Annotated in this window: 57 protein-coding genes, 1 tRNA gene, 2 pseudogenes and 1 other annotated feature (1 of these 61 running past the window's edge); of the genes and pseudogenes, 33 read left to right on the top strand and 27 right to left on the bottom strand. The window is 36.8% G+C overall.

Annotation, left to right across the window (positions count from 1 at the left end; translation table 11 throughout):
• Both FD46_RS04260 and FD46_RS04255 read left to right on the top strand, forming a co-directional pair.
• Window positions 1–305 carry the end of an ABC transporter ATP-binding protein gene (locus FD46_RS04260; RefSeq protein WP_057895949.1) on the top strand. 475 nt of this gene lie to the left of the window's left edge, so only the last 305 of its 780 coding nucleotides appear in the window; its start codon lies beyond the left edge, outside the window; the stop codon is at window positions 303–305.
• A gap of 1 nt (window position 306) precedes the next feature.
• Entirely contained in the window at window positions 307–1,017 is a 711-nt protein-coding gene (locus FD46_RS04255; protein ID WP_057895948.1) for an ABC transporter ATP-binding protein, read from the top strand.
• Between the two features lie 858 nt (window positions 1,018–1,875).
• On the opposite strand, the gene FD46_RS04250 is transcribed toward FD46_RS04255, so the two are convergent.
• The 3 genes from FD46_RS04250 to FD46_RS04240 form a co-directional block, all read right to left on the bottom strand.
• Entirely contained in the window at window positions 1,876–2,724 is an 849-nt protein-coding gene (locus FD46_RS04250; protein WP_057895947.1) for a DUF72 domain-containing protein, read from the bottom strand.
• An 87-nt stretch (window positions 2,725–2,811) separates the two neighbouring features.
• Window positions 2,812–3,792 carry a Gfo/Idh/MocA family protein gene (locus FD46_RS04245; protein WP_057895946.1) on the bottom strand — a complete coding sequence of 327 codons (981 nt, stop codon included), beginning with the start codon at window positions 3,790–3,792 and terminating at the stop codon, window positions 2,812–2,814.
• On the bottom strand, window positions 3,789–4,472 hold the full coding sequence (locus tag FD46_RS04240) for a ribose-5-phosphate isomerase A (protein ID WP_235805560.1): 684 nt from the start codon (window positions 4,470–4,472) through the stop codon (window positions 3,789–3,791). The genes FD46_RS04245 and FD46_RS04240 overlap by 4 nt, the downstream gene beginning before the upstream one ends.
• Window positions 4,473–4,770: 298 nt before the next feature.
• Here FD46_RS04240 and FD46_RS04235 point away from each other — a divergent pair, with 298 nt between their 5' ends.
• Window positions 4,771–5,613, top strand: a complete 843-nt coding sequence (locus tag FD46_RS04235) for a MurR/RpiR family transcriptional regulator (protein ID WP_057895945.1) — start codon at window positions 4,771–4,773, stop codon at window positions 5,611–5,613.
• Window positions 5,614–5,935: 322 nt separating this feature from the next.
• On the opposite strand, the gene FD46_RS04230 is transcribed toward FD46_RS04235, so the two are convergent.
• The 4 genes from FD46_RS04230 to FD46_RS04215 all read right to left on the bottom strand — a co-directional run bounded on the left by FD46_RS04230 (window position 5,936) and on the right by FD46_RS04215 (window position 8,981).
• Window positions 5,936–6,985: a DUF4767 domain-containing protein gene (locus FD46_RS04230; protein WP_057895944.1), complete on the bottom strand. Its 1,050-nt coding sequence runs from the start codon at window positions 6,983–6,985 to the stop codon at window positions 5,936–5,938.
• A gap of 84 nt (window positions 6,986–7,069) precedes the next feature.
• A complete protein-coding gene (locus FD46_RS04225) occupies window positions 7,070–7,708 on the bottom strand; it encodes a DUF421 domain-containing protein (protein WP_057895943.1) in 639 nt (212 codons plus the stop codon).
• A 9-nt stretch (window positions 7,709–7,717) separates the two neighbouring features.
• On the bottom strand, window positions 7,718–8,161 hold the full coding sequence (locus tag FD46_RS04220) for a DUF3290 family protein (RefSeq protein ID WP_057895942.1): 444 nt from the start codon (window positions 8,159–8,161) through the stop codon (window positions 7,718–7,720).
• A 91-nt stretch (window positions 8,162–8,252) separates the two neighbouring features.
• Window positions 8,253–8,981 (bottom strand): hypothetical protein, encoded by a 729-nt coding sequence (locus FD46_RS04215; RefSeq protein WP_057895941.1) that lies wholly within the window; start codon window positions 8,979–8,981, stop codon window positions 8,253–8,255.
• A gap of 151 nt (window positions 8,982–9,132) precedes the next feature.
• Between FD46_RS04215 and FD46_RS04210 the strand changes: the two genes are divergently transcribed.
• Genes FD46_RS04210 through FD46_RS04200 form a run of 3 tightly spaced genes read left to right on the top strand, consistent with a single transcriptional unit; the run spans window position 9,133 to window position 12,980 of the window.
• Window positions 9,133–10,665: an ABC transporter permease/substrate-binding protein gene (locus FD46_RS04210; RefSeq protein WP_057895940.1), complete on the top strand. Its 1,533-nt coding sequence runs from the start codon at window positions 9,133–9,135 to the stop codon at window positions 10,663–10,665.
• Between the two features lies 1 nt (window position 10,666).
• The gene (locus FD46_RS04205) at window positions 10,667–11,659 is read left to right on the top strand and encodes an ABC transporter ATP-binding protein (RefSeq protein ID WP_057895939.1); all 993 of its coding nucleotides are present in this window, start codon (window positions 10,667–10,669) and stop codon (window positions 11,657–11,659) included.
• Complete coding sequence (locus tag FD46_RS04200) at window positions 11,649–12,980, top strand: dihydrolipoyl dehydrogenase family protein (protein ID WP_057896022.1); 1,332 nt, start codon at window positions 11,649–11,651, stop codon at window positions 12,978–12,980. The genes FD46_RS04205 and FD46_RS04200 overlap by 11 nt, the downstream gene beginning before the upstream one ends.
• A gap of 285 nt (window positions 12,981–13,265) precedes the next feature.
• On the opposite strand, the gene FD46_RS04195 is transcribed toward FD46_RS04200, so the two are convergent.
• The 4 genes from FD46_RS04195 to dhaK form a co-directional block, all read right to left on the bottom strand.
• Entirely contained in the window at window positions 13,266–14,024 is a 759-nt protein-coding gene (locus tag FD46_RS04195; RefSeq protein ID WP_057895938.1) for an SDR family NAD(P)-dependent oxidoreductase, read from the bottom strand.
• A gap of 259 nt (window positions 14,025–14,283) precedes the next feature.
• Window positions 14,284–15,438 carry a glycerol dehydrogenase gene (locus tag FD46_RS04190; protein WP_057895937.1) on the bottom strand — a complete coding sequence of 385 codons (1,155 nt, stop codon included), beginning with the start codon at window positions 15,436–15,438 and terminating at the stop codon, window positions 14,284–14,286.
• A gap of 460 nt (window positions 15,439–15,898) precedes the next feature.
• Entirely contained in the window at window positions 15,899–16,492 is a 594-nt protein-coding gene (gene dhaL / locus FD46_RS04185) for a dihydroxyacetone kinase subunit DhaL (protein WP_057895936.1), read from the bottom strand.
• Between the two features lie 27 nt (window positions 16,493–16,519).
• Entirely contained in the window at window positions 16,520–17,512 is a 993-nt protein-coding gene (gene dhaK / locus FD46_RS04180; RefSeq protein ID WP_057895935.1) for a dihydroxyacetone kinase subunit DhaK, read from the bottom strand.
• Between the two features lie 475 nt (window positions 17,513–17,987).
• Here dhaK and dhaS point away from each other — a divergent pair, with 475 nt between their 5' ends.
• Window positions 17,988–18,518 (top strand): dihydroxyacetone kinase transcriptional activator DhaS, encoded by a 531-nt coding sequence (gene dhaS / locus FD46_RS04175; RefSeq protein ID WP_057895934.1) that lies wholly within the window; start codon window positions 17,988–17,990, stop codon window positions 18,516–18,518.
• Here the strand turns inward: dhaS and dhaQ are convergent.
• Together dhaQ and nrdI are read right to left on the bottom strand one after the other, a co-directional pair.
• Window positions 18,511–19,500 (bottom strand): DhaKLM operon coactivator DhaQ, encoded by a 990-nt coding sequence (gene dhaQ / locus FD46_RS04170; protein ID WP_057895933.1) that lies wholly within the window; start codon window positions 19,498–19,500, stop codon window positions 18,511–18,513. The genes dhaS and dhaQ overlap by 8 nt on opposite strands.
• A gap of 89 nt (window positions 19,501–19,589) precedes the next feature.
• Entirely contained in the window at window positions 19,590–20,087 is a 498-nt protein-coding gene (gene nrdI / locus FD46_RS04165; RefSeq protein ID WP_057895932.1) for a class Ib ribonucleoside-diphosphate reductase assembly flavoprotein NrdI, read from the bottom strand.
• Window positions 20,088–20,386: 299 nt separating this feature from the next.
• Between nrdI and FD46_RS04160 the strand changes: the two genes are divergently transcribed.
• From FD46_RS04160 to FD46_RS04150, 3 genes and pseudogenes are all read left to right on the top strand, one after another.
• Window positions 20,387–21,601, top strand: a complete 1,215-nt coding sequence (locus FD46_RS04160) for an NAD(P)/FAD-dependent oxidoreductase (protein ID WP_057895931.1) — start codon at window positions 20,387–20,389, stop codon at window positions 21,599–21,601.
• Between the two features lie 493 nt (window positions 21,602–22,094).
• Window positions 22,095–22,298: a DUF1722 domain-containing protein gene (locus FD46_RS10560; protein ID WP_235805559.1), complete on the top strand. Its 204-nt coding sequence runs from the start codon at window positions 22,095–22,097 to the stop codon at window positions 22,296–22,298.
• Window positions 22,299–22,430: 132 nt separating this feature from the next.
• Window positions 22,431–22,801: pseudogene (locus FD46_RS04150) on the top strand (TIGR02328 family protein).
• 144 nt (window positions 22,802–22,945) lie between these two features.
• Here FD46_RS04150 and FD46_RS04145 read toward each other — a convergent pair.
• A complete protein-coding gene (locus FD46_RS04145; protein ID WP_057895930.1) occupies window positions 22,946–24,184 on the bottom strand; it encodes an alcohol dehydrogenase catalytic domain-containing protein in 1,239 nt (412 codons plus the stop codon).
• Window positions 24,185–24,295: 111 nt separating this feature from the next.
• Window positions 24,296–25,273, bottom strand: a complete 978-nt coding sequence (locus FD46_RS04140) for a sugar-binding transcriptional regulator (RefSeq protein WP_057895929.1) — start codon at window positions 25,271–25,273, stop codon at window positions 24,296–24,298.
• Window positions 25,274–25,429: 156 nt separating this feature from the next.
• Here FD46_RS04140 and FD46_RS04135 point away from each other — a divergent pair, with 156 nt between their 5' ends.
• From FD46_RS04135 to FD46_RS04105, 10 genes are all read left to right on the top strand, one after another.
• Entirely contained in the window at window positions 25,430–26,230 is an 801-nt protein-coding gene (locus FD46_RS04135) for an SDR family oxidoreductase (protein ID WP_187329021.1), read from the top strand.
• Window positions 26,231–26,248: 18 nt separating this feature from the next.
• The gene (locus FD46_RS04130; protein ID WP_057895927.1) at window positions 26,249–26,671 is read left to right on the top strand and encodes a PTS sugar transporter subunit IIA; all 423 of its coding nucleotides are present in this window, start codon (window positions 26,249–26,251) and stop codon (window positions 26,669–26,671) included.
• Entirely contained in the window at window positions 26,671–27,162 is a 492-nt protein-coding gene (locus FD46_RS04125) for a PTS sugar transporter subunit IIB (protein ID WP_057895926.1), read from the top strand. The genes FD46_RS04130 and FD46_RS04125 overlap by 1 nt, the downstream gene beginning before the upstream one ends.
• A gap of 8 nt (window positions 27,163–27,170) precedes the next feature.
• A complete protein-coding gene (locus FD46_RS04120; protein WP_057895925.1) occupies window positions 27,171–27,980 on the top strand; it encodes a PTS mannose/fructose/sorbose transporter subunit IIC in 810 nt (269 codons plus the stop codon).
• Between the two features lie 14 nt (window positions 27,981–27,994).
• Window positions 27,995–28,843: a PTS system mannose/fructose/sorbose family transporter subunit IID gene (locus tag FD46_RS04115; RefSeq protein ID WP_057895924.1), complete on the top strand. Its 849-nt coding sequence runs from the start codon at window positions 27,995–27,997 to the stop codon at window positions 28,841–28,843.
• A 15-nt stretch (window positions 28,844–28,858) separates the two neighbouring features.
• On the top strand, window positions 28,859–29,032 hold the full coding sequence (locus FD46_RS10360; RefSeq protein ID WP_157047087.1) for a hypothetical protein: 174 nt from the start codon (window positions 28,859–28,861) through the stop codon (window positions 29,030–29,032).
• Window positions 29,033–29,192: 160 nt separating this feature from the next.
• Window positions 29,193–29,462, top strand: a complete 270-nt coding sequence (locus FD46_RS10555) for a hypothetical protein (protein WP_235805558.1) — start codon at window positions 29,193–29,195, stop codon at window positions 29,460–29,462.
• 479 nt (window positions 29,463–29,941) lie between these two features.
• Window positions 29,942–30,064, top strand: coding sequence for a hypothetical protein (locus FD46_RS10670; RefSeq protein ID WP_268872845.1), 123 nt, complete (start codon window positions 29,942–29,944; stop codon window positions 30,062–30,064).
• A 101-nt stretch (window positions 30,065–30,165) separates the two neighbouring features.
• Window positions 30,166–31,668: a class I mannose-6-phosphate isomerase gene (locus FD46_RS04110; RefSeq protein WP_202813463.1), complete on the top strand. Its 1,503-nt coding sequence runs from the start codon at window positions 30,166–30,168 to the stop codon at window positions 31,666–31,668.
• Window positions 31,669–31,780: 112 nt separating this feature from the next.
• Complete coding sequence (locus FD46_RS04105; RefSeq protein ID WP_202813462.1) at window positions 31,781–32,449, top strand: glucose-6-phosphate isomerase family protein; 669 nt, start codon at window positions 31,781–31,783, stop codon at window positions 32,447–32,449.
• A 122-nt stretch (window positions 32,450–32,571) separates the two neighbouring features.
• Here the strand turns inward: FD46_RS04105 and FD46_RS04100 are convergent, their stop codons facing one another.
• On the bottom strand, window positions 32,572–33,942 hold the full coding sequence (locus tag FD46_RS04100; RefSeq protein ID WP_057895923.1) for an FAD-dependent oxidoreductase: 1,371 nt from the start codon (window positions 33,940–33,942) through the stop codon (window positions 32,572–32,574).
• Window positions 33,943–34,183: 241 nt separating this feature from the next.
• Window positions 34,184–34,432: a binding site (T-box leader), on the top strand.
• A 51-nt stretch (window positions 34,433–34,483) separates the two neighbouring features.
• Here FD46_RS04100 and FD46_RS04095 point away from each other — a divergent pair.
• Window positions 34,484–35,689 carry a trans-sulfuration enzyme family protein gene (locus FD46_RS04095; RefSeq protein WP_057895922.1) on the top strand — a complete coding sequence of 402 codons (1,206 nt, stop codon included), beginning with the start codon at window positions 34,484–34,486 and terminating at the stop codon, window positions 35,687–35,689.
• Between the two features lie 13 nt (window positions 35,690–35,702).
• Window positions 35,703–37,001 carry an O-acetylhomoserine aminocarboxypropyltransferase/cysteine synthase family protein gene (locus tag FD46_RS04090; protein WP_057895921.1) on the top strand — a complete coding sequence of 433 codons (1,299 nt, stop codon included), beginning with the start codon at window positions 35,703–35,705 and terminating at the stop codon, window positions 36,999–37,001.
• A 223-nt stretch (window positions 37,002–37,224) separates the two neighbouring features.
• Here FD46_RS04090 and FD46_RS04085 read toward each other — a convergent pair whose 3' ends face one another.
• A complete protein-coding gene (locus FD46_RS04085; protein ID WP_057895920.1) occupies window positions 37,225–38,139 on the bottom strand; it encodes a methyl-accepting chemotaxis protein in 915 nt (304 codons plus the stop codon).
• A gap of 329 nt (window positions 38,140–38,468) precedes the next feature.
• On the opposite strand from FD46_RS04085, the gene FD46_RS04080 reads away from it, so the two are divergent.
• From FD46_RS04080 to FD46_RS04055, 6 genes are all read left to right on the top strand, one after another.
• Entirely contained in the window at window positions 38,469–39,497 is a 1,029-nt protein-coding gene (locus FD46_RS04080; protein ID WP_057895919.1) for a sugar transferase, read from the top strand.
• Window positions 39,494–40,273 (top strand): glycosyltransferase family 32 protein, encoded by a 780-nt coding sequence (locus FD46_RS04075; RefSeq protein ID WP_057895918.1) that lies wholly within the window; start codon window positions 39,494–39,496, stop codon window positions 40,271–40,273. The genes FD46_RS04080 and FD46_RS04075 overlap by 4 nt, the downstream gene beginning before the upstream one ends.
• A gap of 33 nt (window positions 40,274–40,306) precedes the next feature.
• The gene (locus FD46_RS04070; RefSeq protein ID WP_057895917.1) at window positions 40,307–41,260 is read left to right on the top strand and encodes a glycosyltransferase family 2 protein; all 954 of its coding nucleotides are present in this window, start codon (window positions 40,307–40,309) and stop codon (window positions 41,258–41,260) included.
• A 66-nt stretch (window positions 41,261–41,326) separates the two neighbouring features.
• Entirely contained in the window at window positions 41,327–42,376 is a 1,050-nt protein-coding gene (locus FD46_RS04065; RefSeq protein WP_057895916.1) for an ABC transporter permease, read from the top strand.
• A gap of 1 nt (window position 42,377) precedes the next feature.
• Complete coding sequence (locus FD46_RS04060; RefSeq protein ID WP_057895915.1) at window positions 42,378–43,046, top strand: ABC transporter ATP-binding protein; 669 nt, start codon at window positions 42,378–42,380, stop codon at window positions 43,044–43,046.
• A 113-nt stretch (window positions 43,047–43,159) separates the two neighbouring features.
• Window positions 43,160–44,140 carry a linear amide C-N hydrolase gene (locus FD46_RS04055; RefSeq protein ID WP_057895914.1) on the top strand — a complete coding sequence of 327 codons (981 nt, stop codon included), beginning with the start codon at window positions 43,160–43,162 and terminating at the stop codon, window positions 44,138–44,140.
• A gap of 74 nt (window positions 44,141–44,214) precedes the next feature.
• Here the strand turns inward: FD46_RS04055 and FD46_RS04050 are convergent, their stop codons facing one another.
• The 3 genes from FD46_RS04050 to FD46_RS04040 are packed head-to-tail and all read right to left on the bottom strand — an operon-like array spanning window position 44,215 to window position 47,172.
• A complete protein-coding gene (locus FD46_RS04050) occupies window positions 44,215–45,126 on the bottom strand; it encodes a glycine betaine ABC transporter substrate-binding protein (protein WP_057895913.1) in 912 nt (303 codons plus the stop codon).
• A 16-nt stretch (window positions 45,127–45,142) separates the two neighbouring features.
• A complete protein-coding gene (locus FD46_RS04045) occupies window positions 45,143–45,982 on the bottom strand; it encodes an ABC transporter permease (protein ID WP_057895912.1) in 840 nt (279 codons plus the stop codon).
• Window positions 45,982–47,172 (bottom strand): quaternary amine ABC transporter ATP-binding protein, encoded by a 1,191-nt coding sequence (locus FD46_RS04040; RefSeq protein ID WP_057895911.1) that lies wholly within the window; start codon window positions 47,170–47,172, stop codon window positions 45,982–45,984. Before FD46_RS04040 ends, FD46_RS04045 begins: the two co-directional genes overlap by 1 nt.
• 451 nt (window positions 47,173–47,623) lie before the next feature.
• Here FD46_RS04040 and FD46_RS04035 point away from each other — a divergent pair, with 451 nt between their 5' ends.
• From FD46_RS04035 to FD46_RS04015, 5 genes are all read left to right on the top strand, one after another.
• A complete protein-coding gene (locus FD46_RS04035; protein WP_057895910.1) occupies window positions 47,624–48,550 on the top strand; it encodes a phosphate/phosphite/phosphonate ABC transporter substrate-binding protein in 927 nt (308 codons plus the stop codon).
• Window positions 48,551–48,760: 210 nt separating this feature from the next.
• Window positions 48,761–49,525: a phosphonate ABC transporter ATP-binding protein gene (phnC, locus tag FD46_RS04030; RefSeq protein ID WP_057896021.1), complete on the top strand. Its 765-nt coding sequence runs from the start codon at window positions 48,761–48,763 to the stop codon at window positions 49,523–49,525.
• Window positions 49,522–50,310, top strand: coding sequence for a phosphonate ABC transporter, permease protein PhnE (gene phnE / locus FD46_RS04025; protein ID WP_057895909.1), 789 nt, complete (start codon window positions 49,522–49,524; stop codon window positions 50,308–50,310). Before phnC ends, phnE (FD46_RS04025) begins: the two co-directional genes overlap by 4 nt.
• The gene (gene phnE, locus FD46_RS04020; protein ID WP_057895908.1) at window positions 50,307–51,104 is read left to right on the top strand and encodes a phosphonate ABC transporter, permease protein PhnE; all 798 of its coding nucleotides are present in this window, start codon (window positions 50,307–50,309) and stop codon (window positions 51,102–51,104) included. Before phnE (FD46_RS04025) ends, phnE (FD46_RS04020) begins: the two co-directional genes overlap by 4 nt.
• Before the next feature lie 3 nt (window positions 51,105–51,107).
• Window positions 51,108–52,658 carry a bifunctional metallophosphatase/5'-nucleotidase gene (locus FD46_RS04015; protein WP_057895907.1) on the top strand — a complete coding sequence of 517 codons (1,551 nt, stop codon included), beginning with the start codon at window positions 51,108–51,110 and terminating at the stop codon, window positions 52,656–52,658.
• A 52-nt stretch (window positions 52,659–52,710) separates the two neighbouring features.
• On the opposite strand, the gene msrB is transcribed toward FD46_RS04015, so the two are convergent.
• From msrB to FD46_RS03980, 7 genes and pseudogenes are all read right to left on the bottom strand, one after another.
• Window positions 52,711–53,154: a peptide-methionine (R)-S-oxide reductase MsrB gene (msrB, locus tag FD46_RS04010; protein ID WP_187329018.1), complete on the bottom strand. Its 444-nt coding sequence runs from the start codon at window positions 53,152–53,154 to the stop codon at window positions 52,711–52,713.
• A 59-nt stretch (window positions 53,155–53,213) separates the two neighbouring features.
• A complete protein-coding gene (locus tag FD46_RS04005) occupies window positions 53,214–53,738 on the bottom strand; it encodes a methylated-DNA--[protein]-cysteine S-methyltransferase (RefSeq protein ID WP_057895905.1) in 525 nt (174 codons plus the stop codon).
• Between the two features lie 416 nt (window positions 53,739–54,154).
• A tRNA-Ala gene (locus tag FD46_RS04000) sits at window positions 54,155–54,227 on the bottom strand.
• Between the two features lie 732 nt (window positions 54,228–54,959).
• Window positions 54,960–55,613: an ABC transporter permease gene (locus tag FD46_RS03995; RefSeq protein ID WP_057895904.1), complete on the bottom strand. Its 654-nt coding sequence runs from the start codon at window positions 55,611–55,613 to the stop codon at window positions 54,960–54,962.
• Window positions 55,610–56,548 carry an osmoprotectant ABC transporter substrate-binding protein gene (locus FD46_RS03990; RefSeq protein ID WP_057895903.1) on the bottom strand — a complete coding sequence of 313 codons (939 nt, stop codon included), beginning with the start codon at window positions 56,546–56,548 and terminating at the stop codon, window positions 55,610–55,612. The genes FD46_RS03995 and FD46_RS03990 overlap by 4 nt, the downstream gene beginning before the upstream one ends.
• 11 nt (window positions 56,549–56,559) lie before the next feature.
• Window positions 56,560–57,189, bottom strand: a complete 630-nt coding sequence (locus FD46_RS03985; RefSeq protein ID WP_057895902.1) for an ABC transporter permease — start codon at window positions 57,187–57,189, stop codon at window positions 56,560–56,562.
• A 2-nt stretch (window positions 57,190–57,191) separates the two neighbouring features.
• Window positions 57,192–57,617, bottom strand: a pseudogene (locus tag FD46_RS03980) (CBS domain-containing protein); the annotation flags it as partial.
• Window positions 57,618–57,671: the final 54 nt, after the last annotated feature.

Here is a 57,671-nt window from a genome sequence, read left to right as displayed (position 1 = left end):
ATGGACTTCAAAGACGATTGGAAATAGTGCGGGGCTTGGCAATGAGTCCCAAAATCTTATTTCTTGATGAACCCGCAGCGGGTATGAATCCGGAAGAAACTGCTGCTTTGGCAAAACTGATACGTAAAATTCAAAAGCAATTTCACATTACTGTTGTTTTAATTGAACATGATATGTCATTAGTAATGAATTTGGTAGAAAGAATCTATGTTCTGGATCAAGGAACCTTACTGGCAGAAGGGACACCAAAAGAGATAAAACAGAATAAAACAGTCATTAAAGCATATCTAGGGGAAGAGGGGTGAAATGATGATATTAAAGGTTAGTGACCTTGCAGTAAATTATGGGGCAATTAAGGCTGTTAAGGGAGTTAGTTTTGAAATTAATGAAGGAGAGATTGTTTCATTAATCGGAGCTAATGGAGCCGGAAAGACGACAATTTTAAAAACTATTTCTGGCCTTTTAAAACCAGTTGAAGGAACAATCAGTTACTTTGGAAAAGATTTAAAGCATAAAAAAGCGTCGCATATTGTAGCAGAAGGAATTTCACATGTACCTGAAGGAAGACATATTTTTCCAGGGATGTCGGTAAAGGAAAATTTGCAGTTGGGAGCTTTTTTGCAGAAGGATCGCACACAGGTCAAAGAGCTGTTTACAGAAGTTTATTCCCAATTTCCAATTTTAAGACAACGTGAAGATCAAGATGCAGCCACTCTTTCAGGTGGCGAACAACAGATGCTTGCTATTGGTCGAGCATTAATGTCAAAGCCAAAATTACTTTTACTGGATGAGCCTTCAATGGGACTTGCCCCAATTTTCATTAACAAAATATTCGAAATTATTAAAGCTATTAAAAATCGTGGAACTACAGTTTTGTTGATTGAACAAAACGCTAAAAAGGCTCTTTCGATTGCTGATCGTGGGTACGTATTAGCGACTGGGGAAATAAAAATGGAAGGAACTGGGGCACAGCTGTTAGCAAGCCCTGCTGTGCAAAAAGCTTATTTGGGAGGATAGATTTTTTCTTTTGCTCCTCTTGCTAATAGATGTAACAATTAATGTGAGTGAAAGAGGGACTTGAGTCAAAGCTTATGTTTTGGCTCAGTTTTTTTGTACACTCTTGCAGTTTCCATATTAATGTGTTTCAATAGTCAGTCTTTTCCGTTTAACCACGAATTATTCATAGTTGAATTCGGACTATGTTCGTAATTTGCGGTTGATGTTCAAAGCCTAACGCCTATTGGCACACTCCTGTGTGTGAATAAAAAGAACTTTTAGCATTGCTATAGAAAACGCTTGCATTGGCTTCAATAATGTGTATAATACAGAGTGTAAGGGATTATAGCAAACGCTATAATCGAAAGCTTGGCATCATGTTTACATGATAGTCGGGTAAAAAGAGCTGTCGGAAGGCAGTTAGAAAAGAGGTTAGAGTTTGGAAATCCCTTATTCTACAGCAGTCCAGTGAGATAATTGATAAAGTTGTCGATTTTAGCGGAAACAAAGAAGTCGATAGTTAGATTAGTTAGATCAAAAAAGATAGAATTTAAGTAGCTTGTTAGTGAAAAAAGTTTATCTTGCTGGACTGTTTTTTGTTGTATAAAAAATCTGAAAATAGCAGCAATTATTTTGTTTTCTTATAGTGCTTTTCTTAAAAAAACGGTAAAGCTGGTTTTTAAGAAAATTGGTTTGTGAATTGGATTAAACAGACGTCACAAGTTGATTACAAAAAGGAGTGTGCTAATAGGTGTTAGATTTTGAGCAACTTGTGGTTAAGTGAAAAGGCAGGCTATTGAAATACATTAATAGAAGAAGTGCAAGAGTGTACAAAAGAGCTGGACCAAAACATAAGTTTTAGCCCAGCTTTTTTGTGATTTAAAAGAGTTCTGTTTGTTCAGGTGGAAGAGGACCTAAATCTGGAAAATCAATTTTTAATAGCTGTTTAAGTTCAAGTGCGTTTGGAGCAGCATCGCCACCTGAATTATTGTTAAAAATAACGCAGATTTCTTTTACATTTGACTGCAATACTTCAATTTTTCTTTTGAGTTCAAGAAGTTCTTTTGAATTATAACGGTATAATGTGCGCTGCTTGCGCCATTCTTTTCCTGGATTGAACCATCCCTTTTGGTTGCGTCCGTGAAGGCGCATTACCAGCAATTCAGAGGTTGTAGCTACTGGGAAAAAGGGCACAGAAGCATTCTCCTGTGTGGGCTCATCAGCAGCTACGAGAGTATAATGCTGCTTTTTACAAAAGGAAATTAAAGAGCTACGATTTTTTTGAATATACCAGCTTTGATTGCGCAGCTCAAGTGCCAGTGGCAAGTTAGGCAGCTGATTACGAAAGAACCTCAAGTACGCAACATTTTTTCTTGTAGCATCAAAAAAAGGCGGAAATTGACACAGAATAGTTTTAAGTTGGTGCGCCTTTACTAAAGGTTGAAGTGCTTTTTCAAATTGACTAAAGCGCTCTTTAAGCTGCAGTATGTCTAATTTTTCATTTGTGTGACCAGTCAGAGCACGATTTGCTTTAATAATAAACTGAAAAGAACAAGGTACTTGCTGCTGCCATTTTAGAATCGTTGTCTTTTGTGGGATTCCATAAAAAGAAGTATCAACTTCGACAGTCGGAAAATGTGCAGCGTATTCACTTAAAGTAACAGGTCGTGTCTTATTTTTAAGCAGATACTGATGTTCACTCCAAGTCGTTAAGCCAATAGTAATCATTCAGGTTAAACGTCCTTTTTGAACAATTATAACATTGACATTTAAATATTTGTTTAAATAAAATTGTAACGGAGCTCTTACTGCAGTCTAATCGAAAGGATAATGCATGCCCCATTGTGTACGAACGCTATCCAAAATATGGATTACATCGTGGGAAATTGATAATTGGCCGTCATCATGCCCATTTTCAATATAGCGCTGCATATCCTGTACCTCATAGCAGAGTGCCTCTGTGCCGTCTCCGGCCGTTAGAATTTCTGAATGTTGCGTATGTGCATCCTCAGTATAAGTAATCTTTGCGGCAGTGGCACGCGGATAGTTTTCAATTTCTACGTAACCTTTAGTACCAGAGACCACACCTCGCTTGGGCTGTTTAGCACGCATCGAAAGAGCCATGACAACAAGCTGTTCCTGAGAATTTTTTAAAATGATTCCAGATTGTTCATCAACGCCTGTTTCAAAGAACTTAACTGTTGTCAATGCCGTATTAGGCTGTTCTGTTAGAAAAGAACGGGCGAAAGCCGTTGCATATCCGCCAATATCTAGTAAAGCACCTCCGGCCAGTTTCTTATTGAAGAAGCGATTGTTGGGATCGTAGTCTTTGAGACTTCCAAAGTTGACTTGAATAAGCTTAACCTCTCCTAATTTACCATCGTTGACTAACTTTTTTACTTTAGCAAAGAGCGGCATATGATAGAGCGTAAAACCTTCAGTTAAGATTAATCCCTTCTTTTGAGCGAGTTGCTGTACTTCGTCAAATTGATGGGCATTGACAGTGATCGCCTTTTCACAAAAAACATGTTTACCAGCGTTTAAAGCTTTTTTAATGTATTCATAGTGGTAAGTATGCGGAGTTGCAATGTAGATAATATCAACATCAGGATCTGCTATCATTGAATCTGCATCAGTATACTGTTTTTGAATACTTTTGGCGGCTGCAAATTCTGCTAACTTTTGTTTGTTTATATCAGCCACAGCATAAATTTCACCATTGACTTTATTTAAAGCATCTGCCATCTCATGTGCAATCCAACCAGTACCGATCATACCCCAGTTATATTTTTTCATAATACCTCACCTTTCTTAATTTCTTTAATTGTGTTGTCTGGATTAAGTGCATATACGTCAGTGATGTAATCTTCAAATAAAGAAGTGCCGACTACACCATTTAAACTGCTAATTTTATCGTTGAGTGTTGTAATATCAGACCATTCTTTTTCATAACAGTCGAGTAGGCAGTTACCATTAGGGGTGCGTGCTAGGCTTGCTACTGCAGTACCCATTCTTGGTGTTACACTGCAATCTAACTTTTTTATCTGAAGACAAAGTGTAGGGACGGCTGCAGGAATTACCTCGAGCGTTAAGGGTATGTTAGGGTCAAGCTGTGAGCTTAAACGTTCGGTTTTTGTCAAAATAATGTAGCGGGTTGCAGCTTGAGCATAAATCTTTTCAAGCGTATGGATACCGCCATTGCTTTTTAATGCACGAAACTGCAAGTCAACGCTATCACAGCCATCGAAGCCTATATCAATACGTTTTATTTGATCAAGTTCTGAAATATTAAGCCCAAGTTGCAAACAACTGCGACGGGTTAATTCAGAAGGGGTACAGATAGTAAGGTCTAAATCTGGGAGTGTTGCTAAACGTATTGCAAGTTGCTTTACATTGCTCCCGCCTCCCAAAAGGATTGTCATCCGAGGTTGAATCAATTCTAGTGCCTTATCAGTTACTGCAGTAATAGCCTTCACCTTCTTGTAATATATTTTCTCTATTTGTAAATAAATGAAAATTATTTACAAATAGAGAATACAGCTACTTTTAAATTTAGTCAACTAGTAAAACGTAAAATTGACAAAATTAAAAATAAATAATAAGTTAGTCTTAACTTTTATTTCTTATTTTGTATGGTAAAGAAAGTAATTTTCATAGAATATATTTTTAATCTGAATTGTTGCTTTTAGAAAGAAGAAAAGGATGTAGTTAATTGGCATACTTAAGTATTAATTGCCTGATCACGGCTAGTCGTTTTTTAAAGTTGGGGGAAAAATGGAAAATAATGAAAATATAATTGATTCTCTTTACGGCAATATTAATAATATGACTCAATCTGACCAAAAAATAGCGCAAGTTATTTTGCAAAATCCAGCAGTGATTGTAAATTATACAATTTCAGAATTAGCTGTTGAAGCAAAAGTCAGTGAAGCCTCTGTTTCTCGTTTTTGCAAGAACTTATCATTGGCGGGTTTCCATCAATTAAAGATCGCTTTGGCAAGGGTAGCAAGCAATGAAACGAGCTATTATAAAGATGTCGATTTTGACGATCTGCAAAACTCACTGGAAAATATTAAGGATAATAAAATTGCAGAAATTACCAGTACATTGGCTAATTTTTCAACTAGCAGCATTAAAAGGGCACTGCGAATGATTGAAAAAGCACGTGTTTTGCAAGTATCAGCTGTAGGAAATACTTTTCCCGTTGCTGCTGATGCTGCCTATCGTTTCAACCAATTAGGGGTGTTGACAATCTGTGCCGAGTCATGGCAGACTGCAATTGCACAGACACTTAATTTAAAAACAGCCGATGTTTTATTAGTGATTTCTAATTCAGGAGAATCTCGAGTACTTTTAAAACAGATTGCAGCGGCACATCAAAATGGGCTCAAAGTATTGGCGCTTACGAATCGGCCAGATTCTCCTATTGCATTGGAGGCTGATCTGCACTTAACAACAGCAGTTCGGCAAAAAGTACTTCAATCCGAATATTATTTTTCACGGATTGCAGCAATGACTGCAATTGAAGCAATTTTCTTGCTATTACTTGCAAAAGATAAAAAACGTTTAGGAAAAGTTACTCAGCACGAAAAGCTTATTTCAGATGAAAAAGTCTAAAAGGGAAGTGTGCCAATAGCCATCAGACTTTGAGCATTAACTGCAAATTACGAGCATGGTCTGAATTTGACTATGAGTAATTCGTGGTTAAGTGGGGAAAAAACTGACTATTGAAACACGTTAATACGGCAGCCGCAAGAGCGTAGAAGAGGCTGAGCCAAAATATAACTTTTGACTCAGCCTCTTTGTATTATCTTGTACTTTTACCTAACCAGCCTTTATACTTTCACTAATTATTCATAGTTCGAAGCTGATGATATTTGCAGTTCACCGTTAGTATCGAAGAGCTCTCAATTGCTATCACACATTTTTTTAAATATTTTTATTGATAATATTCAATATCGCTAAATTCATAATTCTTTAATTCAGCAGCCAATGCAGAAGAAGTATAGTAAGTGTTATTACACCAGATACCGGCCCCGTTGGCTAAAATCAAAACGGGGAAAAATTTATCTCCATAGCTTTCCTGTTTGACGCCAAAATAGCTTCCGGCACCCGCAGTTTGATTCCAGCCTCTTAAATTAAGATAAGAAACTCCGTCTTTTGTTATATTGCTTAGACGTAACCAATTTGAATGCTGTTTATTATTTTCAGAATCTTTATAAGAGTTTTTGCGAATATAGTTAGTACTTTGGACACCATTTGAGATAATAACCAATGTATTGTTGGTAAAGGTAACCTTATTAAGAATTCCTTTTTCATCATAGTGGTACCAAGTATGCTGCAAAACGGGGGGGACAAGTTCTTGACCTAAAGTGCTGTTTGGAGAAGCAGAAGAGTTTTTTTCTGCAGCAATGTTGCTGAAACCAGCTTGCAGGTCGCTATTTTGAGTAGGTTTAAAATAAAGCATTTTATCAACTGTTTCTTGATTTTGCTGAGTGATTAATACGACTGGTCTGCCATGGTGAAAGGCAAATAAGTAAAGATGCTTATTCGTGGTGTAGTCTGCATTTATGTCACTGTAAACGGCTACTACTTCGTACTCCTTATTTCCGCGTCCGGTCTCAGACCACTCTAGAGTAGATTTATCATTATTTACTTCAATGTGTCCTTTTTTTAGTTCGGCTGGAAACTTTACCCCATAAAAGGAAACGCTGTTACGAGGAGAATAACTAGTATAGTTTTGTTTCATTGCCTGTTGCCATTGATTTACAAATTTCCGCAAAAGAACAGCCTTTTCCGTATTCCAAAGGCCTTTTTTATTTTTAACCCTTTCAGAAGAAGCTGCTTTATTTTGCGTATTATTTGTTTTAAGACTGTTTTTAGAAGAATCAGCTGTAGTTTTAATTTGCTGAGCATTGTTTACGCTGCAAGCGGTCAGCAAAAGAGCTGAAAATAACAGTAAGATAAATAAGTGTGGTTTGATTTTCATAGTATGTTCTCCTTTAGAGTTTAAAGTACTCAAAACAGGCGGGCTTGCTATGCTGCAATTTCAATTCAATATTGAACTAATACGTTATTTTTCTTCATAAGGAACTAGATGAAGCTTCTTATTTTTATATTCCCCCAAATAGATATCACTTAAGTCTTCGAATCCTCGGTTTTTAACTTCTTTTTCAAGCCATTCCATGTCCTTATCTATCAGTTCAAGGACATCAGTATTTGCCTGTCCATCGACAATGATTGGATAGCGAATATTTTCTGAACCGTATTCGATTACAACCAGCTGTCCATTTTGTTCCAAAATTCCGCTTTTGACCTTACTGAGTTCATATATTTCATGGCTGCGTAAGCGAAACATCAATTCATTGCCTGAGATTCCGCGGCGCAAGCACTCATTAACATTTACTACGCCGTTCTTGATTAAAACATGTGGTTTTCCATCAACTACGTTTTTAACATAACGGTTATGTTCTTTTAGGAATTTCATAATCAGTACAAGCAAAGTCCAGATTAGTAATACCATCACAAATTGCAGGGTTGAAATATCATCATTATAAATAACTCCGCCGATGATACCGCCAAGTACATAGTTTTGAACTTGATCCATGGCTGTTATAGGTGCGAGGTTTCCCTTACCTAGCAAATTGATCTGCAGTACTAAACATAAGATTCCTAACGAAAATTTGATAATAATCGGGCTGTATAAATCCATTACTTTCTCCTATTTTTTTATGATAATCTGGTCGTTCATCAGGTGTGTCTTAGTCAAAGTATAGCTGTTTTGATCTGTACTGAGATTAACCTGGTAGTATGTATTTTTTATTTTAATGATCACTCCATTATTTAGCTGCATAGAACTGACGAGAATCTTACTTTTATCCAGATGTCTTTCTTTTGAAACGTTTGAGATAAAGTTGAGTAATTGAAAAGACTGATTATGTTGGTTTTTAGAGATAGCATAGTCAGAGTATTGAAGGCCAAGCATAAAAAGTAAAAGCAGAAAAACAATAATACTAAGATCGCGGTATTTAATTTGGATTCTGTGTCGTATATATAGTGTAATGGCGAGTATTAGAATTAATACTAAAATGATAGTAATAAAATATTTGATAAAGTTATTTAAATGTAGCTGGCTTTCTATGAAATTGAAACCGAAAAGGGTCATTTAATCACTTCCCTTTGCTAGAGTCAAACCAAGTTTTATTTTACGCTTATGCGGCTGAGTTTTAAAATATTAATTTTAACGTATATTATGTTCAAAAATTACTGCTTGTGATAGTTTGCAAACATGTTCTTAAAAACTCAGCCCCATATACAGTTTCCAATTTCAAAACCCAATCGGAGTTTAGAGGTTGAGTACTTAAAATCGGCTGCAGCCACTGGTTAGTAGGCAGGAGTCTTAAAAGACGATGTCTAGTATATTGTGCAAATAACAAATTGGCACCAAAATAAAAAGCGAGTCTTTTTTCCAAAGCCGGCTGTTCAATGGGCTTCAGCAGTCTGTTTGAGTTATTACGGCTGCCAAGAAACAGTTCTGCCGCCAGAAAATTTTTTTTGAGATCGAAAGGGACTTTTTTATGACCCTTAGCGATGGCTTCAGGAATTTTGATCAGCCAAACCACACGATAGTGCTCCATAAAAAGAAGCATTTTTAAAAGTGCAAGGTCAGTCTCAGAAAGTTGAAAGAAGATTTTAACAGTGTAAGCTTCATTTAATTTCTTATTTATCAGCTGCGGCAAAATTGAAGAATCAGTATTTTTCTTTAAAAGAAGGGTACTTTGAGCGGCATGCCGCAGCCAAGAAGTGTGTGTTGCAATTCGTAATGTCAGCCAAGAAATCTGCCCTTTTTCTCGGTGCTTCAGCAGCAAATAAGTGCTTGTACTGGCTGGCGTGAAGTTGCAAGCACTTAGTGTCAGTTTGTGTGGTAAAGATGCTTGAACGCAATTTATTAATTGTTCTTTACTTAAATCTGAAAAATTTGTCATAATATAAAATACCTCTAAAGTTTAATGAGACCATAAGCGATTATTATAAGTTTGCCGTGCGACTGCTGTGCGACTAGAATGAAGCGGGCATATCTCTTTTATTTTAGTATGCGGTGGCATAGCATGTAATTATGATAGGAGTGAGGGAATTTTGACAACTTTAATAAATACACTCATGGAAAGACATAATCAGTTAATCAGTGCTGCTTTTCAGCATTTGAATATCTCCTTGCTGGCTTTGCTGATTGCCGCAGTAATCGCAATGCCGCTTGCTTATTGGACGGCTGAACATAAAAAAACTGCGGCTGTTTTATTGCAGATTGCCGGGGTTTTACAGACTATTCCTTCTTTAGCATTATTAGGGCTTTTAATTCCTTTAGTTGGTATTGGAACAGCCCCTACCATAATTGCACTTGTGATATATGCACTTTTACCTATTTACCAAAATACATACATTGGTTTGACTAATATTGACCCTTCTTTAATCGAAGCTGCAGATGCATTTGGAATGACTCGCAGCCGTAAATTGCTGAAAGTTCAACTGCCGCTGGCAGCCCCGGCAATTCTTGGCGGGATCAGAACTGCACTGGTATTAATTATTGGGACAGCAACACTTGCGGCGTTAATTGGAGCTGGCGGTCTAGGTTCGTTTATTCTTTTAGGAATCGACCGTAATAATATCGACTTGATTTTAATTGGTGCGATCTCAGCTGCTCTTTTGGCTATCATTTTAAGCAGCCTTGTAGCTTGGCTGGCTAGACATCGCTGGCAATGGACTGCTGCTTTAGCAGCAGTCTTGGTTGTGGGTTTTGGAACAGGACAATTTATAACTTCAGCCCGGCATACGGAGACGATTACAGTTGCAGGAAAACTTGGAAGCGAACCGGATATTTTAATAAATATGTATAAGCAACTCATTGAACAAGATAATCCGAATATTCATGTTCAGTTAAAATCCAACTTTGGAAAAACCACTTTCTTATTTAATGCTTTAAAAGCCGATGATATTGATATCTATCCCGAGTTTACCGGAACTGTTCTTGAAACTCTTGTTAAGGTTCCTAAAAAACAGCAGAATGAAAAGATGACTCCAAAACAAACTTATATCACGGCTAAGAAACTCTTAACCCAGCAAGATAAGATGACTTATTTAGCGCCAATGAAGTATGAAAATACTTACGCACTTGCTGTACCGGCTGCTTTTGCAAAGGCTAATCAGCTGACGAAGATCTCTGATTTAAACACGATTCAAGATAAAATAAATGCAGGATTTACTCTCGAATTTTTGGATCGACCTGATGGATATCCCAAAATTAAACAAGTATATGGCTTGAACTTTAAGACCCGTTCTTTTGAGCCTTCATTACGTTATGCTGCTATTCGTGATGGTCGTGTGAATATGGTAGATGCTTTTTCAACGGATTCGGAATTAGTACAGTATCATCTTAAAGTATTAAAAGACGATAAACAACTTTTCCCCTCTTATAGAGGAGCTGCGCTTATGAAACAAGGATTTGCAAACAAACATCCTAAAATAGTCAAAAGTTTAAACAAATTGGCAGGAAAGATTACCGCTGAGGATATGCAAAAGATGAACTACGACGTCAACGTTAAGAAAGAAGAGCCTGCAACAGTTGCTCACAATTATCTTGTTAAGCATGGTTTGTTGAAGGAGGAAAAATAAGATGACGGTGGAAAGAAAAACAGCAATTGAATTTACTCACGTGCAAAAAAAATTTGGCGGTAAAGAAGTGATTGCTGATCTGAATCTTACAATCCCCAGTAATAAAATTTTTGCTCTAGTGGGTCCTTCAGGGAGCGGAAAAACAACGATTTTAAAAATGATTAACGCTCTGGTTCATCCTGATGGCGGAGAGATTACTATTAATGGTAAGAGTTTAACAAATTATCGATTGCAGGATCTGCGTTGGAAAATCGGTTATGTCCTCCAGCAAATCGCGTTATTTCCCAATATGACAGTTGCACAAAATGTTGCTGTTATTCCAGAAATGAAAAAAAGTGATAAAGCACAATTAAGAAAAATGACAGAAAAACTGCTTTCCCAAGTGGATCTTCCTGCTGAAAAATATGCTGATCGTTACCCTCGTGAACTTTCTGGAGGTGAAGCGCAAAGAGTAGGAATAGTACGTGCGCTTGCAGCAGATCCGCCAATGATTTTGATGGACGAGCCCTTCAGTGCACTTGATCCGATTTCACGTGAACAGCTTCAAAAATTAGTATTGCGTCTTCAAGCAAAACTGCATAAAACAATTGTCTTTGTCACACATGATATGAATGAAGCATTGAAGATGGGTGACATGTTAGCAATTGTATACCAGGGTAAAATCCAACAAGTTGGTTCACCTCAAGAACTGCAAAATAATCCAGCAACTGATTATGTAGCACGTTTTTTTGCAAACACGCAAAAGAAAAATTCTCTGGCTGCAACGTTAAGTTCAGTAATTAAGAGCGGATCAGCTGAGGTTGTGCAAAATAAACAAATACATGTACTTACGAACGGTAATCAGTCAATTTTAAATGAAGGAAAGACACTTTCTGCTGGTAAAACACTCTATGTTAAGGACAAACAAGGGGTTACATGGATGATTAATGCGGAAACAGTATTGCGATTTTTAACTGATCAAGAAGGAGGTAAAATTAATGGTAATGAAGAATAATTTTGATACCATCGTGATTGGCGCTGGGCCGGGAGGGCTGGCTGCAGCTTTTAAGCTTTCTGAAGAGCAGAAGGTATTAGTAATCGAAAAAAACTTATGGGGCGGAACCTGTCCTAATTATGGGTGTGATCCTAAAAAATTACTGTACGGTGTGATTGAAAGTAAGAGACAAGCGGCCCTTTTTACGCGTGATGGGGTGAACGGAGATTTAAACATAGACTGGAAAGCATTGATGGCTTTTAAAAAAAGTTATACAGATTCTATTCCTGAAGGAACTGAACAAGGGTTGGAACAGGCACAGATTGCACATGTCCATGGAGCTGCTAATTTTATCGACAGCCACACTATTCAAGTAGGTGCTGTAAATTACCGGGCCGAAAATATCATTATTGCAACTGGCGCCTCTCCTGCTTACCCTGACATTCCAGGAAAGAAATATTTGCAAAATAGTAATGATTTTTTAGCAATGGAGAATCTGCCTCCTGAAATAGCTTTTATAGGCAGCGGCTATGTTTCAATTGAATTAGCGAACATTGCGGCGCAGGCAGGGGCGAAAGTTCATATCATTCAGCATAATAAACGAATTCTGCGCAGTTTTCCTGAAGAATATGCAAAGAAAATTGTCTCAGCTTTTGCCTCTGAAAACGTTACTTTTCATTGGGATAGTACAGTTACAAAAATAGTTAAGAAGGAACAGCAACTTGAGGTAAAAATTAACGACAAAGAAAAACTTACAGTCCAAAAACTTTTTACTGCCATGGGCAGGCCGGCTGCAATAGAAAAACTCGCCTTAGAAAAAGCTGGGATACACAACTCTAAGAGTGGCATAGAAGTGGATGACCATTTACGTACAGCTGCTGCTAATATTTATGCAGTGGGAGATGTTGTTGACAAGAAGGTTCCCAAGTTGACCCCTGTAGCTGGTTTTGAAGGCGCCTATGTTGCTGATACTATTTTAGGAAGCACCGCACCGATCAGCTATCCTATGATTCCCCATACTGTCTTTGCCGGTCCAGAGTTGTCACAAGTCGGAGTTTCTTTGCGCTGGGCAAAAGCTCATCCTGACGATTATAAAATTAATGAACAAGATGTTGGTAGCTGGTACACTTATTTAAGGATACGTGATACAAATGCAAGGGTAACAACAATAATTGATAAACGTTCTCAGCTGCTTGCAGGAGCAGTAGTTTATGCCACAGCAGCTGAGGAATTAATTAATTATCTTAGTGCTGTAATTACGGAAAAATTACCAGCTGCGGAATTGTCGCAACGAATACCTGTTTATCCAAGCGTTGCCAGTGATTTGAAATATTTCTTTTAAATAGATGTTGTTTTTAAATACAAATGTCAGACCATTTGAGTATACTAATGCTTAATGTGAATATTGCAAGGTAATACAAAGAAGATAGTGTATCAATAGTTGTTAAGCAAAAAAGATTGGTTATTAAAACACGTTAGTTTGCATATTTCAGGTTGAAAAAGAAAGGCTGGGCCAAAAGTTAACTTTTGACTCAGCCTTTCTTTCTTTACTTTATTTAAATTATAATATATTAAAAAAATAGCCTATATTATGAAAACTCTTGTTCAAGAATATTAAACGGAAACATTAGTTTTGAACAGGTTGACCACTATAGATCTCAAACCCAGTTGAAACTGGAATGTTTTCACCAGTAATCGCGTGGGAGTCTTCAGAAGCAAGGAAGTAGATGACCTTTGCAATTTCTTCAGGTTCTACTATTCTGCCCAGTGGACTAGCTTCCTTAAATTGTTTAATAACCTGAGGCGGATTCGCCTGAAACATTGGAGTATTAGTGGGACCGGGAGCAACATTATTTACACGGATGTTATATTTACCATAATCAAGTGCCATTGCACGTACCAGATTTACAACTGCTCCCTTTGCAGCATTATAAGCGGCCATGTTGTAGTCCCCGGTTAAGCCTGAAATTGAGGCTGTGTTGACAATTGTACCTGCCTTTTGCTGGATCATATCAGGAACAAAGTACTTGGTCATTAAGAAAATAGATTTTACGTCTACTGCCATGATTCGATCCCAAGCCTCTTCTGAAACCTCATGCAAAGCACCCTTAGTAAAAATACCGGCATTGTTCACTACACTATCAACAGCACCGAATACTTTAGCAGTTGCTGCTTTTAGTTCTTTAACTGACTGAGCGGAAGCAACATTTGTTTTTTGGAAAGCAATATGCTCCTTTTGATAAGACTTTGTTAATTCTTTAACAGCTTTTTTTCCAGCTTCGTCATTAAAATCAGCCAACATCACGTTCCAATTTTTTTCTAGAAATAATTTTGTTGCACTTAATCCCATTCCTGAAGCAGCACCGGTTATTACAACTGTTTTCATGTCAATCCCTCCATTTCAAATTAATTCAAGTATATCATTTTTTATTTAGCAGTATAAACATTCTGCTATCTTGTTTCTTTTTTAACAATCTTAAATAAAACTAAGCAGCAAGAAATAAAAAATTAAGTGAATAGAATTTACTAAACTATAAAAAATAATCTAAAACTAAAAAAAGATTAAGTTAATTAAAAATAAGTAGAAGCTATGACACAGCAGATAACTTGTCATAACTTCTACTTATACCTAGCAAAGAATATACTTACCCAAAAACTTTATCAACAAATACAGGATGAATTGAATGGGTTTCTCTATAGCGTGTTACAGCGGCATCAACACCGTCTAATGCTTCTAGAATCATCTCTGGTGAAACTTTGAAAGACATGTTTTCGATTGTTTCGCCTTTATCTGTTGATTTTTTAGCAAATGCTTCTAGGTCGCTTTGGCTAACTTTGTCAAGATGGAATTCCTTTTTTGTCAATGGGAAACCGCAAGTCAGAAGGAATTCAATAAATTTGTCCAGTTCTTTTTGTGGTGTTCCGATAAGAACCAACTGAATCATAACTCCTAAAGCAACTTCTTCTCCGTGGCGGAACTTATCAGGATCGCCCTTTAAAACACTGAAACCATCATAAATTGAATGAGCAGCAGCTAATCCGGCACCTTCAGCTCCTAGTCCTGAAAGTAAAATATTAGCTTCTACAACTTTTTCAAGGGCAGTTGTGACGGTATTATTTTCTGAGGCTTCAAGTGCTTGATATGAATATTTCCACAAAGTATCAGCACATTGCCTTGCGACGGCCAACCCTGCATCTGTAGGATGTCCGCCAGCTAAAGTATGGCCATGGCTTTTGGCAACCTCAAGTCCCTCATAGTACGTAGAGAAGGCATCTCCGATACCTGCTAAAAGTGTGCGGGTAGGAGCTTGGGCAATTACTTGAGTATCTGCCATGATTAAGATTGGATGATGTGCATAAAAGAGATATTTGACGAATTCATGATCTTCTGTGTAGATGATAGACAATTTAATACATGAGGCATCGCAAGAAGCAGCGGAGGGACAGATTATATTTGAAATATCTAAAGCATTTGCAACGCCTTTGGAGGTATCAAGGGTTTTACCGCCTCCCAAGCCGATAATCACATCACTAGACTTGTCCTTTGCAATTTTTGTGACACGGTCAATTTCTTCAAGTGAAGATTCACCATTGAATTCAGTATAAGCAACTGTAAAACCATTTTCCGTTAAATAATCCTGAAACTTTTTACCGGCTGCTTTATAAACATCTTTATCCGCCAATAGTAAAAATTTACTTCCGTAAGGTTTCAGAATATCTGCACTATTCAGCAAGATATTTTTTCCTTGGACATAATGATCTGGGCTGCCGAACCACTTAAACTCTTTGCTGCTTGTCATTATAATTCCTCCTTTTGATTACGCTTTCATAATACAGAAAACGCTTCCTTTAAACAACGTTCACTTTTGGATATTTGTCCGCTTTATTAAAAACCGAATGTTAAATAATAACAATAGGGGGTGGTATTGATTTCTTAAAGTCCCTAGGAGCGGTGTATTCGGCTTCTTTGTTAAAAGGACAAAAATTGATATTAAATGAATTACATCTGAAAAATTTTTATAAAAATTAAAGGAAGTGTGCCAATAGTTATTAGGCCCTGAGCATTAATCGCAAATTGCGCATATAGCCTGGATTAATTATGAGTCATTTTGCGGTTAAACGAAAAAGATGGACTATTAAAAACACATTAGTTTGCATATTTCAGTTTAAAAAAGAAGAAACTGGGTCAAAAGCTAATTTTTGACCTAGTTCCTCTTTGAAATTAATGGTTTAATAACTTGCTGCTTAACTGGTTAATAATTATTTATCTTCTTCGAGTACTTCTAAAAGAGCAATAAAAAGGTAAGAACTTGATTTTGCTACGGGGTCGATGTGACCGATTGAACGTTCCCGGAGATAACTGGAACGTCCTTTGGATGCTTTCATATTTTTCGTTTTATCAACACAATTTTGAATATAAGAACGTGTCAACTTATGGTCACGAAAGGCTTTTGTTGCAGGATCCCATAGATCTATCAAAGTTTTCATCCCGACATCAGATTTCCCACGCTTTTTCATCGCTTCATTTGCTTCTAGAAGAAGAGTTTCAAGTTTGGTTTCTCCATCCTTGCTGAGGCGGGCCATAGTTAAGAAGGCTGTGCCAAAAAGTGCTCCGGAAGCGCCACCGATGGTACTGACTAATGCCATTGCTGTAGTACGATATACTAATGGAAGAGTTTGGGGTTTTTCTTCTGCTAGAGCTTTTTTGACTGCTTGTGTACCTCTATTTAAATTAGTGCCATGATCACCATCACCAATGGCAGTATCGAGTTCATTTAACGCAGTGACATTTTGTTTTATATATTCAACCCAGCGCTCTATCCAATCAATTGTTTTTTCTGTTGATAATTCCATCTTCAAAATTTCCTCCACTTTACTTTTTTACCATGCAACAGTTTGTGCATCTTGTCTAAGGTAGCTTTTCCAGTCATTTTCTAACTTTGTGATTGTTAATGAGATACCATGCATATCAATTGCTGTTACCATATTACCGACTTTTGCAAAACTTATTTTAATGTTTAATTCATTTAATTTATTAACTACATCGTTTGCAAAGATATATTGTTCCATTAGCGGAGTTGCACCAAGACCATTGACTAAAATTGCGAATTCACCATTCGTACTCCCAAAGGCTTTCATAATTCTGTTGACTAGCTCATTTGCAATAACAGCAGAAGGAGCAAGTTTTTCAGTTGCATAGCCACGTTCATTATGAATGCCGACGCCATATTCCATTTCATCTTCGGCAAGTTTAAAACCTGGATGTCCCACTGCCGGTACAGTAGCGGCACTCAATGCAAGCCCAATTGTTTTAGTATTGTCAATGACCTTTTGTCCTAATTCAGCCAAGGAGTTTAAATCCATTCCATTTTGTGCTGCTGCACCACATATTTTTTCGACTAATACTGTTCCTGCAACTCCGCGTTTTCCTTGAGTATCTTCAGCATCTTCTACTGAAATATCATCATTAACAATGATTGTTTTAACAGTAATATCATCGAATTCGGCTAATTCTTTGGCCATATCAAAGTTCATGACATCACCTGCGTAATTCTTTACGATTAAGAGAACCCCTTTTCCCTTATCTGCATATTTAATAGCCTTATATATTTGGTCAGGAGTGGGTGAAGTGTTAACTTGCCCGGCGATTGCGGCACTCAGCATGCCTTTTCCAACATAACCGAGATGCAGTGGTTCATGTCCGCTGCCTCCTCCAGAGACAATGCCTACATTGGTACCGTTAACAAAATCATCATCAACTCGAGCAACAGCTAAAGTTTCGGGTAACTGTTTAAATTTGGCTGGGTTTGTTTTTACAAAACCGCTGACCATTTCTGCAGCAATATTTTCAACATTATTAATAATTTTTTTCATTATGTTCTTCCTTTCATACGTAACTCAAATAATCAGCTGAATTATGCATATTATGTAGTTGTGGATCTTTTTTCTCAACAGTTATCATTGTAAATGAATTCGTTTTCAAATTGTACGGACAATTATTACAATCTGTACAATTACTTAAAAATTGTATATGTAGATAAATTAAAAAGAAGGTATACCAATAGTAGTTAGGCTTTGAGCATTAACTACGAATTACGAATATGGTTTGAATTTAATTATGAGTAATTCGTGGTCAAACGGAAAAATCTGACCACTAAAACATGTTAATATGGAAACTGCAAGGGATTACAAAAACTGAGCCAAAGCATAAGTTTTGACCCAGTCTCTAAAAGTAAGTTTAAAGTTTTTAAAGGCATTATGATATAATTTTAACGTGAACTATTAAAACATGAAGTGGAAATTAACGTAGAAATAAAAAAGTAATTAATGTGGGTGAAGAGGTTAAACTATGTCTTATATTCTAAAGAAGAAAATTGCTGATTCTTTTCAGGGATTAGTCGAAGACAAGGGGTTTAAACGGGTTTCGATCACACTTATTATGAAACGGGCCGAAGTTAGACGACAAACTTTCTATGACTATTTTAAAGATAAATATGATTTATTAGAGTGGGTAGTCAATGATAGTCTTGAAGAACTGATAGACAATAATATAGAGTATCTTCCTTGGGAAGACATTATTAAGCTCACCTTTTTTGATCTCAGTGCTAATTGGCGTTTTTATACGAAATGTATCAGAGAACAAAATGAGTTTGATATGACAAACGCTATGGCTGAGCATTTAAGCTACTTAACAGTTCAGTTAATTGTAAAAAATAAATTTCAGCCTGATTCGCCTGAAGTTGCGTTAATACACGTAATGTCTCTGGGAATCAGCCAACTTTTGACGCATAATTTTTTAATAAACCATCCAGATGATTATGAATTGCTAACGGATAAGGCAATCAAGGCGCTTGATTTAACGATTGCTAAACTTAGTTGAACCAACTGGGCGCTTTGACTGCAGTTTTCAAAGCATCTTCCCACTCTTCATTGGCAATGTGAAATAAACTTAATGAAATTCCGTTCATACCGTTTGAAGTCATAAAACCACCGACTTTATCATAAACTACTTCCAATTTATTAATTTTCAACAGTTGACGAACATCATTATTAAAAATCATATTTTCCATTAAAGTAATTCCTCCTAAAGAATTTATTAAAAGTGCATATTTATCTTTAGGGGTCCACCTGAAGTTTAGTTTCAATTTGCTGATTAGTTCACGTGCAAGCAGTTCAGAAGATTTAAACGTTTCTTTGCGATAGCCTGGTTCTCCGTGAATCCCTGTCCCATAATAAATTTCACCCTCTTTAAGTGAAAATGTCCTTTTTTTAGTCCAAGGAAGATGTGAGCCGTTGAATGCGACGCCGATCGTCTTGACTTCCGGTAACAAAGCACTAGATATTTCCTGCAATTTTTCAATGGAAGCTCCGTTTTGAGCATAGTATCCGAGTATTTTGTGAAAAAAGACGGTTCCTGCAACACCACGCTGCCTTTTTTTTAGAGAAATATTTTCTACTGAAACGTCATCTGCAACAATACACATTCCAATTTGCCAGCCGTTCAGTTCAAGCTTCTTTTTTGCTTCTTTGAACGAAGTAACGTCGGCTTCAAAATTTTTAACAATGAAAAAGGCACGCTTTTGGGAAGTTAGCTGACTTACAAAATCAATAATTTCATCAGCTGTTGGCGGAGTAAAAATATTACCCATAATTATTCCACTCAGCATTCCTGGGCCGATAAATCCCCAATCAGATGGCTCATGGCCACTTCCTCCGCCTGAGATTAAGGGGACTTGGTCAATATTTAAGCCTCGTTCGCAAAAGCCATGAGTGTTTGCAACTCTTTTTAAAGAAGGGTATGCCCATTCAATCCCCTCTATCATGTCTTCTAGTAAAGTACTAGATTCATTTACAATATTCATATTTTTCATCCTTAATGATTTTTTCAGCTTTCATTATACATTAATATAATACTTCGAGTACAAAAACGCATTTTTATTAGTTTTAGCGCTTATTTAATTTGCTTTTCGAAACGTGTTTGATAGGTATTTAAGCGTGCATAAATGCGTTCAACATCTTTTGAGGTTCCTCGTAATTCAAAAAGGTCGATCAATGGAAAACTGAATTGCTGTGCATATTGTTTAGCTGTCAGACCAAATTGTGCATTAAAATTTCTGTTGCCGCTGCCGATAACACCATAACAGTTCTTATAATTATCAAAGTCTTCAAGCGTGTCACGCAGTTCGGTGGTCATAATCTCATTATTTCCATTATCAATGCCGTTTCCGCCGCCAAGGTAGGTTGGGACAAAGACAGCAAAAGGTTCAGCGATTTCTACTTCACCGCTTGCTTCAGATATTTCAGTGAGTTTAACCAATCTTTCTTCGGGGTTTTCCATATGTCTTTGTTTTGCGTACGCTTCTAATTTAGTTACAAAGGAACGCGTGTTGCCTTCAATACTGGTATATAAAATTTGTAAAGGCTTTGTTGAACACTTTTCAGTTGCCACTTTGCTATCTCCTTAAAAACTTAATTAGGACTAACTAAACTTCTTCTACTTCCTATTTTTCTACAATATATAGTATTACGCATTGGATGAATACACAATAAGCTGCTTTGACTTGAGTAGTGCAAACTTAATTAAGTACAGTGTATCTGAACTTGAAAAAGCAGCCCTTAAAGAAGTTATGAGCAACTTTTTTAAGTTTACGTAATACTTATTTTATAATCAATGTTGTAATGTTTTTTTATAAAAACGATTATAAACTAAATTTAATTTAAAAAGCATTGGAAAGAAGGATACAGTATATGACTCAAGAAAATAACCATTTTAACTATCTTTTGATTGGTGGCGGCATGGCAGCGGATAAGGCCGCAACAGGTATCCGTAAAACGGATAGCAAGGGGACAATTGCAATTATTTCGGCAGATAATGATGCGCCTTATGCTCGCCCGGCTTTGAGTAAAAAATTATGGGTAGATGAAGAATTTAAGGAAAAAGATACAGATCTTAAAACGGCTGAAAAAAATAACGTCAAAATATTTCTGAGTAAAAAAGTTACAGCCCTCGACCCCACGGCGCATTCTGTAGTGACTACAAACGGAGAACACTTCCGTTATGATAAGCTGCTTCTGGCAACTGGAAGCCAAGCACAACGTATCCCAGGACCAGAAAGTGATTTGGTAGTTGCTCTAAGGTCAAAAGCAGACTACAGAAAAATCAAGGCTCTTAGTGGGAAACAAAAGCATATTATAGTTGTCGGTAGTGGTTACGTCGGCAGTGAAATTGCAGCTGGTTTAATTCAAAACGAAACAAAAGTGTCTTTGATAATTAGTGGGCAAAAAATTTATGATGAGCGTTTTCCGGATTATCTGAGCAGTCAGTATCAGCAAAAATACCTTGATGAGGGAATTAATATCCTAGTCAATAAACACGCACAAAAATATGAAGTTGATGGACAAACAGTGAAACTTTACTTTAGTGATGGGCAGATTTTAGAAGGCGATGGGCTTGTCTTAGGTATAGGAGCAAACACCGATCACAGTTTGGGTGAAAATGCTGGACTATCTTCTGATAAATTCGGAATCATTGTTGATGAACACCTGCATACTTCTGCTCCTGATATTTGGGCTGCTGGAGATATTATTTCATATCCTGATAAAATATTGGGGCGTCAAAGTTCTGCACATGTTAACCATGCAGTTAAATCAGGGTTGATTGCAGGCAGAGCCATGGCTGGTGAAGAGGTCGTGTATGATTACACACCGTCGTTTTATAGCTGGGTTTTTGATATTTCGTGGGATGCAATTGGCCATCTCAGTTCTAAAATGCAGATGTACAGTGAGAAACTGCCGGGTGCGGCGGAAAAAAGTATAGTTTATTATTTTGACGACAGTGGAATTATTCAAGGAATCCTTTCTTGGAATTCTAAGGTAAACCTTAATCACTTGCGTAATATTCTTAAAATGAAGCCTACATTATCGCAACTACAGCAAGTCTTACCTCTTGAAAAAGTAGAATAGCTTTATAATAATAGTTATGCAAAGTGTAACTGAAGCATTTAAGCAGAATTAGAGTGTCTGTAAAGTTTTTTCTTGTAAAGACTCCTTTAGTATTGCAAGTAATTTTTGGGGAGTAAGTCAACTTTAAAATGAAAAGTTTGAGTATTAGAATATGATGCTTTAAATATTGTAAATAAAAAAGGACTGGGTCAAAACTTATGTTTTGGCTCAGTTTTTTTGGACTCTTTTACAATTCCATATCAACGTGTTTCAATAGTCAGTCTTTTCCACTTAACCACAAATTACGCATAGTCAAATGCGGACTATGTTCGTAATTAGCAGTTAATGCTCAAAGTTTAACGACTATTGGCACGCTCCCTTTTTTACTATAATGAAATTAGAAACCTGATAAACAGAGCTTAAATTAAAACTGAAAGAGCAGAACTAGAAAAATTTTTAAAAAGGAGAATTTAAATGCTGGCTTGGCAAGAATCATGGGCGGAAAACAAATATTATGTTACACTCACAGCTATTTTACAATCAGATTAGGGAAATAATAGCTAATAATGATTGGACACCTATAAAAGAAAAAGAATATCAGCAAATATTACAACAGACTGCTTTGATAAAACCGACTAAAGCAACTTTAATTACTGCCTATCAACACGTTTGGGAATACTTTAAGAAAATAGCTACTGCTGAAGAAAAGCAGCAGTAGCTTATCTATTTGAGTAATTTATCTCTGCAAAATGATTTATTAGGGCCATTTTTGGCTAAATTGACTTATAAATACCAAATTTCTTACTTAAAAAAGTCACAGTTGATTTTGCAATTTAAAGAGGTGAAATAAATGCGTTTGTGGCATCAAAGCTTAATTACCAGACTGCCTCGACAGCAATTGTTAGGGCAGCATCGCGAAATCGCGGCATTGCGAGGAAACGGCTGGGGGCGCCCGCATGCAACTGTAAATTATGTTTTTAAACATTCACCTTACAAATTGTATCAATTTCATCTTTTAGTTCTGGAGGAAATGAAAAGACGTGGTTATCACCCGGATAAGAAGTGGTTTGCTGCTGCTTATCGCGGCAAAGCCTGTCCGCTTTATCAAGCAATAAAGCCGGTGCTCTCACACAGCCGATTTATCTGGAACACGATGAAATTTATTTGAAAGAATGTCTGCAAAACTTGGCTGATAAAGGAATAAAAATAGAATTTTTATAACATGATTATGATATTGAAGAGCCAAAGAATAAGAACAGCTACACCTGTGTGAAATGATTTTCCACTGTGCAATTCTGCTAATATTCTTCGGCTCTTTGTTTGCTATATTAAGTTGTTGTTTATGGATGCATAGAAATGGCGTATTTATTCTGTGATATCTGGTTTATTCTTGAGAATCCATTTTTCAGCTTCAGGTGACCATAAACCATCATGCTTTGCTAGAATTTTCCCAAGTTCTGTTTGTGGGTCGACCTTGGCTAATTCTATCCTATCAAACTTTTTAGTAGGATACGTTAATTTTTTACCGCCACCTATTTCAGGCTGATTTAAAGTAGTTTCGGCTGCGGCGTTTAAGCCTAAAACGTGAGTAATAACTTTTGCCACATTTAATTTACCTGTTGCAATTATTTCAGCAGCTTTTGCTTCGTTTTCAGCATTACCACCTGAGGTTCCTGCGACATGAGTAAAATTGTAATGGACATCATAAAAATTCAGCGTCGCTTTAAAATCTTTATTAACCGGGCCGGCAAACTGATTTAGACAGCCATCCGCACGTAGTAATTCCCCAGCCAACGTAACTATTGGAGAAACACTGATTAGCGAAAAAACATCGTCGTATCCTTCATTATCGACTGCATTTAGCAAAAGTTTTTTCTGCTCTTCAATTGAAAGATTGTTTACATTAACAAAAATCATTTTTACTTCATCGGAAGGGTAAAGTTTTTTTGCCCTATCTAACTTTTCTTGGTTAATATCTGTTACAACTAATGTTTTTGGCTTTACATCAGCATGGATAGCATAGTCAATTGCAAGAAGTCCCATTGGCCCAGTACCACCAAGCAATAAAAGATTCCCATCTTTTTTGATTCCCATTTTGTGATTATAAGTATGGGGAATAAGATGGAATTGTGCATCAAAAGCAGCAATAACGCAACTTAAGGGCTCGCAAAGTGATCCTTCATAGTAAGCTTGACCATGGAATGGAATTAAACAGTTTAGTTCCATAACTTCATTAGGAATAACAATTGCAGTAGCATCACCGCCGATATATGGGTATGAATAACCTGGAACAAAGGGAGTATCATCACGAGCCAAGTTAGGCTGAACAACATAATCTTCTCCAACTGTAAATTTTGCTTGCCATTTTTTCCCAACCTTTAAAATTGTGCCAGCAAATTCATGACCAATCAAAGCAGGATTATGCTTAAGGTCATTAGGTGTTTTTTTGTGGTCTTCCCCCTCTTTGGCAAGTTTCCAAGAAGACATACACATGGTATCACTAACAACTGTGGCTAAAATTTCATCATCTTTAATTTTTGGAAGTTCAAATTCCTCAACTCGTAAATCTTCTTTCCCATAAATTCTAAGTCCAGTACTTTTCATAATTTCAGCGCTCCTTCACATTTGTGATTATAAGGTTTTGTGTAATAAATAACTTTTATCGCCATTATAATAGCACATAGTGTGAAGCTTGATAGACTAATTTATATTATTTCACATATGTGAAATAGAAAGATGTTTTATCTGACGAGCTACTTTGTCTGTGGTAATTAAAATGTCTAAGAGGTTGTCTCTTAATGCTCCTATAATTGCCTCAACTTTTCTATCCCCAGCCGCGACGCCAATAACCGTATTCATTTTCCGTAATTGTGATAAGCTGGCACCAACTAAATTAGGGTACACTTCTCGATATTCGTCTCCGTTTATAGAAAAAGACTGGGACAAGACATCTCCTACCATAGAATCTTTATATATTCCTTCAGAACCTTCTTCTTTATAAAATGCTCTCCAATTGTAATTATCTACCATTTTTGCACTCCCAATTCCAACTAAAGCGATATTTATTTTTTCCCATAATTGGACAGTACTTCTATTTGTCTCTGTAGAAAGAATTTCACGCATGATTTTTTCAGAGTTAATAAAAACCGGAGAATCAAGAGAAAACAAATTTGAATTAGGAATTTTGTTACACATTTGATGAACAAGGTGATTAGCTTGACATGAAATATCAAGTTTACCCATTGGACTGCCTATCAAAGGAACGATTGAAACATTTTCTGCTTTTTTTGAGAGGAAAAAATTTTCGATTACTTTTTTGAGTGTTTCTCCCCAAGACATCCCAATGATGGAATTATCCTTGATAAGTTCATTAAGAAGGTTATTTGTATAAACTGAAATACTTTCAAGATCATCTTGGTAATCGCTGCTATCTGCGGTAGGAACAATGATTGCTTGTTCCAAATTGAAATTTTTACAAATGAAGTCTGCTAATTGATCATTAACTTTACTTGTAGGAGGAGCCACAGTTATTTTAACGACACCTATTTTTCGTGCTGTTTTTAATATTCGGCTAATTTCTGTTCTATGAATATGCAGCATTTCTGAAATTTGTTTTTGTGAATAACTTTGCTTGTAATACAATTCCGATACTTGGATCAGACGTTCAATTTGTTTTGAGTTTGAATATGTCATAAGCGTCCTTCTTTCTAAAATAAATTATATCACAAATGTGAAAAAAATAAAAAAGCGTTTACATTGTTATGATTATTGGCTAATCTATAGGCGTAAAGCAAGTTGTAAAAATAAATAACTTTTATCACAAATGATACTTTAAAGTTGGGGGTTTTAATAATGGATTGGTTAAATTTAACGGACAAAACGTTTATTGTAACAGGTGGGTCCTCTGGTATTGGGGAAGCAATCATTAAAGAATTACTTCACGATGGTGCAAATGTTGTTAATGCTGATTTGAAAAAAGGTGATTTTGAAAATGATCATCTGCATTTTGTGGAAACAGATGTTACCTCAGCAAAACAAGTAGATAATGTTGTTCAAGAAGCTGTTAAAACTTTTGGAAGTTTGGCCGGTGTAGTTAATAATGCAGGAATTAATTTACCACGTTTACTCGTTGACTTGAGCGCCCCAAAAGGAAAATATGAACTTGATGAAAATGTTTTTGAAAAGGTTTTTGCTGTAAATGTAAAAAGTGTGTTCTTGATGTCTCAAGCTGTTGGACGTGTGTTAGCTAAAAATGGTAAGGGCGTAATTGTCAATATGTCTTCTGAAGCAGGATTAGAAGGTTCACAAGGGCAAAGCGTTTATGCAGGAACTAAGTCAGCAATTAATGGTCTAGGTCGTTCTTGGGCAAAGGAGCTTGGAAAATACAATGTACGTGTTGTCGGCGTAGCTCCAGGAATTATGGAAGCAACAGGTTTGAGAACGCTCAGCTATGAGCAAGCATTGGCCTATACACGTGGAATAACAGTAGAAAAATTACGCGAAGGATACAAAAGTACTACGACAACACCTCTAGGCAGAAGCGGCAAGTTAAGTGAAGTTGCAAGCTTTGTTGCATTCCTTCTTTCAGATAAAGCTGGATATATTACTGGAGTTACGGTCAACGTTGCCGGTGGTAAATCTAGAGGCTAAAAAGGCAGGTAACTAACTATGAATATTATTTTAGTAGGGCATCACAAAACCGCTGTCAGTATGAAAAATGCAGTGGAAATGATTTTCGGCAAGGTCGAGGATTTTTATCCAGTAACTTTTTTACCAAAGGAAGGACTCCAGGAATTAACAGCTAAATTGGAAAATACTATTCAAAGGTTAGATAAAACTAGAGAAATTTTAGTAGTTGCTGATCTTTTTTCTGGAACTCCTTATAATGCAGCAGCTACTTTATATTTACAACACAAGGTAACAGATGTTATTGCAGGAATGTCGCTCCCAATTTGTCTTGAGATTGCTACTCAAAAAGATAACATGAATACTTCTGAATTAGTTCATTACATTTTGGATAACAGTGCATCTTATACCAAAGTATTAAGTGACGTTTTGCAGCAACAAAAAAATGAAGAGGAGGATTTTTAATGATTATTACATTAGCACGTATAGATGACCGTCTCATTCATGGACAAGTTACTACCGTATGGTCAAAAAAAGCAGCAGCAGATCGGATCATTATTGTTGACGAAAATGTTTATCAAGATGAAATCAGGAAAACGCTTTTGAAACAAGCTTGCCCTCCAGGGATGAAAGTTAACATAGTAAATGTTCCTAAAGCAATTGCTGTTTTCAATAATTCAAAATATAAAGATGACAAAATATTTTATCTATTTACCAACCCTGCAGAAGCTTTGAAGCTAGTAAAAGGCGGTGTTCCTGTGAAGAAATTAAATATCGGAGGAATGCAATACAGCGAAGGGAAAACACAGATTACAAAGTCGGTTTCCCTTGATCAAGAAGATGTTAAAGCTTTTAAACAACTAGATCAATTAGGTGTCAAATTGGATTTACAGGTTGTCGAATCGGATCCCCATGTTAATATAATGGACAAAATTTCCGAAAAATATAAGGGGTGAGTTAAACCATGTCAATATTACAAATCATTTTGATCTTTATCTGGTCTTCAATTGTTGGCAGTGGAAGTGTACTAGATGAATTCCAAACACATCGTCCCTTAATTGCTTGCAGTATTATGGGACTTATTTTAGGCGATCCCGCCAAAGGGCTTGTTTTAGGGGGGACACTGGAACTAATTGCTTTGGGATGGATGAATATTGGTGCTGCCCAGTCTCCTGATTCAGCTTTGGCAAGCACAATTTCAACTATTCTGGTTATCGTCGGTGGCCAAAGTATCGGGAAAGGGATTGCCATTGCTCTTCCAGTAGCAGCTGCGGGACAAGTTTTAACAGTATTTGCTCGTACAATCACAGTTGCTTTTCAACATGCTGCAGTAAAAGCCGCAGAGAATGCAAACTTTAGAGCAATTGAAATACTACACTTCTCTGCTTTGTTTGTGCAAGCTTTGAGAGTCTCAATTCCCACAACATTGGTCGCTGTTTTTGTCAGTCCAGATATGGTTAAGGCAATGCTTGATGCGCTTCCGAAAGTTGTCACTGGAGGACTGACAGTTGCTGGCGGCTTTATCGTGGTGGTTGGATATGCCATGATTTTGAATATGATGAGTGTTAAGTATTTAATGCCTTTCTTCTACTTGGGTTTTGTGCTTGGCGGATATTTGAAATTGAGTTTGCTGGCTTTTGGGATAGTAGGTTTAATATTTGCAATCCTTTATGTGCAATTGAATCCTAAGTTTGCACATCCAGTGAAAGCTGTTGCTGAAAGCAACCAGTCTAATTCAGGTGGAGACTTAGCCGATGATGAACTTGAAGATTGAAGGGAGGACTTATTATGGAAGACAAGAAAACGGAGATAGCGAAAGAAAAAACTAAGTTAACAAAAAAAGATATTTTTCAAACATTTATATTTGAAAATTTTCAACAGGCTTCTTTTAACTTCGAAACTATCCATGGACTTGCGTTTTGTGTTGATATGATTCCAACTATTAGAAGAGTATACAAATCAAAAGAAGAAAGGGTAAAAGCACTTAAAAGACATCTTGCCTTCTTTAACGTTACACCTGCATTTTGTGGTCCAGTAGTTGGGATTACTATGGCAATGGAACAGGGGCGTTCTGAAGGAGAAGAGATTGATGAGGGGACTATTCAAAGTTTAAAAGTCGGTTTGATGGGACCGTTAGCAGGTGTAGGAGATCCTTTAATGTGGGGCACGTTGCGTCCTATACTTGCCGCTCTTGGTGCTTCCTTAGCACTTCAGGGGTCTTGGTTTGGACCTTTGATCTTCTTCTTTGCTTTTAATGGTGTCCGTTTAGGACTTAAATGGTACGGTTTAAAATTAGGTTTAGATAGAGGATTAGCACTCGTTAAAGATATCTCAGGTAATCTTTTACCAAAGCTAACAGAAGGTGCAACGGTTTTGGGACTATTCATCATGGGGGTGTTAGTTACAAAATGGACAACTATCAATATCCCATTAGTGGTTTCGCGTACTACAACTGGCGGGAAAACAACAGTTACTACTTTTCAACAAATACTTGATCAGCTTTGTCCAGGGCTTCCTGCTTTAGGCTTAACCTTATTGATGATGTACCTTTTGAAGAAAAAAGTTAATCCGATAATCTTGATTTTTGCACTGTTTGGGCTTGGAATATTAGGATATGGGCTTGGAATTCTTAAATAGTCTGGAAGTGATATGATGACCGATAGTTCTATTGCAATGATAATTGGAGTATTGCTACTTTCTTTAGGATTATTTTCTAAAAATATTAATTTTAAAAAAATGCAAAATAAAGCGAGTCGTAATGTTAAGTATCTTTATATTTTAGCAGGATTATTACTTGTCTTCATCGGAATTTTTCAACAATTTTAAATTAAGACTATATCAAGCATTGATTCAAAGTTAATTATTGTTGTGAAAAAGATTAAGATAATAATTTTTTGTAGCCTAGTTAAAGTTGAATTGTATAAAAAATAGATAAAGGTTTGGTCTTTTACTGAATCTGATTTAGCATAGTGCCGATTAAATTAAAGTGGTAACGTGGTTAACTTTCCTTGCTTTGTTAAATGCAAAGTGGGGATTTTTTTATTCTTTCATTAATTTAAACTTAGTTAGAAGCGAATTACGATGTACGATTAAAACCAAAACTGGTAACTATATTTATGATGTTGTAAGGAATTTTTTACGGACATTTTCACTTGAAGATGCGCCCATAACATATCGGACAGAAGAATTAGAAGATGATGCTCTTCTAATAGTTCGGCGTGTGCAAGTCAAAGTAAGTAAGTTAAGCATGGATTAAAGGCTGTTACTAGTGGTAAATTTAGTCGAAGCTGCCGGCATTAGACTTTTTGTGGAAGCTTAGAGAAATTACAAAGTATGACTATCAAAGAAATTATTTGTTTAAATGAGCAGAAAATAAACTGATAACGCTGAATTTGCAGGCAAAGTATCTTATAAAACGGACCATTCATTTTTCACAGTTTTCAAATTTTTTCAAACGGTCATTCCAGTAGAGATTGTATCTAAGCAAAAATATTGTAGCTGAGTTTCTTGGCAAACAGCTGCGTTTACTCGTTTATAAAAGGTTTTAAATATAGATAATAATATTTACTAATTTTTGTAATATCTGGATCAGTAATATTTAAGAATAGTTATTCAAATAACCAAAGCAAGAATATAAATGCGAGTATTTTATGGTATACTCGCAATATTAATAAAACGCTTTCTAAAATATTTTATCTGCAGCTGTGTAACTTAGAGTTTAAAGGAGGCTTCACTATGGTTTATGATTTAGAGCCAGAAAAAGCAATTTCTGATTACGAATTTGCAGTAGAAGGGAAAAAAGGTATTTTAGAAGAACTACGTAAAGAAGTTTCAAAACTCGGGAAAACAACTTATTAATTGTTTTTGAATGTTATCCGGGAACTGATCTGCAAGAACTGCGAGATGATATTATAATTCCGCTGCATGCTGATAAAATTCAGCTTGCAGATGACCTGGCTATGGATGAAAATCAGTTGAATGTAAAAGTTGCTGATAAACTAACAACTGATCGGGTTTTTGGACGAATGACGCAGTATAGCCTAGAAGAATTTTACCCAGATTATCTTGAACAGAGAAAGATTTTTGAACATCCCAAGGGCCTTAATGTTATTTATGGAACCGGTGCAGCTATACTCGCACCTGAACCTGATATTTTAATCTACTGTGACCTGGCACGCTGGAAAATACAGTTGCGCTATCGTGCTGGTATGAGCAACTGGCACCGACATAACGAACAAGAGGATGCACTTAGAAAATTTAAGGGTGGCTATTTTCTTGATTGGCGCTGGGCTGATCAGTTAAAAAAACAGCTGCTTCCAAAAATGGACTTTTATTTAGATACTAATATAAAAAAAAAGCCGCGAATGATTGCTGGAATTGATCTACTGCATGGGTTAGCTGAAGTCATTACCGGACCATATCGAACTGTTCCGTATTTTGATGAAAGTGTATGGGGCGGTTGCTGGATGAAAAAAAATTTTAAACTGTCTGATAGTAAACCAAATTATGGTTGGGCATTTGATGGTGTTCCTGAAGAAAACAGCCTTTATTTGAGATATGGAACAGTTAGGATTGAAGTTCCGGCGACTAATCTGCTCTTAGTGGCCCCTCAAAAAGTGCTTGGGGTAAAAGTTTACGCGCGCTTTGGAGCAGAATTTCCACTGCGTTTTGATTATTTGGATACTGTTAAAGGTGGAAATTTAAGTTTACAAGTTCATCCTTTAACTGAATATATCAAGGCTAAATACGGGATGGGCTACACACAAGATGAAAGTTATTATATTTTGAAGGCTACTCCAAAGTCAGCGGTTTACCTTGGTGTAAAAGATGATGTTAATAAAGAGGCACTAAGCAGTGACTTGAAAGCTGCTGAAGAGGGCAAGCTACAATTTGCAGCTGAAAAGTATGTTAACAAGTTTCCAGCAAAACAAGGCGACCATTTTTTAATACCAGCAGGAACTATTCACTGTGGTGGAAGTGAAACTGTAATATTAGAGATCAGTGCTACTCCGTATATTTTTACTTTTAAAATGTGGGATTGGGGCCGAGTTGGTCTAGATAAAAAACCGCGCCCAATTCACTTAAAAGAAGGCTTAGATAATCTGCAATGGCAGCGTGACACAAAGTGGGTTAAAGAAAACTTGATTAATCACGTTATTCCTATTTCCTTACAGCAAAATGAAGTGATTGAAAGGACAGGATTAGCTGAAAGTTTTGAATTCATTGAAACTTGGCGTCATCGTATTAAGACTGCTGGAAAATTTGAAAACCATGGCAGTGTAAACATGCTGAATATGGTAGTAGGAGAAAAAGCAGTTGTCAAAAGCCCTCATGGTTCATTTGCTGATTTTGAAATCCATTTTGGCGAGACTTTTATTGTTCCTGCGATGATAGAAGAATACTTGATTGAAAAAGAAACAGATAAGGAAGAAATTATTGTACTTCAAGCGTTTGTAAAGTGAGGTAGAAAATGATTGATCCCGGTTTTGAAATCAGAACGGATACGAAAAATTTGGACTTTAAATTTAGTCCGAAAAGTTTTGGCCCAAAAACAAAAAAAGAAGGCTTAGTGAGGTGCGGTCTAGTTTACTAGATAAAAATGCTAAAGGACCGGATGTCATATATGGAATTGCCATGGATATTGGGAGAATCGCAGATCGGGCAGATTTAATTCAGCGTCATCTGTTGTATGGTGCTGTTATTTATGCTTCTGGGCATTTGGGAAAAGAGCCGATTCGCAGTCAAGGGCATATTCATTCGATTTCGCCTTCTGCTCAATTTTCAACTCCAGAAGTCTATGAAATTTGGGAAGGCAAATGCATTGTGTTGATGCAGGAAACTGCAAATAAGGATCCCGGAAGAGTATTCGTAATCCATGCATCTCCAGGAGAATTAATAATTGTTCCGCCTAGATGGGCGCATTGTACAATTAGTGCTTTATCAGGAACCCCGCTTGTATTTGGAGCTTGGTGTATTCGTGATTATGGCTTTGAGTATGAACAGATTCGTTCACACCATGGACTGGCGTTTTACCCAATTTTAAATAACAACGAAATTACTTGGCGGTATAACGACCATTATAAAAAGACATTACTGATTGAAAAAACATCTCAGCGATATACTGGATTAGGAATAAAAAGAGATAAGCCGATATATACTCAGTATACAGAAAATCAGCATGCATTTGACTTTGTGACCAAACCGCAAAAGTACATGGATATTTGGAATAATTTTATTCCTTGATAGGAACGGCCTCAGATTAAAATCTTCCCATTTTTAACTAGTAGAAAACACAAACTGCATGAATATTGTTCAGCAGTTTGTGTTTTTATTGTGATATTAACAACTAATGAAATAATGTATTTTTAAAAGAGATTATCACCTAATGCATGCTGTGCTGCTAAATTCAACAGGCTCCACTGACGGTCAAAACCTGGCTGGAAGAAGAAGTCAGCTTCGGCTAAATCTTCAAGACGCAACTTATGCTGGATAGCGAGCGCAATCACATTGCCTTGAGCTGTGAGATCATAAGTTGACAATACTGCCCCGCCGACAATACGATGTGAATTCGGTTCATATGCCAGTTTGACGAAAACAGATACATTACCTTTATCTGCAGGAACATATTGCGGTCTTAATGTGTCTTGGTAAAAAGAAGTCTTAATTGAGATTCCTGCACGTTTTGCTGTTGTTTCATTAAGCCCGCTCGTTGCAAAGTGGTAGTCAAAGACACTTAGTGCTGACGAGCCCACGATTCCCTTGAATGGAACTTCTGGTTTTTTTTCAAAGAGATGCTGAACAACATAACGTGCTTCTCTGCGAGCTACTGTTGCCAGTGCGATTGGAAGGTGTTTGCCAGCAGCTACTGAATAGGCAAGCGTTGCGTCCCCAATTGCATAGACATCAGGCAGGTTAGTACGCAGATATTCATCTGTTTTAATAAATCCGTGTCCATCTAATTCTATAGTTCCGTTAAGCCATTGTGTATTAGGCTGGACTCCAACTGCTTGTATCACAAGGTCACTTGGATATTCTTTGTCTTCAGTTTTAACTGTCTCAACCTTGCCAACTCCAGCAAATTCTTGAATATGTGCATTCATTACCACTTTAACGCCTTTATCATTAAGCTCTTTTTCAATAATAGAAGTCATTTCAGGATCAAGATAAGCACCTAACGGATGATCGATTACATCTAGAAGAGTTACGTTCTTTCCTGCTTTGCGGCTTGCCTCAACAGCCTCTAAACCGATATAACCGGCACCGACTACCGTTACATTTTTGACTTTTTTATCCTCTAATTTTTGTTTAATGCTGGTAGCCCAATCGTAGCCCCGCATTAAATAAACATTCTTAAGCTTTTTTCCAGGAATCGGCAATTCTTTTGGTACAACTCCAGAACTTAAGATTAACTTGTCATAACCAACTTCTTCAGTGTCACCTGACTGATTGGATTTAACAGTTACAGTTTTTTTGTCTGCATTAATATGGGTAACTTCATGATTATTTAGCAGATGAACTCCCTTTTTTGTGAATTGTTCAGGTTTGAAATTACGAACGTCGTTTACATTTGTTACACTGTTTTCAAGATACAATTGCATCCCGCACGACATGAACGAAACAAAATCACCAGCCTCAAACAAGGTGATATCAACATCACTATTTCTTTGCAGCAATTCTAGAATTGCTTGATGCCCGCCATGGGAAGCTCCAACGATAATTACCTTTGACTTTGCCATTAAAAAACAACCTCCTATAATGTTGGTTATTGAATAACTATATTTACTGGTTATCCATCCATAAACTATTTTATAATTATTCTAAATTACAGTCAAATAAAACAGTTTTATTTATGAATTGTAATTATTTTTCGAATAAGTCAGCCTAAAAAGACTTAGCTTTTCAACAAATATAGAATATTATTAAAATATAGTTGACATTTTCTCATAAATGACTGATAATACTGTAAAAATAAGTGAAATAAACAGTAGGATGAGTAATTAAAGAGCTGCTTTCAGAGAATCGCTGGTTGGTGTAAAGCGATAAGAAGTAATTTAATGAAGATGGTCCTATCTTTAAAGTTACATTGCTAAGCCGATTATAAGCGGTAAAGCGGTGGCGGTAACTTCCGTTATAGAGTTAGAGGTAATAGTACCTCTTGAGAAACTGCTTGTGAAAGCTGTTTAAACTAAGGTGGTAGCACGGAAATGAGTACTTTTCGTCCTTGTTCGAAAGAACGGGGATGGAGAGTACTTTTTTTATAGAAAGGAGTCCTTTAAAATGACAGGGTTTAACACACAACTAGTTCATGGTAAAGAAATTAAAGATAATAATACAGGCGCAATTAATATGCCGATCTATAATTCATCCACCTATCAGTACCCTAAAATTGGCGATAAAGTCCGTTGGGATTATGCACGCTCAGGTAACCCTACTAGAGAGTTTCTAGAAAAACAAGTAGCACAGCTTGAAAACGGTGCGTGCGGTTTTGCCTTTGCCTCAGGGATGGCAGCAATTCATGCTGTTTTTGCAATTTTTAAGCCGGGTGATCATATTTTGATTGGCCAGCAGCTGTATGGCGGCACTTATCGCTTGATTAATCAATATTTTAAACTGCAGGGAATAACTTTTACTACTGTGGATACACGCAATCTAAAAAAAGTAGAAGAAGCAATTCAAGATAATACAAAAGCAATCTATTTTGAACCGGTTACGAATCCATTATTGCATGTAACGAGTGTTAAAAAGATAGCAGCTGTTGCTAAAAGGCATAATATATTAACAATTGTTGATAACACATTTTTGACACCGTACCTGCAGAAGCCTTTAGATTTAGGAGCAGATTTTGTCGTTCATTCTGCAACTAAATATTTAAGCGGACACTCTGATGTAATTGCAGGGCTGGTAGTTGCAAAGACTTTTGCACTAGGAGAAAAAATTTATTTTGTACAAAATGCGCTTGGCGGTGTACTTTCACCTGAAAGTGCAAACCTTGTTCGCAGAGGCATTCAGACACTTTCAGTCCGATTAGACAGGCAGCAGCAAAATGTGGCTGCTATTATCAGCTTTTTGCAAGGAAGACGCGAGGTAGTTCAGATTAATTATCCGGGTATTTCAGGGACTAAGGATCATGAAATCGCACAACATGAATGCCGGGGATTCGGAGGGGTTTTTTCTTTCACATTGAGTCCAGCAGTTAACGCATCAAGCTTTGTTAATCATCTTCGCTTGCTTAAACTTGCAGTTAGTCTTGGCGCGGTGGAAAGCTTAGTAGAAATACCTTATGAAATGAGTCATGCAGAATTACCGCCGCGAGAAAGAATTAATGCTGGAATTACTCCTCAATTAATCAGATGTGCAATTGGTATTGAAGATAGTGAAGATCTGATTGCTGATATAAAAAGCGCACTTGCAGCAGCTGTAATACCAAAAAATTCAACTGTTGTTTCATTATTAAATTCCAAGGGAACTTTAGTTAATAAGTAGGAGAGTGAAAATTTTGGAAGATTGTAAATTTAATACTCGAAGAATTCATGCTGGTTATAAACCCAGTGAGCATCATTTTGCTTCATCCGTTCCAATTTATCAAACTGCTGCATTTGAATTGACCAACACGCAAGTTGCTAATCAGATAGTTACAGGACAACTGCCGGGGCGGTTTGATTACTCGCGAGATGGTAATCCGACTGTTGCAGTGTTTGAAAAAAGAATTGCAGCACTGGAAGGTGGAGTGGATGCAGTTGCTGTGGGATCAGGAATGTCTGCAATTTCGTTTGCAATTTTTAATGTTGCAGAAGGAGGCGGCAGAATTATTGCGCCTACGAATATTTACGGCTCCAGTTTAGATGAATTTCGTAACTTTTTTCCAAAATTTGGGATTAATTTTGATCTGGTAGACAGCCCTAATGATTTTGAAGGAATAAAGCGGTTGATCGGCTCAGATACAAAGGCAATTTATGTTGAAAGTGTAGCAAACCCCAGTACTGAGATTGCAGATATTGAAGGTTTGGCTAAGATTGCACATGAAGCTGGAATTCCACTGATTGTAGATAATACCTTGCCGACTCCTTACTTGTTGCGTCCGTTTGAATACGGCGCAGATATTACTGTTTATTCTTCTACTAAGGGAATTAATGGGCATGGAAATGCACTTTCGGGTCTGGTGGTTGACCATGGGAAGTTTGACTGGAATAACGGTCATTTTCCTCAGTTTACCGAGAATGAATTTATTTTAGGCGATGAAGAACAGCATATCCAACATAGTTTTGTAAGCAAGTTCGGCAACGCAGCGTTTATCAAGAGGATCAGAATGAAGTATGTTCGCCTCCTAGGCTCTGTGCTTGGACCTAGTGAAGCATATCTGATCCTGTTGGGATTAGAAACAATCTCTGAAAGATTGGATAAAGAGGTTTCGAATGCCAAGAAAATTGCAGAATTTTTAGCACAAAGCCAATATGTGAAACAAGTATTTTATTCTGGTACTGAAAGTAACAATAAGTTGTTAAAAAAATATTTTCCCAAAGGCGTAGGAGCCTTGTTATCTTTTGAATTAAAGGGGAAAGAAAGTAATGTTGCAAAGCTAATTGAAAATTTACACATCTTTAGCTACTTGCCGAATATTGGAGATGCGAAATCATTAATTGTCAATCCTGCGAGAACTACCCATAGAGAAGTGCCGCAGAAAATCCGCATTAAACATGGATTAAATAATCAACTGCTCAGGTTGTCGATTGGATTAGAAGACGCTGATGATTTAATCACTGACTTAAGGCAAGGGCTGGAAAGAGCTTTTTACTAAAAAATATTAAAAAAACTTCAGTAATCTTTAAGTTTTGTCGGAGTTTTTTATACAAGTCTTTTATCGTTATTCTTAATGGTTTGGCCTACAATCCATCATTGTTGCGGCTATCCATTAAGAAGGGACTAAGTCAAAAGTTAGCTTTTGACTTAGTCCCTTCTGTTTTTAATCCGAAATATTTGCATTAACATGTTTTAATAGTAAGTTTTTCTGGTTTAAAAGGTTAGTTGTTTTTTATCATAAAAAGTGTACTTAAATTATTTACAGATTTTTGCAGTTGTGTTGACATCTCCTTAAGCGTCCCATAAGAATTTGAGCTGCTTCTCATTGATGTTTCGGCTGAAGAAGTCATCTGAAGGATAGCTTCAGAGCTTTGTAGAATAGCGTTAACCTGTTCTGTAATATTTCCAATGTGATCTTGAATTTCCGATGCTTCTTTCCGCACTTGATTAGATAGTTTGCGAATCTCTTTAGCAACAATTGCAAAGCCGTGTCCAACGTCACCAGCTCGTGCAGCTTCGATAGAAGCATTCACTGCAAGCATATTGGTTTGTTTTGAGATTCCATGGATTGTTTTAACGATATCATTAGTTTGTTCTGATCGGTTTGATAAAAAGCGGCTACTTTTCATATTATCACTTGAAGAAGAAGTAATTTCTTGAATATTATTTTGTAAAGAATGAAGGTTACTTCGTCCTCCTTGTGCTATTTCGTCCACTTTTTGTGAAATTTGCGAAACGGTTTTGAGTGAAGCATTCAGCCTTTCGGTCCTTTTAGTAATATCAAAACAGACCTTCATGACGCCAACGACTTGTCCATGTTCATCATTGACAGGAAAATAGTTGGCTTCAAGAAAAACTTGAGCATCATTCTTGTCTTTGCGAATAACACGATCCTGATAACTTTGCCCATTTAAGAGTCTGCTCCAAAATTCTTGATAACTGTCGCTTTTGACATAATCAGAAAAGCATAGGTCATAATGGTGAAGACTCTCTAATTCGACAGTAGTATACTTCAGTATTTTTGCAAACAAAGGTGTTGTATATATAATTTTTTTATTAATATCAAAAATTACAACTGCCATTTCTCGTGAAAGTGCTGTAGAAAAAGCTCTTTTGACTAATTGTTCAGTTTCCATATTTACCCCCTGAGGATAATTGATTAATTTTACCTCAATCATTAGTATCGTCTAAAACGTTTAATTTTTAAGCACAATGAAAAATGTAAAAACAAGTTAAAAATTTATGAAGAGAGTAAGAAACACAAAGCAGTAGTGCAAAATTTGGTAAAATAAATTGCAAACTATTTTAAATGAAAAAACTGCTTTCTTTCAATTCAACAGTTTTTAATGCACCGAGTACGTTACTTCATTATTTTTTATGGTAGTATTTAAAAAAGTAAGGATAAAGGAACTCATTTTCGTGAAATATAAAAGACGAGTACGAAAGGGACGGTTGGTTGTAGCAAATGAACAAATATATAATTTCTATGTATGATAAAAGTCAAAATGAAGCTGGTCCTAAGGCCAAAACAGATATAGTGCATTTTTTAGAAAAATCAGCTTTCAAAGGAATTGAATTTTATTTTAACGGCGGTCGTAAAGCTGAATTATTGAGTTTTAAGCAAGTAATATGGGACATTCCGCATAGACTGAATAAACTGACACCGGGTGTTGTTTTATTTCAGTACCCTGCTTTTAACGCTAGGACAAATACTAAAATAGTGCAGACTGTCAGAAAGAATAAAGGTGCAAAGCTATTTTATATACTGCACGATGTAGAATCTCTACGTCATCGACATGATGATGTAGAGTTTCTCAAAGATGAGATTAATTTTTTTAATCAAAGTGATGGGTTGATTGTGCATAATGACAAAATGCTGACGTGGTTGAAAGAAAAAGGTGTTACTAGGCCTATGGTTAGCCTGCAGCTTTTTGACTATGACAATCCACAGCCGTTATTAAGCAGCCGACCATTTGAACGCACCCTATGTTTTGCTGGTAACTTGAAAAAGTCAACGTTTCTTAGCAAACTACAGTTGAAGCATCGGTTGGAGCTTTTTGGGCCGAATCAATGTGACAATTACCGGGGAAATATTCATTACCGCGGGTCTTTTACTCCTGAATTTCTTCCGTGCAAGTTGACACAAAATTTTGGGCTGATCTGGGATGGCGGAAGCCTGAAAACATGTGATGATAAGTTTGGAAGCTATCTTAGATACAATGATCCGCACAAGGCGTCTTTGTATTTGAGTTCAGGCTTGCCTGTTATTATTTGGGAAAAAGCTGCTCTAGCGGGTTTTGTTAAAAAACATAGACTGGGGATTTTAATTGCTGACCTGCATGACCTTGATGGGGTACTGGAACAGATATCTGAGAGCCAGTATCAAGAACTATGTATCAATGTTGAAAGAGTAGCACATAAATTACGATCAGGTTACTTTATCCGCAATGCTTGGAATTCTTTGCTTGAAAAGGAACAGGAGAGTCTAAAATGATACCTAAAAAAATTCATTATTGCTGGTTTGGCAATACCCCATTGCCCAAACAGTATCAACAATATATTGACGGTTGGAAAAAACTTTGTCCTGATTACGAGATTATTTGTTGGAATGAAACAAATTATGATATCCACAAAAATAGATATATGGAACAAGCCTATGAGGAAAAAAAATGGAGTTTTGTTTCCGATTATGCAGGATTTGATGTTGTTTATGAGTATGGGGGGATCTATCTAGACACAGATGTTGAATTAGTGAAGAACTTAGATAGTTTGCTCAATGAAAATGGCTTTTTTGGGATGGAAACTAACGAAGAAGGAGTTTTTGTGGCACCAGGCCTAGGTTTTGGTGCTGCTAAAGCTGACAAAATCATCAAAGGATTAAGGGATATGTATGAAGGAATAAGGTTTATCAAAAAAAACGGCGAATTGAATACTATTGCTATTCCAGTTTACGCAACGAAGTACCTTGTGCAGTCTGGATTTGAAAAAAGAAATGAATTACAAAAAATTGAAGGTATTATGATATATCCTACGGAATATTTTGCACCTATGGATTTTTTAACCGGCAAAGTACAAATCACAGAAAAGACTTACAGTATCCACCACTACAGTGCATTGTGGCAAGATGAAAGAAGCCGCGTACATACAGAAATTATCAGAAGGAACAATCGACGTTTCGGCAAAAAATGGGGAATGAAGCTGAATTTGTTTTTAAGAATAGGCTGGGGAGTTGCTCGCAGAGTGCGCAGTTTATTTCGTCATAATAATTAGTCTATAAGGAGATGAAAAGCGAGAGATAATGCGATGAAAAAAATTAGTGTAATTGTTCCTATTTATAATGTAGAAAAATATCTGCGACGTTGCCTCGATAGTCTGCTTGCACAAACAATGAAAGATTTTGAATTAATTTTGATTAATGACGGCAGTACAGATTCATCTGGAAGTATTTGCCGAGAATATCAAAAAAAAGCGCCGCAGCTAATTAAATATTATGAAAAAGCAAACGGCGGTTTATCAGATGCACGTAATTATGGAATGCGTTTTGCTACTGGAGAGTACCTGCTTTTTATTGACTCAGATGACTATGTGGAGACACAGATGCTTGAGAATATGTATGCATTGACTAAAAATGGTTCAAAAAAAATTGTTGAATGTAATTTTGTGTGGGAATTTAAGGATTTTTCTAAAAAAGACAAGGGAAGGGCTTATAATTCATTATCTGAATACTTGGTCAAAGGAAGAGTTGTAGCGTGGAACAAACTCTACCGTAGAGACTGGCTTTTTGATACAGGGGTCCTTTTTCCTTATGGCAAACTCTATGAGGATCAGGTTTTCTTCTTTGAGACAGCAGCTTTTTTAAACAATATTTCGGAAGTAGCGAGTGATTTTAATTACGAAGTTCATTATACACAACGTTCTTCTTCAATTTCATACAATGAAACAAATCGAATTATCGAAATTTTTTGGATCTATGAAGATATTATTGCTTTTTATAAAGCAAAAAAGATCTATGCGAGATTTGAACAAGAACTTGAGTATCGCTTTTGCCGTAATTTGTTAGGAAATGTATTGCTTAGAAAGGCAATTAAAATTAAGGATAAAAATTTGAGAAGGAGGCTTTTAGATCAGATTTGGCGAAAAGTCCATGAATGGTTTCCAAATTGGAAGAGAAACTGTTACCTGCACAAGCATGACAGAGTAAACTATTATTTAAGAGCCCTCAACAGGTTCTGGTATCAAATTTTTTACTTTATTTAAGTAAAAGTGCTAGGATAACTTAGTTAACTGTATTATTTTGAAAATACTTTATTTTGAGGTGAACTGATGTTCCTAGCTATTAAAGAAATCAAACATGATAAGTTACGGTATGGTTTAATTATCAGCTTGATATTTTTTGTCAGCTACTTGGTTTTTGTTTTGACAGGTTTAGCATCAGGTTTATCTAATTTGAATAAATCTGCACTTGAACCTTGGCATGCAGAAAGGATTATTCTTAATAAAGATGCACAAGGCCGCTTGGCTCAATCTTTTTTGCCCCTAAGAGATCTTGGAAAAATTGGAAATAGGGGAGCGCAGATTGCGCAATATTCTACAATTGTCAAGGGAAAGAGCGGACAAAAAGAAGAGAATACTCAGCTTCTGGCGGTCAATAAAGATGAGTTTATTTATAAAAGGCTTCCGTTGATTGCTGGAGATAAGTTCACTGCAGAAAAAGAGGCATTAGCTTCCGCTAAATTCAAGACTGACGGATATAAAGTAGGTGATTATTTTACTACTGCTAATTCGAAAGAACAGATTAAGATAGTCGGTTTTACTAAAGAGGCTTCACTAAATGCTGCTCCTGTGGTTTACATTTCCTTTGAAACGCTGGGTAAAATAGATAAAGATGTTACTAACGGAGTGGTTTTGAATAAAAAATTGGATAAAAATATAAAACTTAGTGATAGCGAAAGTTATACGCTTACCCAGTTTATTAACAAATTACCAGGTTATAGTGCCCAGCAGCTGACTTTCAATTTTATGATAGGATTTCTTTTCATAATTATTTTGATAATTATCTCAATTTTCCTTTATATTTTGACAATCCAAAAGCTCCCAAACTTTGGAGTAATGAAAGCTCAGGGGATTCCAACCCGTTATCTGGTACTCAATACATTGACTCAGACTCTCATTATATCTGTTGCTGGTGTCGGAGTTGCCATAGTATTATCAATTTTAACTGCGGTTGTTTTGCCTACCCAAGTACCAATCTCTATTTCTCTTTCCAGTGTGTGCGTTGCTGGGACAGGAATTATTTTAATGTCGTTGTTGGGCTCTTTGATTCCAATTCAACAAATTATAAGGGTTGACCCGGTTAAGATGATTGGAGGATAAAGTGACAGGATTAAAATTGATAGATGTAAGCAAGGTATATGGGACTGGCAGCAGCCGGTTTGTTGCACTAAGCCAAGTCAACTTTGAAGTTGAAGAAAGCCAGCTGGTTTTAGTGGTAGGACCGTCTGGTTCTGGAAAGACAACTTTTCTTACAATTGCAGGCGGGCTGCAGACTCCTAGTTCTGGAGATGTATTGATCAACGGGCAAGATATTACCTTGCTTTCTCAAAAAGAACAGACTAAAATGCGATTAACTACTGTTGGCTTTGTGCTTCAGGCCTATAATTTAGTACCTTACCTGACAGTAAAAGAGCAATTTGATTTGCTTGAAAAAGTTAAAACGAATAACCTTTCCGAAAAGCAGTTCAATTCAGTTTTAAATATTCTAGGAATAAAAGAACTGCTGTTCAAATATCCAGATGAATTATCTGGAGGGCAGAAACAACGTGTGGCGATCGCAAGGGCATTGTTTGCTGATCCAGAATATATTTTAGCAGACGAGCCCACTGCCTCACTTGATACTGGACGTACGATGCAGGTTATGAACCTATTGAAAAGGCTGGCCCATGAAAACCAAAAAACAATTATAGTAGTGACGCATGATCTCCGGTTAGAAAAAATGGCGGATAAGGTTTATCAGATAACCGATGGAAAAATGAAGAAAGTCTAGACGAATAAGAAGTTTAGGTACGTGTTTTCATGACACTGGAGTTAAAAGTTCACGATTTACGATTTTTTATTGAGCTTCAGCTTTCAATAGGCTGAAACGGGAGGTTTAGGAGTATGTGTACGAGTATTTTTCAAGTGGGGGCAGATGGCAGTCATGTACTTTCACGTACCATGGACTGGCATAGGTTGGTTGCAGGCCCAGTCTTTGTCCCTCGTAATTTTAGGTGGCAATCAGATTTCGATGGTATTTCTCGCACGAATCGGTTTGCAATGCTTGGAACTGGGAGAAAGCGTGATTTTGAGATTGATATTTCTGATGGAGTTAATGAATGCGGTTTAAGTGTACAAAAACTAACATTTAAGAATGGGGCACAGTTGCTTGATGAATGTGATAATGATCATATTTGCTTAGCACCTTTTGAGCTACCATTATATTTACTAGCAAACTTCAGTTCGGTAGCAGACATTGAAACACATATTGAAGAGATTCGTTTATTGAGTGGAAAAAATGCAGTAAAGGATTATGGTTATCCGGAACTCCACTACGTTGCGGCAGATAAGACAGGGCGGATTGTAATTATAGAGCCGAACCGGCAGCCGCTTAAGTTGCAGGATAATCCTCTTGGGGTGGTTACTAATGCATATGATTTTAAGCAGCAGCTAAAAAAATTAGCAGGATATTTGAACTTTACCCCAGAATTTATTAATCAAAATATTTCTAATGATGTTTCAAAAATAAGCACTGGGAGCTTTGCGGGAAAAAAAGTACCTTCAAGTTCTTATACACCTAGTGGACGTTTTATTCGTGCTGCTTATTATAAAGAGAGAGTTGATCAGCCGCAAAATGAGGAAGCTAACATTATTAGTAGTTTTCATTTGCTTGACAGTGTAAGTGTTCCGAAAAGCAGTGCTTATCAAAAGACATATTCGGTTTATCGTTCTTCCTTTTGTCTAGAATCATTGCGGTATTACTTTGAGCCGTATAATCGTATCAGTCCGGTCAGCTTGCAGTTAACTCGTAAAATGTTGGATTTTGAAAAGCCACATTTTTTTATTGTTAAGAATGAACTTAGTGAGCAAAAGTTAAAAATTTAAGAAAATAATTTAAAAAAGGCCGCTGCATTCTAGGTTAATGTAGAATACAACGATCTTTTTTAAATAGATAAATGTTATTTAGTTTTTAAATCTTCTATTGAATTAATGTTTTTCATATATGTCGGTACTGCTAAGCCTGTTTTTGCACCATGTAGGTTTTGATGAACATCAATATATTTTCCTTTAAATTTGTGGGCGTAAACAGCATGTGTAGTTGGAAGCCAAGCACTTAGCGAAAAATCTGCAGCACCGGTTGCAACAGCAGTCCACATTGGTTGTGCTTCCATTGCTCGGATATCAACTTGATACCCTCGCTTTTCCAAAACTTCTTTAGCAATGTTTGCAGAAGCAATTTCAGAGTCCCAAGCAACATAGGCAATCGTAATTTTTTTATTTTTCCCAGCGGATACATTCGAAAGCCATTTTTTAACTTGATCAGGATGTTTTTTTAGATAGCTTTTTGCAGCTTCTTGAGGTGAAGTTCCGTTGTTAACAGCAAACATTACTTCTGAGATTTGTGAAGTGTTCCATGAGAAATTTTTCAAAAAGGTGTATACCCCAGGAGAATCCTTCTGTAATCCTAATCGTGAAATGGAGTGGATGTTCTCAGATTTACCGTAAATCATTTTTGGATCTTTTAAGAATTTAAGTTTATATTTAGTGAACATCCAATGAGGCACCCAACCAGTAACTACAATAGGCTGCTTATTTTTGATAGCTTTACCGAGAACAGTTGTCATTGCAGCAGTTGAACTTGTTTGTAACTGCCAATTATGATTTTTTAAACCGTATTTTTCAAGCGCAGTCTGGGTATTTCCCATTATTCCAGCCCCTGCATCGATCCCTGTGATCGTATAATTGATCTGTGGGCCTAATTTTTCCTCAGGATGGTAAGGTTCGGTTGTACTTCCACAGCCAGAAAGCAAAAAAATAAGCAGCAGACTTAGAAGACACCATTTCAGGAATTTGAAATTCTTGCGCAGCAAGTGATCACTCCTTTCATCATTTCTTTTTTTGCAAAGTGTTGCTCATTCTATCGATGATGATTGCCAGTATTACGATTGCTAAACCGGCTGTAAAACCTGCCCCTGCATTATTGCGACCAACCGCAAAGTAAACCTGAGTTCCAAGTCCAAGTGTTCCGATCATTGAAGCAATCACTACCATCGATAGTGCCAGCATCAAAGACTGTGAAACTCCTGCCATAATAGTTGAACGTGCTAACGGCAATTGAACCTTAATAAGTTTTTGCCAGCCATTTGCACCGTAAGAGTCAGCAGCTTCCACCAGATCGGTTGGAACCTGCCGGATTCCTAAGTTGGTCATTCTAACTGTAGGAGGCATTGCGAAAATAATAGATGCGATAGCCCCTGGTACCGTACCAATTCCAAAAAATGCTACTGCCGGAATCAGATAAACAAAAGCCGGCATCGTTTGCATAAAATCTAAAATGGGTCGTACAATCAACTGAACAGCATTACTCTTAGCCATCCAGATACCTAATGGAATACCAATTATATAGACAATCAAACACGATGTTAAAACTAACGTTAATGTCTGTGTCATATCTCTCCAATAGCCGATGACCCAAATATATAAAAGACCGAGAAGCTCAAATGTCAAAAGACCATATTTTTTTTCGTGACGCTTGCTAAAATAAGTTGTACCTAGAACCAATACGATAAAGAGCCATGCCGGTAATAGATCAAAGATCCATTGAAACACATTTGCAATTGAACTGATTCCATCACTAATAGCATTAAAAACTCCTGTAAACTGAGAGAGCCAGTCAACAAACGAATTAATCCATTTTTCCAGCGATGCTGCTATTGTTAAAGTCATTATTCTACCTCATCTCCTGCTAAAGCTGCCAAAACGGCACCACGGACAATAATCCCTTTCAGGTGACTATCTTCATCAAGAACTGCAAGAGGGATCTGGGTTGTGGAAACTTCAGAAAGAAGTTCATTAAGCGGTGTATCGGGGTGTGCTACTGGGACATTGCGCATTAACACAGATTTTAAGTCTTTTGAACCCTTACGAATTAAGTTTGAAACATCGCTTGCATCAGCCCAGCCGATAAAATGCCGCTGGTTGTCAACAACGTAGATGGATGATGTATTATTAGCCTGCATTTCGCGTAATGCAGTTCGAGGACCAGATTTCTCGATATTGACAGTGGCAGGGTTAATCATTACATTACTGGCAGTTAAAACCCTAGTTCGATCAACTTCTTCTATGAATTTTTCAACGTAATCGTTTGCTGGATTTGTTAAAATTTCTTCCGGAGTACCAGTTTGTACGACCATACCATTACGCATGATCATAATATGATCCCCAAGCTTCAGAGCTTCATTAAGATCATGACTTATGAAGACAATAGTTTTATTTAAATCGGACTGAATTTTTAAAAGCTCATCTTGCATTTCTTTACGGTTCAATGGGTCAAGCGCAGAGAAAGCTTCATCCATAAGCAGAATCTGCGTATTGCTTGCAAGTGCACGTGCCAATCCAACCCGCTGCTGCATGCCGCCTGAGAGCTGTGAAGGATACTGAGTTCCATAACCGCTTAAGCCAACAATTTTAAGAGCTTTTTTAGCTTTTTTCAAACGTTCATTTTTTTCAATTCCTTGGAGTTCAAGTCCAAACGCAACGTTATCTAAGATGGTATAGTGTGGTAAGAGAGCAAAGTTTTGAAAAACCATACTCATTTTTTCTCGTCTGAACTCTATCAGTTCTTTTTTACCTAGTTTAGTTAGATCTTTTCCTTCTACTAAAATTTGTCCTGAAGTCACAGGAATTAGTTGATTAATCATACGCAGCATAGTGGATTTTCCGCTTCCTGAAAGTCCCATGATTACGAACAATTCCCCACGATTTATCTTAAAACTTGCCTGATCGACCCCAACAGTAGCGCCTGTTTTAGCAAGAATTTCTTCTTTACTCGCCTCTTGAGAGGCCATTTTTTTTGCTTTAGATATTTGTTTTCCAAATATCTTAGTGACATTTTTAACTTCTATCTCTACTGACATCTCATTCTCCTTATGTTGTTAAGTGTAAATAAAAAAGCAATCGTTACCATGATAAACATATTTTTAAAGGCAATGTCAAGAAATGAGCATTTAGCTAAAAATTGTTTTGGAGTAAAATACTAGCTTTAATTCAGAATAAGGCTAGTACCTTAGTCTATTTTTTTACGTAAAGCTTACAAAAAAAGGGATGTTTCCTTACACTAGCAATTTATACTGAAGAAGTCATGTGAAATTGCAGATGATTTGTCTGGCAGCGATGATACTGTCCTTTTACAAATCCTTTTTAGGTAAGGAGTTGCCTAAATTTCAGACAGAGTTAACGTTTTTTTAGGGATTTTTTAGCTTTCGGGGGGAAGCCTATCGTTAACAAAGTTTGATAGATTTGGGGATTTTTAATCAGCTGTGATTTTGCGTGATTAAAATATGCAATTATTTAAGAGGAGTGGGGAAAGTGAAATTAAGTAAAAGAATTTTTGCTTTAGTTTCAATGGCATTATGTGTAACTGTACTTGTTGCATGCGGTAAGTCAACAGTAAAAGGTGCAAGTGATCCAAAAGAGTTAAAAGTTCAATTCGTCCCTTCATCAAATGCTACAACGATTGAAGCTAAGGCTAAGCCACTCGAAGGCTTATTGAAAAAGGAATTAGGAATCCCAGTTAAGGTAAGTGTTTCTACTGACTACAATACTATCGTAGAAGCTATGGGTTCAAAAAAAATTGATGTTGGTTTCTTACCGCCTGACGCTTATGTGCTTGCACACAAACAATATGGTGCCAAGGTACTTTTGCAAGCACTGCGTTTTGGTGTTAAAGAGCCTAATGATGAGTCTACTGGAAAGATGGTTGATTTTTATCGTTCTCAGATTTTAGTACGTAAAGACAGTGGAATTACCAAGCTTTCAGACTTAAAGGGTAAAAAGATTGCTGTCCAAGATACGACATCAACAGCCGGATGGATTTTCCCAGCAGCTTCGCTCTATAAAGAAGGTGTCAACATCAATAAAGATAATATCAAGACAGTACAAGTAAAGGGGCATGATCAAGGAGTTTTAGCGGTTTATAACGGTAATACTGATGCGGCGTTTGTCTTCCAAGGTGCTTGTAAGCTTGTGACTAAGGATGCGCCGGATGTAATGAACAAAGTAGTGCCTATTTATACAACAGCTAAAATTCCTAACGATACTATTACTGTTCGTAAAGATATGAGTGAAAAATGGCAGAAAAAGATAAAAGAGGCCTTCAAGAAAATTGCTAAGTCCAAGAAAGGGCATGAAATTATTTCCAGCGTTTATTCGCATGAAGGTTATGCAGATTCTAAGGACAGTAATTTTAATGTAATTCGAGAATACGATAAGACAGCTGAAAAATTGAATAAGTAAACTGATGGCATTACAAGTTTTAATTGAATAAAAGCTTTTATCTAACCAATTATAATTGTAATCATTTTGGTTGGCTGCAGGTAGTTTTTGTTAGAAACACGTTAATTTTTAACAATAATTATAAAATGATATTCGGAAAAAATAGAGGGTGAGCCAAAACGTCAGTTTTGTCCCAGCCTCTTTTTGATAGAAGGGCGGAACTAGTTAATGATGACGAAACAGCCATTGATCTCTTTTAAGAATGTTTCAAAGATCTATAATAACGGTACAGTAGGATTGAAAAAAGTTAATTTGGATATTTTTCAAGGAGAATTTGTAGTAATAGTGGGGCTTTCAGGAGCCGGTAAAAGTACATTATTACGTACGATTAATAAAATGCATAATATCACTGATGGCGATATTACAATAAATGGAGAATCTATTACCCCTTTGAAAGGCAAAAAATTGTGCAAGCTGAGATCTTGCATTGGGATGATTTTTCAAAATTTTAATCTGGTTAAACGTTCCAGTGTATTGCGCAATGTTTTAATAGGACGGGTTGGATATTATCCTACTTGGAAAAGTGTACTTGGAATTTTTAGTCCTGAAGATAAGAAAAAAGCTGCCACAGCTTTGCAGCGGGTTAATTTAGCTGAAAAGATATATGCCCGTGCGGATGAACTTTCTGGTGGACAGCAACAGCGGGTTGCTATTGCCAGAGTATTTATGCAAAATCCTAAAATTATACTGGCAGATGAACCAGTTGCCTCCCTTGACCCGCTAACGACAAATGCAATTATGGATGATCTAAAAAATTTAAATCGAGAATTTAAGATGACTGTGATAGTTAATCTGCATTCTGTTCCGCTAGCCTTAAAATATGCTGATAGAATTATTGGGCTGCGTGCCGGTGAACTTGTGTATGATAAAACGATCACTGAAGTTTCAGAACAAGATTTCAAGACCATTTACCAAGAGGAAGGAGCGATTCGATGAATGAAATACCAAAACGGACTATTATTCAAAAATATCACGTAAGAGGAATCCTTATTACAGTTATTCTCTCTCTGCTGTTAATTTTTTCCTCAATCATGACTGGAGTGGATTGGAGTGAATTTTTCAGCAATCTTGGGCAATTTTTTGCCTTGTTAGGAAGAATGGCTAACCCGGATTGGCAGTATCTGAACGTGGTAGTCCAACCTATTATTGAAACTATTCAAATGGCTTTATTAGGAACTACAATCGGTACAGCAGTTGCAATTCCCTTTGCATTTTTAGCGGCACGCAATTTAGTAAAAAGCTTATTGGTTCGAGGTGTTACAAGGTTTGTTCTTAACTTGGTCCGGACTTTGCCAGATCTTTTATTGGCTGCGTTATTTGTAGCCATTGTTGGAATTGGACCGACTGCCGGAGTTTGGACATTGGCAATTTTTTCTTTTGGAATGATTTCTAAGTTATTTTATGAAACAGTTGAAACGATTGAAAAAGGTCCAATAGAGGCTTTGCGCGCGGCTGGAGCTAATAAAATTCAAATCATTGTTTTTGCAGTAATACCGCAAGTAATAAATAATTTTATTAGTTATTTTCTGTATACCTTTGAGATCAATGTACGGGCTTCAACAGTACTTGGATACTTAGGAGCTGGTGGTATCGGAGTTTTTCTTCAGAGATCGCTTTCTTCATTCAGATATGATCAAACGGCTGTTATCATTATTGCAATTTTAATTGTTGTCGTAATAATTGACAGTTTGAGTAATACGTTGAGGGAGAGATTATTATGACAGAAAAAAGTAAATTTTTTTCTAAGAGATATAAATGGCTCTTTTGGATGATTCCACTAGCAGTAATCTACCTGTGGAGTATTATTGGGCTTTCTTTTTCTGGAATTCAAGCTTCTGCTGGAGAAGTTTCACAATCAATTATCTATGGATTATTTCATCCTGACTGGGCCTATGTCTATGATGGTTCGGGAGAAGATTTATTGTCATTGATTGTACAGACGCTTGCAATCGCTTTTCTAGGAACATTTGTTTCGGGTATTTTAAGTATTCCCTTTGCTTTTTGGGCAGCAAGAGGGCCGATACACAAGACGTTATATTGGCGTTCAAGTAGTGGAAAATTTGTCTTGGTTTTTATTCGGACCTTTCCTGAACTAGTATTGGCAATTATGTTTATTAAAGCCGTTGGGCCGGGTTCTTTTGCTGGTGTGCTGGCTGTTTCTATTCACTCTATTGGGATGTTGGGAAAGCTGTTCAGCGAAGCAATAGAAAATATGGATCTTGGAGTGGAAGAGGCATTGGTTTCAGCAGGCGGCAATAAGTTTGATGTTTTGTGTCTGGCAACTCTTCCCACAGTAATGCCAGAATTTATGTCCTTTACACTCTATCGTTTTGAAATTGCAGTTCGTTCAGCTTCTATTTTGGGAATGGTTGGAGCAGGCGGTATCGGGACTCCTCTTTTATTTGCAATTCAGACACGTTCTTGGTCTCGAGTCGGTATAATTTTATTTGGGATTATTATTATGGTTACCGCCATTGATTGGCTTTCCGGAGTGTTGAGAAAGAAGCTGGTTTAAATAATGAAAGTTCAAATTTTATCTACAAGTGATGTTCATGGCTTTATTTATCCTACTAATTTCAGTCAAAGAAATGATCAACGTTCTTTTGGTTTTTTAAAGGCTGCTAGTTTGATAAAGAAACAAAGAGCGGCTGCAGATGTGACTTTTTATATAGAAAATGGCGATTTTATAGAGGGTTCACCTATGGCAGCTTATGCACATCAAAAAACGCAAGGAAAAAATTACTATGAAATATTCATGCGGCTTACCAATCTTTTAAAAACAGATGCCGGCGTTTTAGGAAATCACGAATTTAACTATGGCGAAGCTTACCTGGAAAGGGTACTTGCAAAGCGAGACTACCCTATCTTAGGGGCAAACTTGATAACAAAAAAATCCTCAGTAATAGATGCACCCTATACAATAATCGTTAAAGGTGGACTTAAAGTAGCTATATTAGGCTTGACAACGCAATATATTCCTCATTGGGAACGCTCTGCAAATATCGTTGGTTGGCAATTTAAATCTATTGTAGAAATAGCTAAAAAATGGGTACCGCTCTTACATACAAAAGCAGATCTTGTTATAGTAGCTTACCATGGCGGTTTTGAGTGCGATTTAGTGACGGGAAAACCAAATGAACCCCAAACTGGCGAAAATGAAGGTTTTAAACTTCTTGCTGAGGTTCCTGGAATAGACGTATTGATAACTGGGCATCAACACCGAAAGATCGCTACTAAAATTAATGGAGTTCCTGTAACTCAGCCAGGCTATCGGGGAGATTACGTAGGCTGTATTACTTTGGAACTTGATAAGAACCATAAACTAACAGATTCAAAAGCAGAATTACTTTCAGTTGCTAATGAACAAGTTGAATCTGAAACGACTGCAATAACGCATACATGGTATGCAGATACTCAGAAATGGTTGGATCAGCCGCTTGCTAACATTCAAGGAAATATGGAGATTAAAGATCACCTAAGGGCTCGGCTTTATGGACATCCTTATCTTGATTTTGTAAATCATGTTCAAATGGAAGCAATGGATACTGAAATAGCTGCGACTTCGCTATTTAACGATGAAGTTAAGGGGTTAAGCAAAGAAGTGACAATCCGTAATGTTTTAAATAGTTATGTTTTTCCTAACACTTTGGTTGTTGAACGGGTTTCTGGGAGAGATTTAAAAGAAGCACTTGAACGTTGTGCATCATTTTTTGAAATTCAGCAAGATGGCACTATTAAAATAGCACCAAGTTTTTTGGAACCAAAGCAGCAGCTTTTTAATTATGATTACTATACTGGGATTGAATATACTTTTGATCTTACCCAACCTGTGGGCTGCAGAGTTAAAAATCTGCAGTATCGTGGACAAAGAGTAGAAATGACAGAGCATTTTAAAGTGGCACTAAATCAGTATCGAGGAGTTGGCGGAGGAGAATATCCGATGTTTTCAGCTGCAAAGGTTTTAAACAGTTCAGATATAGAAGTTCCACAATTGTTGATTGATTACTTGAATAAACATCCTAAGATATCAGCGACAATTCCGCATAACATTAAAGTTATTACAGAATAAAAAATGTAACCCGAAACACTTGTAAGCTGTGTTTTGGGTTACATTTTCTTACTTATTCAAACAGCTTCTGAAATTCTCCATAGCCCTTTTCCTTTAACTGTGAAACCGGAACAAAATGTAATGCTGCAGAATTAATACAGTAGCGCAGTCCGCCCTTTTCTTGCGGGCCATCTGTAAAAACATGGCCTAAATGAGAAAGAGCTTTCTTGCTGCGTACTTCAGTACGATGCATTCCGAATGACCAATCAGCTTTTTCTTTAATATTAGTATGTGAAAGCGGTTGAGTAAATGAAGGCCAACCGCAGCCTGCATCGTATTTGTCTAGCGAACTGAAGAGAGGTTCTCCACTTACAACGTCAACGTAGAGTCCTTCTTCATAAAAGTTATCATACTTTCCTGAAAAAGGCCGTTCTGTTGCTGCGTTTTGTGTAACATTAAACGCTTCGGCTGATAACTTTTTCTTTAATTCTTCATTAATTTTTGTCATTTTCTCCACCCTTTCGAAATAATATAGCCGTTTAAAAATCAGGAATTATTTTACAAGCAGTTGAAGTGTTATGAAGGGAAATGAAAGTTATTTACATCAATCCCTTCATGTTGAAGCAGCTGGACTTTTTTATCAATTCCTCCAGCATAGCCGGTCAAGCTGCCTGTGCTGCCGATCACACGATGACAAGGAATTAAAATAGCTATCGGGTTGTGTCCAATGGCGCCTCCAACTGCTTGTGCATAAACAGAGGACTTGTGCATGCGTGCGGCGACCCTTTGTGCTATTTGGCCATAGGTGCAGTAATGACCATAAGGGATAGTTAATAAAGCCTCAAGAACAAATTGACGAAATTCGCTAACTTGGGGTTTTATAGGAATATCTTTAACATTTGGTTTTTTAAAGGAAAAATAGTCATTTAGCCAGCATTTTGTCTTTTTTAAAACAGGTGTCCACTGTAGTTGGACTTCATGGGCGACCAAAGTTGCCTTATAGTATTTTTGTCCCTTAAACCAGATGCCCACTAAATTATTTTCGTCACTTACCAGAGTCAGTTCACCAACTGGTGAAACCATCTTTTGTTGATAGAACATGTAATTTCTCCTTTTCAGATAACATAGTGAAGTAGTGCAGTAAAGTAACTTGGTGCCGTATGCAATGTTACTAAACAATTTTTCTTATTACTAATTAAAGAACATTAATAAAAAACTTGCAATTATTATGATGGCTTAGAGGTTGCAATAGTTTGTAAAAATTTAACAGTGATGGTTTAAAAATACTTAATAAGCAATGCGCAAATTACAAATTTAGCGAAAAAAAGAGTGTGCCAAAAGACTGACTATTGCAACACGTTAATATAAAAACTGCAAGAGAATATAAAAAAGCTAAGCCAAAACATAACTTTTGACCTAGCTCCTTTTAAAATAATATGTTTTTAAGACCTACAAAAAAATAGGTAATAGGAGAAAAAATGAACAGCAGATTAAGTCTGATATTCATAACAATATGATGGATCATGCCGGACTTGAACCGGCGACCTCCTACATGCGAAGCAGGCGCTCTCCCAACTGAGCTAATGACCCAAACAAACTATAATAATAGCACACTTAAGAAAATATGCAATAATGTATCTAGATTGAAACTGGTGCGCAAAAAGTCATTATAAAAGTATTAAAGGCAAATTTGATAGGAGTAGTCTCGTGGAAATCATAGATACAGTTTTCTTGCTGATTTTTGGCATAACCTTTGCAAACTTTGAGGCACAAAAATAAAGCTTTCTGTCGCATACAATCTGGCAGATCCCAGCAGGAACTGTGTTGGCAGTGGCACCTACCTTTTCAAACTACGAAATTAAATTAGATTCTGAATGGTTTACATGATATTGACCAGCAGAACCGTTTTCATTTTGCTAAGGCCAAAATAAATGGCAAAAATTTCGCTGGAAACTTCAAAACAATTTTCAGACCGGCTGGTTTATTAGCTGTTTTATTAATCATAATTAGTACATTTTTACGAGGCTGGTATTGAGATGAAGTTGGAGTTTTGTTCTTGTTTTAGCAGAAATTGAGATGCTAATTAAAGAGAACACAGGACCTTTGAACTAAGTTTTATAGCTGAAACAAAAGAAAATAAAGAAGATTTTAACAACGAGATCAGAGTCTTGTATGATGAAATAATTTCAGTCCAAAATCTTTTGATGAAAGCGAAAGCATAGTTTTTACGTTTAAACATCACATTCTTTTACTAAACTATTTAAGCCTAATCCTGATAATCAGGTGGTCTACTTTAACTTTTTTTGCTTTCCAACAGGCATCTCAATTTGTCTTAGGGCTTAGTTTACGCTGAACAAACCCTAAGACAAAATCAGAGATAATTGTCATTAGTGCAGTTGGCAGAGCACCTGCTAAGATTATTGCTCCTCCATTTGTGGCATTTGTTCCACGGATAATAATATCTCCCAGACCGCCTGCACCGACAAAGGCTCCGATAGCAGTTATTCCGATAGCAATTACAAGGGCATTTCTGATTCCACCCATGATTACTGAAAAGGCAAGGGGCAATTCAATCAGATAGAGAATCTGAAACTTGGTCATTCCCATACCCTTGCCTGAATCAAGAATATCAGAATCAACATTCTGCATACCAGCGTAAGTATTTTTGATGATGGGCAAGAGTGAGTAAAGGAAGACGGTCATAATAACCGTATTAACTCCTAGCCCTAAACCAAGCATAATAATCGAAAGCATTGCAAGAGAAGGAATTGTTTGAATTAGATTAGCGATTCCGATAATAATGTCGCTGAGCCTTTTTCTGCGGGCGATAAAAATTCCTAGAGGAACGCCGATAATTGCCGCAAAAGAAACTCCATATATTGAAATTAAAAAATGACGGCTGAACTGCTGTAAGACAAAAAGCCCATTATGAGCAAAGTAGTACCAGAATTGTTGCCAAGTGTTAAGATTAGTCATTTTCTGTCATCTCCTTTGAAATAATTATTTTTTTCAAGAAATTGTTTTGCTGCAACAGAGGGTTCTAATAGATTATTATCAACTTCATAATTTAAGGTTTGCATAGTTTTTAAGTTGATTTTTCCATCTAAACGGTGAAGAATCGGCGCAAGTTTAGGATATTTTTTCAGCAGAGAATCATTAACAACCATGGAGCAGTTATAAGGAGGAAAGAAACGCTTATCATCCCTTAGAACTTTCAGATTATAGCTTTTTATTCTGCCATCAGTTGAATATCCTAAAACTGTCTGCATTTTCCCTGCTTCAACAGCGTCGTATACAAGCCCGATCTGCATTGGATATACTTTGGCAAAGCTGAAATTATAGTACTTTGTGAAATCCTTATAGCCATCCCCCTTGCGGTTCATCCATGAAGTATCGACACCAGCTTTTAAATTACTGGCGATTTTTTGAAGATCTGAAATAGTGTTTAGGTGATACTTTTTGGCGAAGTCCTGTGTAGTCATAAAAGCGTAAGTGTCTGCAAAGCCATATGAAGGAAACCAGGTTTGATGATACCTTTCTTTAAATTCTTTTTTGACAATGCGCGTTGCTTTTTGAGGGTTCTTGATATTGTTTAATTGTAAAATACCGGTCAGATCGGTTCCGGTATAACGAGTTGCTGAGATATCTGCATCGTGGCGTAGCATTGCCTGATGAGCCACTGTTGATGAGCCCAAGTTGTTAACAAGTGAAGTCTTGTAACCAAGTTCATGTTCTATCAACTGCGCAACAATGTTAGCAATAATCTGTGATTCTGTTGAACTTTGAGAAGCGATCTTAATAGTACTGTTATCTGATCCGCTGACTCCAGGAAGGCCGCAGCCGGATAATGATAACAATGGACAAAATGACAGAAAGAAGAGTAGAATTATTTTTTTTATTATTCTGGGCATTTTTTCACCTTCTATTTTCGTTGAGTAACTGGAGCTAAAGATTTTTCTAACTTTCCCAACACAAAATCAACGAGAATTGCCATAATAGCAACAGGAATTGTGCCGCCAATAATTAAATCCGGTTGGAAGAGGTTTAAGCCATTAAAGATAAGATCCCCCAGGCCACCGCCACCGATGTAGGAGGCCAGAGTTGCCCAAGAAATGACATAGACTGCTGATAAACGGATTCCGGCCATGATAATGGGCATTGCAATTGGTACCTCAACGTGTCTGATTGACTGCATTCGAGTCATCCCCATACCCTTGACACTGTCTTTTAGTTGAGGAGAAACTTTTTCCATCCCGATATAAGTATTTCTAAGAATCGGAAGGAGAGAGTAAATGAACAAAGCGATAATTGCGGGCAATTTTCCAATTCCAAAAAGTGGGATCATCAGGGCCAGTAAAGCAAGTGAAGGAATGGTCTGCAGCATTCCTGCAATTCCAATTACGATTTTTGCTGTTTTAGAGGTTCTTGTAAGTAATATTCCTGCTGGAACAGCAACAGCAATTCCGAATAAAAGTGCTAAAGCCGAGGTGTAGAATTGTTCCCAAGTTTTGAAAAGAAGCTCACTTCCATATTCGTTTAAAAAACTGATCATTTTTATACACCTCCCTGCAGCTTTGCACCAGGTGGTTGTTCTGAAAGATTTTCACTTTCATTTTTGTCCCCCCAGATTATGTCATATACCATATCTACAAGTGCAGATCTTGTGACAATTCCGCACAATCTATTTTCATTGTCTACAACCGGGACATACTTTAAACCCTGTTTTAGAATTCTGTCTGCACTGTTGCGAATTAACGTTTTGGTTGTAATTTTGAAAATCTTAGTGATTAAAATATCTGAAACACTTGTCAAATGCTGGTTGCTGGGGTTAAGTGCTAACGATTCAAGATCTATGTAACCTTTTAAGTGATTTTCATCATCTGTAACTAAAAGAGTATCTACACGGCGTTCGTGCATCAGTTGAATTGCACTTTTTAATGAACGACCCAGTGTAATCGAGACTGGGTCTTTCAGCATTATTTATTGTCTTTAGACCTAGTTGAGCTCGCTAGTGTGCGAAACAATAAACCACCC

This window comes from Liquorilactobacillus oeni DSM 19972 (assembly GCF_001436275.1).
GTDB classification, from domain to species: Bacteria; Bacillota; Bacilli; order Lactobacillales; family Lactobacillaceae; genus Liquorilactobacillus; species Liquorilactobacillus oeni.
This window is presented reverse-complemented; position numbering and strand designations above follow the sequence as displayed.

Coding starts and splice junctions, on each gene's coding strand:
- FD46_RS04255 (WP_057895948.1), top strand. CDS start 307: ATGATGATATTAAAGGTTAGTGACCTTGCAGTAAATTATGGGGCAATT.
- FD46_RS04250 (WP_057895947.1), bottom strand. CDS start 2,724: ATGATTACTATTGGCTTAACGACTTGGAGTGAACATCAGTATCTGCTT.
- FD46_RS04245 (WP_057895946.1), bottom strand. CDS start 3,792: ATGAAAAAATATAACTGGGGTATGATCGGTACTGGTTGGATTGCACAT.
- FD46_RS04235 (WP_057895945.1), top strand. CDS start 4,771: ATGGAAAATAATGAAAATATAATTGATTCTCTTTACGGCAATATTAAT.
- FD46_RS04230 (WP_057895944.1), bottom strand. CDS start 6,985: ATGAAAATCAAACCACACTTATTTATCTTACTGTTATTTTCAGCTCTT.
- FD46_RS04225 (WP_057895943.1), bottom strand. CDS start 7,708: ATGGATTTATACAGCCCGATTATTATCAAATTTTCGTTAGGAATCTTA.
- FD46_RS04220 (WP_057895942.1), bottom strand. CDS start 8,161: ATGACCCTTTTCGGTTTCAATTTCATAGAAAGCCAGCTACATTTAAAT.
- FD46_RS04215 (WP_057895941.1), bottom strand. CDS start 8,981: ATGACAAATTTTTCAGATTTAAGTAAAGAACAATTAATAAATTGCGTT.
- FD46_RS04205 (WP_057895939.1), top strand. CDS start 10,667: ATGACGGTGGAAAGAAAAACAGCAATTGAATTTACTCACGTGCAAAAA.
- FD46_RS04200 (WP_057896022.1), top strand. CDS start 11,649: ATGAAGAATAATTTTGATACCATCGTGATTGGCGCTGGGCCGGGAGGG.
- FD46_RS04195 (WP_057895938.1), bottom strand. CDS start 14,024: ATGAAAACAGTTGTAATAACCGGTGCTGCTTCAGGAATGGGATTAAGT.
- FD46_RS04190 (WP_057895937.1), bottom strand. CDS start 15,438: ATGACAAGCAGCAAAGAGTTTAAGTGGTTCGGCAGCCCAGATCATTAT.
- dhaL (WP_057895936.1), bottom strand. CDS start 16,492: ATGGAATTATCAACAGAAAAAACAATTGATTGGATAGAGCGCTGGGTT.
- dhaK (WP_057895935.1), bottom strand. CDS start 17,512: ATGAAAAAAATTATTAATAATGTTGAAAATATTGCTGCAGAAATGGTC.
- dhaS (WP_057895934.1), top strand. CDS start 17,988: ATGTCTTATATTCTAAAGAAGAAAATTGCTGATTCTTTTCAGGGATTA.
- dhaQ (WP_057895933.1), bottom strand. CDS start 19,500: ATGAATATTGTAAATGAATCTAGTACTTTACTAGAAGACATGATAGAG.
- FD46_RS04160 (WP_057895931.1), top strand. CDS start 20,387: ATGACTCAAGAAAATAACCATTTTAACTATCTTTTGATTGGTGGCGGC.
- FD46_RS10560 (WP_235805559.1), top strand. CDS start 22,095: ATGTTACACTCACAGCTATTTTACAATCAGATTAGGGAAATAATAGCT.
- FD46_RS04145 (WP_057895930.1), bottom strand. CDS start 24,184: ATGAAAAGTACTGGACTTAGAATTTATGGGAAAGAAGATTTACGAGTT.
- FD46_RS04140 (WP_057895929.1), bottom strand. CDS start 25,273: ATGACATATTCAAACTCAAAACAAATTGAACGTCTGATCCAAGTATCG.
- FD46_RS04130 (WP_057895927.1), top strand. CDS start 26,249: ATGAATATTATTTTAGTAGGGCATCACAAAACCGCTGTCAGTATGAAA.
- FD46_RS04125 (WP_057895926.1), top strand. CDS start 26,671: ATGATTATTACATTAGCACGTATAGATGACCGTCTCATTCATGGACAA.
- FD46_RS04120 (WP_057895925.1), top strand. CDS start 27,171: ATGTCAATATTACAAATCATTTTGATCTTTATCTGGTCTTCAATTGTT.
- FD46_RS04115 (WP_057895924.1), top strand. CDS start 27,995: ATGGAAGACAAGAAAACGGAGATAGCGAAAGAAAAAACTAAGTTAACA.
- FD46_RS10360 (WP_157047087.1), top strand. CDS start 28,859: ATGACCGATAGTTCTATTGCAATGATAATTGGAGTATTGCTACTTTCT.
- FD46_RS10670 (WP_268872845.1), top strand. CDS start 29,942: ATGGTTTATGATTTAGAGCCAGAAAAAGCAATTTCTGATTACGAATTT.
- FD46_RS04110 (WP_202813463.1), top strand. CDS start 30,166: ATGGATGAAAATCAGTTGAATGTAAAAGTTGCTGATAAACTAACAACT.
- FD46_RS04100 (WP_057895923.1), bottom strand. CDS start 33,942: ATGGCAAAGTCAAAGGTAATTATCGTTGGAGCTTCCCATGGCGGGCAT.
- FD46_RS04095 (WP_057895922.1), top strand. CDS start 34,484: ATGACAGGGTTTAACACACAACTAGTTCATGGTAAAGAAATTAAAGAT.
- FD46_RS04085 (WP_057895920.1), bottom strand. CDS start 38,139: ATGGAAACTGAACAATTAGTCAAAAGAGCTTTTTCTACAGCACTTTCA.
- FD46_RS04080 (WP_057895919.1), top strand. CDS start 38,469: ATGAACAAATATATAATTTCTATGTATGATAAAAGTCAAAATGAAGCT.
- FD46_RS04075 (WP_057895918.1), top strand. CDS start 39,494: ATGATACCTAAAAAAATTCATTATTGCTGGTTTGGCAATACCCCATTG.
- FD46_RS04070 (WP_057895917.1), top strand. CDS start 40,307: ATGAAAAAAATTAGTGTAATTGTTCCTATTTATAATGTAGAAAAATAT.
- FD46_RS04065 (WP_057895916.1), top strand. CDS start 41,327: ATGTTCCTAGCTATTAAAGAAATCAAACATGATAAGTTACGGTATGGT.
- FD46_RS04055 (WP_057895914.1), top strand. CDS start 43,160: ATGTGTACGAGTATTTTTCAAGTGGGGGCAGATGGCAGTCATGTACTT.
- FD46_RS04045 (WP_057895912.1), bottom strand. CDS start 45,982: ATGACTTTAACAATAGCAGCATCGCTGGAAAAATGGATTAATTCGTTT.
- FD46_RS04040 (WP_057895911.1), bottom strand. CDS start 47,172: ATGTCAGTAGAGATAGAAGTTAAAAATGTCACTAAGATATTTGGAAAA.
- phnC (WP_057896021.1), top strand. CDS start 48,761: ATGACGAAACAGCCATTGATCTCTTTTAAGAATGTTTCAAAGATCTAT.
- phnE (WP_057895909.1), top strand. CDS start 49,522: ATGAATGAAATACCAAAACGGACTATTATTCAAAAATATCACGTAAGA.
- phnE (WP_057895908.1), top strand. CDS start 50,307: ATGACAGAAAAAAGTAAATTTTTTTCTAAGAGATATAAATGGCTCTTT.
- FD46_RS04015 (WP_057895907.1), top strand. CDS start 51,108: ATGAAAGTTCAAATTTTATCTACAAGTGATGTTCATGGCTTTATTTAT.
- FD46_RS04005 (WP_057895905.1), bottom strand. CDS start 53,738: ATGTTCTATCAACAAAAGATGGTTTCACCAGTTGGTGAACTGACTCTG.
- FD46_RS03995 (WP_057895904.1), bottom strand. CDS start 55,613: ATGACTAATCTTAACACTTGGCAACAATTCTGGTACTACTTTGCTCAT.
- FD46_RS03990 (WP_057895903.1), bottom strand. CDS start 56,548: ATGCCCAGAATAATAAAAAAAATAATTCTACTCTTCTTTCTGTCATTT.
- FD46_RS03985 (WP_057895902.1), bottom strand. CDS start 57,189: ATGATCAGTTTTTTAAACGAATATGGAAGTGAGCTTCTTTTCAAAACT.